Genomic DNA, 57671 nt, shown 5'->3' on the forward strand with positions numbered 1-57671 from the left:
AATGGGATTTTTGCCTGCAAGCCCATGTTTTCATACGGTCAGCGCAGTGAATGCGCAGACCTACTGAACAGTTACCTGTAATCAAGTAAAAACTGCCTGCAGGCCAGAGTCTGTCAGGCAGTTCCTGTCTGATTAGGATGTCTTCACGTGTCTTCAGATTTTTAGAAACAAAAAAGTCGAAAACCATTGATTTCCAAAGGTTTTCGACTTAAGATAAAAGAGCTGCTGACGGGAATCGGACCCGTGACCTCCGCACTACCAATGCGACGCTCTACCGACTGAGCCACAGCAGCGAACCTCATATAATATAGCATGGGGTTCTACAAATGTCAACACTATTTTCAAAAAAAGTTTAAAAAATTTTGGAAGCCATTTACCCCCTTTCCCATTTAAAGGAAATGTGTTATCATAAGTTATTATCATGCGGCCTGCAGAAGACGCCGCAAACAGTATGGAGGACTTCACGATGGAAAAAGAAAAAGAAGTTTTAGAGACAGCGGAAGAGAAAGAAGTTGTTTCCAAGAACTTTATTGAGCAGGAGATCGACAAAGATCTGGCTGAGGGTGTTTATAATCACGTTCAGACCCGTTTCCCGCCGGAGCCGAACGGTTACCTGCATATCGGACATGCCAAGTCCATTTTATTAAACTACGGTCTTGCCCAGAAATACGGCGGCAAGTTCAATTTAAGATTTGATGATACCAACCCGACCAAAGAGAAAACCGAGTTCGTCGAGTCCATTATGGCCGATGTCAAGTGGCTGGGGGCAGACTTTGAGGACAGACTGTTTTTCGCGTCCAACTACTTCCAGCAGATGTATGAGTGCGCGGTTCTCTTAATTAAGAAGGGAAAGGCTTTCGTCTGTGACCTGACTGCAGACCAGATCCGTGAGTACCGCGGTGATTTCACCACTCCGGGTAAGGAGAGCCCATACCGCAACCGCAGCATCGAGGAGAACTTAAAGCTCTTCGAGGAGATGAAAGAGGGCAAGTATCAGGACGGCGAGAAGGTGCTTCGCGCCAAGATTGACATGGCTTCCCCGAACATCAACATGAGAGATCCGGTTATTTATCGTGTGGCACACATGACTCATCACAATACCGGTGACGCATGGTGCATTTACCCGATGTACGACTTTGCGCATCCGATTGAGGATGCCATTGAGCATATTACTCATTCCATCTGTACCCTGGAGTTTGAGGACCACCGTCCGCTGTACGACTGGGTCGTGCGCGAGTGCGAGTTTGAAAATCCGCCGCGCCAGATCGAGTTTGCAAAGCTGTACCTGACTAACGTCATCACCGGTAAGCGTTACATCAAGAAGCTGGTAGAAGACGGTATCGTAGACGGCTGGGACGACCCGCGCCTGGTTTCCATCGCTGCACTGCGCAGACGTGGCTATACCCCGGAGGCTATCCGCAAGTTTGTAGACCTGGTTGGCGTATCCAAAGCAAACAGTTCTGTTGACTACGCGATGCTGGAGTACTGCATCCGTGAGGATCTGAAATTAAAGAAAGCCCGCATGATGGCAATCCTGGATCCGGTAAAACTGGTCATCGACAACTATCCGGAGGGCCAGACCGAGATGCTGGAGGTTCCGAACAACCTGGAGAATCCGGAGCTTGGCTCCCGTATGGTTCCGTTCGGCAGAGAACTCTACATCGAGCGCGAGGACTTCATGGAGGAGCCGCCGCGTAAATACTTCCGTCTGTTCCCGGGCAACGAGGTTCGCCTCATGAGCGCTTATTTCGTAACCTGTACCGGTTTTGAGAAAGACGAAAACGGCAATGTGACCGTAGTACACGCTACCTATGATCCGGCTACCAAGAGCGGTTCCGGCTTCTGCGAGCGTAAGGTAAAGGGCACCATCCACTGGGTTGCAGCTGAGACTGCAAAGCAGGTTGAAGTTCGCCTGTACGAGAATATCGTAGATGAGGAGAAGGGCAAGTTAAATGAGGACGGAAGCCTCAACTTAAACCCGAATTCTCTCACCATCTTAAAGAATTGCTATGTGGAGCCGGCTCTTGCAGAGGCAAAGGCTTACGACAGCTTCCAGTTTGTCCGCAATGGTTTCTTCTGCGCAGACTGCAAGGACAGCAAGCCGGGCGAGCCGGTATTTAACCGGATCGTTTCCTTAAAGAGCTCCTTTAAGATCCAGAAATAAGATTAGGGGATGAGATGATGGAACTTTTGATTCCGCTTGATTCCCGGTCAAAAAAACCACTGTATGAACAGATTTACTCCCATATCTGCGCGGAGATCCGGAGCGGCGCCTTAAAAGCGGGCGACCGTCTTCCCTCCACGCGGGTTCTGGCGGAGCATTTGAAAGTTAGCCGCAGCACAACGCAGATGGCCTATGACCAGCTGCTGGCCGAGGGATATATGGAAGCCCGGCCGTGCCGCGGCTATTTTGTCAGTCATCTGGAGGAACTGGTGGAGACCGGGTCTTCCGGCACTCTGGAGATGGAAACGACTTCGGAGCCGGATGCAGGGTGGCGTGTGGATTTTTCTCCGCGAGGCATTGATCTGGACAGCTTTCCTTATCATGTCTGGAGAAAGCTGAGCCGCAACACGCTGGTCGATGATAATAAAGAAATGTTTCATTCCGGAAACCATCAGGGGGAGCCGGGACTTCGGGAGGCCATCCGCAGTTATCTGCACTCGGCCCGCGGGGTTAACTGCAGCCCGGAGCAGATTATTGTGGGCGCGGGAAGTGAGTACCTGCTGATGCTGTTGTCCCAGATTTTAGAGGGAAAGCATGTGATCGCCATGGAGAATCCAACCTACAAACAGGCATACCGGGTGTTCCAGAGCCTTGGGTATGAGGTCTGTCCGGTGGAGATGGACGCAAACGGCATGGAGCCGGAGCTTCTGGCGAAGAGCGGGGCTAATGCGGCTTATGTGATGCCTTCCCACCAGTTCCCGACGGGAATCGTCATGCCAGTAGGCCGCCGCCAGGAGCTATTAAAGTGGGCGGTGGAAACACCGGACCGCTATATCATAGAAGATGATTACGACAGTGAATTCCGTTACCGTGGAAAACCAATTCCGGCGCTGCAGGGCATGGATCGGAGCGGACGGGTCATTTATCTGGGAACCTTTTCCAAATGTATTGCGCCGGCCATCCGTGTCAGCTATCTGGTGCTGCCGATGCAGCTGCTGGCACGTTACCGCAGCCAGACCTCCTTTTATGCATCCACGGTGTCGCGCATCGATCAGAACATTCTGTACCAGTTTTTGTCGGGCGGCTATTTTGAGCGCCATTTAAACCGCATGCGCGCCATCTATAAAACCAAGCATGATCTTCTGATGGAGCAGATCGAGCCACTCAGGGAACGGTTTGAAATCCGCGGGGAATACGCAGGCATTCACATTCTTCTGACCTCCCAAAAAGGAGAGTCGGAGGAAGAACTGATTCAGAAAGCAGCGGAAGCGGGCGTGAAGGTGTACGGACTGAGCAGTTACTTTATCCATCCGGAGCATGATCACCGGCCAGCCACGGTAGTGCTGGGGTACGCGAGCTTAAGCGAAGCACAGATTATGGAAGGAGTACGGCTCCTTATGGAATGCTGGGGAGCATAACGTACTGAAGTCGGCAGGCATGCCCCGGCGCAAGAATGTGCATGGCAGCAAAAAAGAAGCAGGACACAGAGTTATGAGAACTCCGTGTTCTGCTTCTTTCCTGTTTCAACTGTTTTCGTTTTACGCTTCGGTATCGTCACTGACGGTGGTAGCGGAAGCTTCTTCGACTGCGTTTTCCTCAGATGTAGCCTCTTTTTCTTCCACCGGTTTATCCTCCGGGGTGATATCCTCTGCTTTGTCAGTGGCTTCGGCCAGTTTCTCTGTGGTCTCTTCCACGGCGTCGGAGACGGTTTCTGCTGCGCTCTCCATGGCATCAGCTGTTTTGATGACAGCGTCCTCCACAGCACTTTCTGCCTTTTCTACGGTATCCTCCGCAACAACGGTGGCCTTCTGTGCGCCGTCCCTTGCAACGCTGACTGCTTCACGGGTGTTGTCTGCCACGATGGCAGCAGCATCCTTTACCATATTCTTTGCGGCGCTGGCAGCATCCTTTGCGGCGTTCATCATGTCGCCTGCGGCTACCAGAAATTCGTCCTTGTCTGCGTGAAGGGAAACATAATTGCGGCTCATGGTGCTGTCCGGCACTTCGGTGTCGTCTTCATCCTCAAAATCGTGGAAGTCTTCATCCAGTTCCTTATTAAAAGACCGGTATTTCGTCAGGTAAGAAATGCCGGCTGCAGCAGCGCCTGCAATGGTTAAGAGGGCTGCCAGTTTTCCAAAAGCTTTTTTTGCCATACCCCTGTACTCCTTTCTTTGAACATTCGCTGTGGGTCCATTCCCGGCAGTTACGAATATTCTTTATAAAAGTAATTTTAATACGAAGAGAGTAAAAAAGAAAGGGGAAAGTTATAAAAAATAGATAAAATTAGCACTCAACTATTGACAGTGCTAACAACTCGTGCTATAAATGGTAATGTACATCAGAGAGGGGATTTTAAGAACCCCTTAAATAAAGAAAAGTTTCGTTCACCGTGTGTGGACCGCAACGAAAAAAGATTCGATGTAAGGAGGAGTTATCCATGAAATTAGTACCGTTATTTGATCGGGTTGTATTAAAGCAGCTTGTGGCAGAGGAAACTACCAAATCTGGTATCGTACTTCCGGGCCAGGCAAAAGAGAAACCGCAGCAGGCAGAGGTAGTAGCAGTAGGTCCTGGCGGTGTGGTTGACGGCAAAGAAATCACCATGCAGGTAAAGCCGGGTGATAAGGTTATCTACTCCAAGTACTCCGGAACCGAGGTAGAGGTTGAGGACGAGAAATACGTTGTCGTAAAGCAGAACGACATTCTGGCAGTAATCGAGTAATACATCGCATATATTATAGAAACTGGAGGAATTTGAATCATGGCAAAGCAGATTAAATATGGCGTAGAAGCCAGAAAAGCCCTGGAAGCAGGCGTAAATCAGTTGGCAGATACTGTTCGTGTAACCCTTGGACCGAAAGGAAGAAACGTAGTTCTTGACAAGTCCTTCGGCGCTCCGCTCATCACCAACGATGGTGTGACCATCGCAAAAGAGATCGAGCTGGAAGATCCGTTTGAGAACATGGGCGCACAGCTGGTAAAGGAAGTTGCTACCAAGACCAACGATGTCGCTGGTGATGGTACCACCACCGCAACCGTTCTGGCACAGGCTATGATCAACGAAGGTATGAAGAACCTGGCAGCAGGCGCTAACCCGATCGTATTAAGAAAGGGTATGAAGAAAGCAACCGAGGCTGCTGTTGAGGCTATCGCAAAGATGAGCCAGCCGATCTCCGGACGTGAGAGCATTGCGCGTGTTGCATCTATTTCCGCAGCAGACGATGAGGTTGGCGAGATGGTAGCAGACGCTATGGAGAAGGTTTCCAAAGACGGCGTTATCACCATCGAGGAGTCCAAGACCATGAAGACCGAGCTTGATCTGGTAGAAGGTATGCAGTTCGACCGTGGTTATGTATCCGCTTACATGTGCACCGATATGGATAAGATGGAAGCAAATCTGGACGATCCGTACATCCTCATTACCGATAAGAAGATTTCCAACATTCAGGAGATCCTTCCGGTTCTGGAGCAGATCGTACAGTCCGGTTCCAAACTGCTGATCGTAGCAGAGGATATCGAGGGCGAGGCACTGACCACCTTAATCGTCAACAAGTTAAGAGGAACCTTCACCGTTGTTGGTGTTAAGGCACCGGGCTACGGCGACAGAAGAAAAGAGATGTTAAAAGACCTGGCTATCCTGACCGGCGGTACCGTTATCTCCGAGGAGCTTGGCCTGGAACTGAAAGATACCACCATGGAGCAGCTTGGTCGTGCGAAATCTGTTAAGGTACAGAAAGAGAACACCATCATCGTGGATGGCTGCGGCAACAAGGACGAGATCGCAGCAAGAGTTGCCCAGATCCGTGCCCAGATCGCAGAGACCACCTCTGAGTTCGACAAAGAGAAACTGCAGGAGCGTCTTGCAAAACTGGCAGGCGGCGTAGCAGTTGTACGTGTCGGCGCAGCAACCGAGACCGAAATGAAAGAAGCAAAACTCCGTATGGAGGATGCACTGTCTGCAGCAAGAGCAGCGGTTGAGGAAGGTATCATCGCAGGCGGCGGTTCCGCATATGTACACGTAACCCAGGAGATCAAGTCTGTTGTAGACGCTCTTGAGGGCGATGAGAAGACCGGCGGTAAGATCATCCTGAAAGCTCTGGAGGCTCCGCTGTTCCACATCTCCGCAAACGCAGGTCTGGAAGGCTCCGTTATCATCAACAAGGTGAAAGAGTCTCCAGTAGGCTATGGTTTTGATGCATACAAGGAAGAGTATGTAGATATGATCAAGGCTGGTATTCTTGATCCGGCTAAGGTAACCAGAAGCGCACTGCAGAACGCAACCAGCGTAGCATCCACCCTTCTGACCACCGAGTCCGTAGTAGCCAACATCAAAGAAGAAACCCCGGCAATGCCAGCAGGCGGCGGCATGGGCGGAATGATGTAGTGAGCGCGGGGTTCACGAGTTTACCTCGGCAGGCAACACCCCAATCCAACAAACTCACAGGCGAAATCACCCCATCGGGGCGGTTTCGCCTGCTTTTTTTGAACAAAAATATACGCGGACAATTTCCTTACAGAAGTATTTGACAAGCGGACAGAAATTTGCTACAATATGCAATTAATAAGTCCAATAGATCTAACGACATCGAAATATTAGTTGCGCTAATAATGAAAACACGATTGTCATGGAATCTTTATGAACACAAAAACCAAAGAAAGAGAGGAAACGAATAATGGGTACAATTATTGGTGAGGGCATTACGTTTGACGATGTGCTCCTGGTGCCGGCTTATTCCCAGGTTATTCCGAATCAGGTAGATTTAACCACTTATCTGACCAAGAAGATCAAACTGAACATTCCGCTTATGAGTGCGGGCATGGATACCGTTACAGAACACCGTATGGCAATTGCCATGGCGCGTCAGGGTGGTATTGGTATCATTCACAAAAACATGTCAATTGAAGCGCAGGCAGAGGAAGTAGACAAGGTAAAACGTTCAGAGAATGGTGTCATCACGGATCCGTTTTTCCTCTCCCCGGAGCATACCTTAAAGGACGCAGACGAGCTTATGGCGAAGTTCCGCATCTCCGGTGTGCCGATCACAGAGGGTCGCAAGCTGGTTGGTATCATCACCAACCGTGATTTAAAATTTGAGGAGGATTTCTCCAAGAAGATCAAGGAGTGCATGACTTCCGAGCATCTGGTTACCGCCAAAGAGGGCATCACCCTTATGGAAGCAAAACGCATTCTGGCTAAGGCAAGAGTCGAGAAACTTCCGATTGTAGATGATGACTTCAACTTAAAGGGACTCATCACCATCAAGGATATTGAGAAACAGATCAAATATCCGCTGTCCGCAAAGGACGAACAGGGACGCCTGCTCTGCGGCGCTGCTGTTGGTATTACTGCCAATGTTCTGGACCGTGTGGAAGCACTGGTGAAGGCTCATGTCGATGTTGTTGTTCTGGATTCCGCTCATGGACATTCCGAGAATGTTCTGCGCTGTGTCAGAATGATCAAGGAAGCTTATCCGGATCTTCAGGTTATCGCAGGTAACGTGGCAACCGGTGAAGCAACCAAAGCCCTGATTGAGGCTGGTGTTGATGCAGTTAAGGTTGGTATCGGACCTGGTTCCATCTGTACCACCCGTGTCGTTGCAGGTATCGGTGTTCCGCAGATCACCGCTGTTATGGACTGCTACGCAGTCGCAAAAGAGTACGGCATCCCGATCATCGCAGATGGCGGTATCAAGTACTCCGGAGACATCACCAAGGCCATCGCAGCAGGCGGCAATGTCTGCATGATGGGAAGCATGTTCGCCGGATGTGACGAGAGCCCGGGAACCTTCGAGCTGTATCAGGGAAGAAAATACAAGGTTTACCGTGGTATGGGTTCCATCGCAGCCATGGAGAACGGAAGTAAGGACCGTTACTTCCAGTCCGACGCGAAGAAGCTGGTTCCGGAAGGCGTTGAGGGCCGTGTGGCATACAAGGGCATGGTAGAGGATACCGTATTCCAGATGCTTGGCGGACTTCGTTCCGGTATGGGCTACTGTGGAGCAAAAGACATCCCGACCTTACAGGAGACCGGACGTTTCGTAAAGATTTCCGCAGCATCCTTAAAAGAGAGCCATCCGCATGATATCCACATCACCAAAGAGGCTCCGAATTACAGCGTAGACGAATAAAAGACCGTGTAACTGTGAGGGTACTGAACAGTTACAAGACCGTTACAAAACAGACAAAATAAGTTGTGAGAATACCGCCGTGTTTTACATGGCGGTATTTTTGTGTTATACTGAAAATATAGGAAAAAATGCGTCTTGAACGGTGGCATTGACAGAATAATTATGGTACAATGTAACGAGCTGACGAACAGCGGACGCAAAAAGAAAATGGAGAACGACTTTATGCTCAATGAAGACAAAATCAAACTGATGACAGGAATTGCCCTGTTTGAAAAGCGGGAGGGAAAACATATTTTTCCGGCGAACCGTTATTTCCGCAGTGATTATATCAGCGGACGCATACTGCGCTCCTTTTTTGCTTATACCGTATGCTTCATTTTATGCGCGCTCATGTGGGTGCTTTACAGCATGGAGCGTCTTTTAAATGTAATGGAACTGGATGAGGTTGTCGGCGCAGCCAAAGCAGGCGCGGCTTTGTATGTGGCCGGTCTGGTGCTGTATCTCATCATCACCTGGATTGTCAGCAGCAAACGCTACGAATACGCAAGGCGTGGCATGCGGGTCTACATCGCAAAGCTGAAACGGCTGGAGAAACGCTACGACGTTCAGAGCCGGACCAGAGAACTGACAAAGGAGGGCAGCCGCTATGATGATGTTTCTCGTGCTTAAAGAACGGCTGAAATCATTTTACGGAAAATACGCGACACCGGTAAACGGCGTCATCAAATTTTTATACAGTCTGGCGGCTATGGCCCTGTTAAATGGAAACATTGGCTATCGCCCGGAACTTACGGGGCCGGTGGCTTTGCTGGCAGTGGCGCTTGTGAGCGCGTTTCTGCCTTATGGAGCAATTGGATGCCTGCTTGGAGCCGTCATGCTGGCGCATATCTATGCGGTATCCATGGAGACCGCGCTGATCGCGGCGGTTATCCTGATCATCCTCATCCTGCTGTATTACGGATTTCAGCCGGGAGACAGCTTTTGGCTGGTGCTGACACCTATGGCATTTCTGCTGAAGATTCCGTTTGCGGTTCCGCTTCTGGCGGGGCTGTCGGGAAGTCTTCTCAGCGTGGTTCCGGTGGGCAGCGGCGTTGTGATTTATTACATTATTTCCTATGTAAAGCAGAACGCAGGTGTGCTGACCAATGACGCATCGGTGGACATTACCCAGAAGTTTGTACAGATCATCCGCGGCCTTCTTTCCAGCCAGGAGATGGTGGTCATGATCATGGTATGTGTGGTTGGTATTCTCTGTGTATATCTGCTCCACAACATGTCACTGGATTACGCATGGGAAATTGCCATTGTAACCGGAACCATCGCGCAGCTGGTAGCGGTATTTGTGGGAGATTTCCTCTTCCATGTTTCCATGCCGGTCCCGGAGCTTCTGATCGGGGCGCTACTTTCCCTGGCAGTGGCTCTGCTGTATCATTTCTTCGTGTTTACGGTAGATTACACACGGACAGAATACGTACAGTACGAGGACGATGATTACGTGTACTATGTAAAGGCTGTGCCGAAGGTGGCAGTAGCGCGGACCGATGTAAAAGTACAGCGCATCAACAATCCGGCCCGCGGTAGACATGACCGCAGGGCAGGAGAATAAGTGGTATTAATATAGAATAGAAAGCGAGGACCAGGTATGACTGGCATATTCCAGGATTTGGAGATGGTTTTTCAGGGCATGCGCTCCTGGATCTCCTTTTTGCCAAGAATTACAGTTTCTAATTTGACCGAGATCATCATACTGACGATCCTGGTATATTATGCATTGTTATGGATCAAGAGTACCAAAGCCTGGTATCTGCTGCGGGGCATTGCCATGATCATGGCATTCGCGGTAGCGGCAGCCATCTTTCACTGGGACACGATCCTCTGGATTCTGGGAAGAACGGGCGGTATCGCGGTAACGGCGCTGGTAATCATCTTCCAGCCGGAACTGCGTAAGGCTCTGGAGCAGCTGGGAAGCAGAAATCTGATCTCTGAGATTTTTTCCCTTGAAAGCAATCAGGAAAATCAGGGCTTTACTGACCGCACAGTCAATGAAATCGTCAAGGCAACCTTTGAGATGGCCAAGGTGAAGACCGGAGCCCTCATGGTTATTGAGCGGAACGTTTCCCTGAAAGAGATTGAGCGTACCGGTATTGAAATCAACGGACTGGTCAGCAGCCAGCTCCTGATCAATATTTTTGAGCACAACACACCGCTTCACGATGGCGCGGTAGTAATCCGCGGAAACCGTGTCACGGCGGCAACCTGTTATCTGCCGCTGTCCGACAACATGACCATCAGCAAGGATCTGGGAACCAGACACCGCGCTGCGGTTGGCATCAGTGAGGTCACAGACAGCCTTACCGTGGTCGTATCCGAGGAGACCGGAAGAGTTTCTGTGGTAGAAAACGGCAGACTCAGAAGAATCTCCACGGCAGAAGACCTGCGCAGGGCACTGGCGGTAGCAGAAAATCAGGAAGAGAGCAATGGCACACTGTTAAAGATCTGGAAGGGAAAACGCAGAAATGAAAGAAAAACTGATAAATAATCTTGGACTTAAGATTCTTTCCTGTTTTCTGGCATTTTTTGTGTGGCTGGTCGTTGTGAATGTCTCCAATCCGGAAGTGACCGGAAGCAAGGAAGTACCGTTGGAGATTGTAAACGAACAGGTACTGACCAAGGCAGGAAGAACCTATGAACTTGGCGGAAAAGATACGGTAACGGTATATTTTGATGTGCGGACAAAAGATGCCTACAAGATTCGTTCCTCAGATTTCCGTGCTTATGTAGATCTGGCGGAGCTGTATGATGTGACCGGGTCTGTTCAGGTAAAAATCGAAGTATTGAATAACAAGGAACTGGTTTCCAATGCGGAAAGCCGCCCGGGCGTAGTGCGCATTCAGACAGAAGAACTTCAGAGCAAGCAGTTCTCACTGATCATGAACACATACGGAAATCTGGCGGAGGATTACGCAGTGAATAAAGCGGTTCTGACACCGGACCATGTAACTGTGGAAGGTCCGACCTCCCAGGTTGGCCTGATCAATCATGTGGGAATCGAACTCAATGTAAATGGACTGGAAAGCAGCACGGATGGTACAGCAGAGCCGGTGTTTTATGATGCCAATGGCAACGAAATCACAGTCAGTGACCGCGTGAGCGTGAATCCGTCAGAGATTCAGTACAGCCTGGAAATCAGCAAGGTAAAAAACCTTCCGCTTGATTTTGAGGTGACAGGAACCGCAGCTTCCGGTTATCAGTATACCGGTGTGGAGAGCAGTGCGAAGAGTGTTTCCGTGCTCGGCCTGAAAAACAGCCTGGCATCGGTGAACAAGATCACCATTCCTTCCTCTGTGCTCAGTGTTTCAGGAGCAACGCAGGATAAGGTGGTGACCGTCAATCTGAATGATTACCTGCCGGAGGATGTAACACTGGCCAATGCGGATGACGCGAACGTAACCATACGCCTGAAGGTAGAACAGCTCACTACCAGGATGATAAGCCTGAGTGAGTCGGATATTTCCATGGAAAATGGCGCAGATTATTATCATTACCATCTGTCGCCAGCGCGGATTGAGGTGAAGCTTCAGGGACTGAAGGAGGATCTCGATACCTTAAAGGCAGCCGATTTAAAGGCGGCCATCAACCTGTCCGGCATGCAGCTGGGAAACCATAACGGAACCCTGAATATGAGCGGACTTGGAAAAAACTTTAAACTGATTTCCGTTTCCGCGTTTACCGTGGAAGTTACAGCGGGTGGCCCTGCCGCGCAGCTGGAACAGACAACCGCGGCAGAGGAAGAAACCACCGAGACAGAAACCGGAGCGGAAAACGATATTACAAAGTCGCAGAATACAGAGACAAACGGCGCAAATGCCGGCTGACAGAAAGAGGGATAACATGGTTAGCAGAAAAATTGTTATCAAAAACGTATCAGGACTTCATCTTCGCCCGACCGGGGTGCTTTGCAATGAAGCCATCAAGTACAAATCATCCATCAAATTTCATTTTGGCAACACCACATCCAACGCAAAGAGTGTACTCAGTGTGCTGGGAGCCTGCATCAAATGCGGCGACGAGGTAGAGTTCATCTGCGAGGGTCCGGATGAGCAGGAAGCTCTGGACGGGATCATTGGAGTAATCGAAAGCGGTCTTGGGGAGTAAAAGACCACAGAGAGATGATATCCGCGAAATCTGACTTTGCGGTTTCATATACAAATTAATAATTAATAAGGAGGACGTATCATGTTAAAGGGTACTAACGCTTCTTCTGGTATCGGCATTGGGAACGCTGTGATCGTAGAAGAAAAAGAACTGGTGATCAAACGGGAGACTGTCCGTGACGCGGCAGCAGAGGTGGAGCGTTTTAAGGGCGCGCTCGACCTGACTCTTAAGAAAACGGAGGAGCTTGCGGCAGATCTCGCGACCAGAGTAGGGGAGAAGGAAGCAGAGATCATGCAGGGCCACATGATGCTTCTGATGGATCCGATGCTGACTGGAGAGATTGAGACGGCGATTACCGGGGAGAGCATCTGTGCGGAATATGCCATTGAGCAGGTCTGCACCACCTACGCGGATTTGTTCGCGTCCATGGATGACGAACTGATGCAGCAGAGAGCAACTGACATGCGGGATATCAAGACTCGTATGCAGCGGGAGCTGCTTGGCGTAGAGAGCGTGGATATCGCATCCCTCCCGGCAGGAACCATTCTGGTAGCAAAGGATCTTACCCCATCCATGACAGCAGGAATCAAGCCGGAGAATGTAGCCGGTATTGTAACTGAGCTTGGTGGTAAGACTTCCCACAGCGCGATTCTGGCCCGTGCTCTGGAAATTCCGGCCGTGGTAGCGGTACCGGATCTGATGAATCAGGTAAAGAACGGCCACGTGATTGTTCTGGATGGCAGCGAGGGAACTGTCTATATAGATCCGGATCAGAACGTGGTGGATGATTTCTCCGCAAAGCGTGAGAAATTCCTGAAAGAGAAAAAAGAACTGGAACAGTACATCGGAAAGCCGACTGTGACCAAAGACGGCGTGCGCATTGAATTGGTTGCCAACATTGGCAAGCCGGAGGATCTGGAAAAGGTACTCCAGTATGACGGCGAGGGCGTAGGCCTGTTTCGTACCGAGTTTTTATTCATGGACCGCACGGCTATGCCGACGGAAGAAGAGCAGTTTGAGGCTTACAAGACGGTGGCAGAGGGCTTAAAGGGCAAGCCTGTTATCATCCGTACCCTGGATATCGGCGGAGACAAAGAGATTCCATATATGGGACTTACCAAAGACGAGAATCCGTTCCTGGGCTACCGGGCCATCCGTTTCTGTCTGGACCGGAAGGACGATGTATACAAACCGCAGCTTCGCGCCCTGCTTCGTGCCAGTGCCTATGGCAACATTAAGATCATGGTGCCAATGGTAACCTGCATTGAGGAGCTTCGCGAGGCAAAGGCCCTGATTGAAGAAATCAAGAAAGAACTGGATGAACAGAACATCCCATATAAGAAAGATATTGAAGTTGGTATCATGGTGGAGACCGCTGCAGCATCCCTGATGGCAGATGTGTTTGCGAAGGAAGCAGCATTTTTCAGCATTGGAACCAACGACCTGACCCAGTATACCATGTCCGTGGACCGCGGAAATGACAAGGTTTCTTACCTGTATTCCACCTTTAACCCGGCGGTGCTGCGCAGCATTAAGCGCATTATCACCTGTGGCCGTGAGGCCGGTATTATGGTGGGCATGTGCGGTGAGGCAGCAAGCGACCCGCTTATGATTCCACTGCTTCTGGCCTTTGGCTTAAATGAGTTCAGCATGAGCGCATCTGCCATTCTGTATTCCAGAAAGCTGATTACCGGATACAGCACCCAGGAGCTTCAGGCGGTTGCGGACAAGGCAATGAGCTTTGCCACCGCGGCGGAGGTAGAGTCGTACATGAGGGAATTTATGGCTGGTCAGGCTTAAACAAATATACTGGCTGTCACCTGCGCTGCAGGCGGCAGCCATTTATAAAAAGAAGAAAACACATTCACGAGGAGAGACGATCATGGCAGTTTATCTTATCTGTTATCTGGCATCTTATATACTGGCCCGGTTTGGTCATTACCTGATATCCGGCCTCCTGCTTCTGGCAGCGGCAGGCTGGCTTTATATGGAGGATTACCGGAAATATAAGAACCTGATCCATCTGCGTGGTCTGTTCTCTCTGTTCTGGGTTGGAGGAGAGGGCCTTGCCTGTCTGAAGCTTAGCAGCTTACAGACCGACTGGTCGAACATGACCTGGTTTTGTCTGTTTCTGGCGTTCATAGGGTTCTGGCTGGTTTTCGAAATTCTGGTCCGCGTGTACGGTTCCGGTTACGACGGCTATGGCAGGTGGAGAAGCTTTTCCGGGGACCCCAGGCCGGTTTTTGCCATGATCTGTGGCCTTACCGTATTATCTCTTGGATGCTTTGTCGCAGAGGCAGTTATACTGGGCTATGTACCGCTGTTTTTGCGCGGGGTTCCACATGCATACTCAGAATTCCATCTCACGGGAATCCATTATTTCACGGTATCCTGTGTGCTGGTTCCGTCCCTGACGGTGCTTTATGTTCATATGCGCAATGGACGGGGAAGCGAGAGACTTCTCCTTGCGGCGCTGGTCATGACAGCCATCTCCCTGCTGATCCCGATTCTCTGCGTATCCCGTTTCCAGCTGGTGTTCGCAGTGCTGCTGGCAGCATTTACCTACATTTCCTTGCAGAAACTGTTCCATCCGGGCTGGCTTTTCGGACTTTTTGTGGTAATGATTCCGTTTTATCTGATTCTGACGGTGGCAAGGAGTCACAACATTGAATATCTGAACGGGATTTTTGAGATGAAGAACGCCTCTATGCCGATCTTCGTCAGCCAGCCATATATCTATATTGCGAATAACTACGATAATTTCAACTGCCTGGTGGGCGCGCTTCCAGGGCACAGCTTTGGCCTTAAGGGGCTGTTTCCACTGTGGGCGCTGTCGGGGCTGAAGTTTTTCTTTCCTCAGCTGATCAATTTTCCGATTTATGTGGACAAGACCGAGCTGACGACCCTGACGCTGTTCTACGATTCCTATTATGATTTTGGATGGATCGGAGTACTTCTTTTTTCCTGCGTTCTGGGAGCGATTGCCTATATTCTGGTGGTGAAACTCAGGGAAATGCGAAATCCGCTGGGATATCTTCTGTATGCGCAGTTTGCGGCATATCTGATGCTGTCCTTCTTTACCACCTGGTTTTCCAATACAACCACCTGGTTTTATCTGATCCTGACCGGGATCATGGCTTTGTTTTACCATCTGCGGGCAAGCCGCTGGTAAATAAATGGAATATGAACTACGAAATACTGCGATGAGGAGGATATGGAAATGATTTCGAAAAAAATGAATCCGCTGGTCCAGAATAATTCTGTGATCCGGGTAATGTTTGAAGAGGGAAAACGCCTTGCAGCTATTTATGGTGCGGAAAATGTTTACGATTTCAGCCTTGGAAACCCGAATGTACCGGCTCCACAGGAGGTGGAGGATTCCATCCTGGAAACGTTAAAGGAGGAGGATTCCACTTTCATTCACGGATATATGAGCAATTCCGGCTATGAAGATGTGCGGGAGACCATCGCGCAGGATTTGAACCGCCGTTTCGGCACAAAATTTGGTCAAGGGAACATCCTGATGACGGTAGGCGCGGCCAGTGGCTTAAACATCATTTTAAAGACCATTCTGGATCTGGAGGATGAGGTCATGACCTTTGCGCCATATTTCGTAGAGTATGGAAACTATGTGCGTAATTACGATGGCAGGCTGGTTGTGGTATCTCCGAATACCGTAGATTTCCAGCCGAATCTGGAGGAGTTTGCAGAGAAGATTACCGCGCGCACCAAGGCGGTCATCATCAATACTCCGAATAACCCGACCGGTGTCATCTATTCTGATGAGACTCTGACCCGTCTGGCAGATATTCTCCGTGTAAAGAGCGCAGAGTTTGGAACCGAGATCGTGCTGATTTCCGATGAGCCTTACCGGGAACTGGCATACGATGGCGCAGTGGTTCCGTATGTGACAAAGTATTACGCAAATACCGTGGTGTGCTACTCCTACAGTAAGTCCTTGTCTCTGCCGGGTGAGCGTATCGGCTATCTGGTAATTCCGGATGAACTGACCGACAGCAAAGAGGTTTTTACGGCTGCAACCATTGCAAACCGCGTCATTGGCTGTGTCAATGCGCCGTCTCTGATTCAGAGAGTGATCAAGCGCTGCATCGAAAAGGGTGCTGCTGTGAATCTGAGTGCTTACGATAAGAACCGGAATCTGTTATACAACAGCTTAAAGGAATTCGGATTTGAATGTATCAAACCGGAGGGTGCTTTTTATTTGTTCGTGAAAGCTCCGATTGCGGATGACAAAGCATTCTGCGCACAGGCCCAGAAACACAATCTGCTGCTGGTACCGGGAAGCTCTTTTGCATGCCCGGGGTATGTGCGGATTGCTTACTGCGTATCTTATGAGCAGATCGAGCGTTCCCTGCCGGCATTTGAGGCAGTGGCAAAGGAATATGGATTGAAGAAATAATCGCTGAAATGATCCGACTTCACAGCAAAACGACAGACAGGAGGACACTTTAAATAACTGAATAAGTTGTCAAATATGATAATATGTGTTTAAATGTACTCATGGAGGTATACTATGAATACATCAAATATCACAAATTACAAACCAAAAGATTTTGCTGAATTGCTAGGTGTTTCTGTCAAAACGTTACAGCGTTGGGATAGAGAAGGAACTCTAAAAGCAAAACGTACTCCAACTGATAGGCGTTATTACACTTACGACCAATATCTTCAATTCAAAGGCATAAATACAGAAGATGATACGCGTCAAGTTGTCATTTATGCCAGAGTCTCTACAAGAAATCAAAAAGATGATTTACAAAAACAAGTCACATTTCTACGACAGTTTTGTAATGCTAAAGGTATTATCGTAGACCAATGTATTGAAGATTATGGGAGCGGTCTTAATTACAATCGCAAGAAATGGAACGAATTATTAGATGAAGTAATGGAACAGAAAATCAAAACCATTATCGTAACTCATAAGGATAGATTTATCCGATTTGGCTATGATTGGTTTGAAAAATTCTGTATGAAGTTCAATACAACCATAGTGGTAGTAAACAATGAAGAACTATCGCCTCAAGAAGAACTCGTGCAGGATATTGTTTCAATACTCCATGTATTCTCTTGTAGGTTATATGGACTTCGTAAATATAAAAAACAAATAGAAAGGGATGAGGAAATTGCTAAAGAGCTTCAAGACGGAAATAAATCCAACAGAAGAGCAGAAAATCAAGATACGCAAGACGATAGGAACTTGTAGGTACATCTATAACTTCTATCTTACTCATAATAAAGAACTTTATGATAATGGCAAAAAGTTTATGAGTGGTAAATCGTTTAGTGTCTGGCTTAACAACGAGTATCTTCCAAACCATCCAGAATATTCTTGGGTTAAGGAAGTAAGTTCAAAATCTGTAAAGCATTCAATCGAATGTGGGTGTACTGCTTTTACAAGATTTTTCAAACATCAGAGTGCTTTCCCTAATTACAAAAAGAAAGGTAAATCTGATGTGAAGATGTACTTCGTTAAGAATAATCCAAAGGACTGTATTTGCGAAAGGCATCGTATCAACATTCCAACTTTAGGTTGGGTACGTATCAAAGAAAAGGGATACATTCCAACAACCAAAGATGGATATATAATCAAAAGTGGTTCAGTTTCAATCAAAGTTGACAAATTTTATGTTTCCGTTCTTGTGGAAATTCCTGATGGCCAGATTGCTAATAACTCTAACGATGGAATTGGTATTGACCTTGTTTTAAAGGATTTCGCTATTGTTTCCAATGGTAAAACGTATAAGAACATTAACAAATCTGCAAGATTAAAGAAACTTGAAAAGCAACTTATTCGAGAACAAAGGTGTCTCTCTCGAAAGTATGAAAACTTAAAGAAAGGAGAAGTCACTCAAAGAGCAAATATACAGAAACAAAAGCTCAAGGTACAAAAATTTCATCATAAGATAGATAATGTCCGTACGGATTACATTAACAAGACAATCGCTGAGATAGTAAAAACCAAACCATCTTATATAACGATTGAGGACTTAAATGTAAAAGGAATGATGAAGAACCGACATCTTTCAAAAGCCGTTGCATCACAGAAGTTTTATGAGTTTAGAGCAAAACTTCAATCTAAATGTAATGAAAACGGTATTGAGTTAAGAGTAGTAGCCAGATGGTATCCATCTTCAAAAATGTGCCACCGCTGTGGTCGCATCAAGAGAGATTTAAAACTTTCGGATAGAATTTACAGATGCGAATGCGGTTATGTTGAAGACAGGGACTTTAATGCTGCGCTTAATTTGAGAGATGCTATAACTTACGAAGTTGCATAGTCAAACGCAAACGTAAGCATGTACCGAAGGCTTATTCGGGAATTAACGACTGTGGAGTGTACAAGAACCTGCAAGTAGATATGATTTCGGTCAATCAAAAGCATACACGATGAAGCAGTAAGTAGAGTTCGTGAGAACCTATATTATCTCGATGTGCGTCTATTTACACACATTTTGAGTGGCAGGACACGAAAATGAGAGCATGGGAGAGTAATATTCGTAAAGTAGTTCCTTATGTACCGGGGGAGCAGCCGAAGGGGGACCGGCTGATCAAGTTAAATACCAATGAAAATCCATATCCGCCAGCGCCTGGAGTGGCTGAGGCACTGAAACATATGGACATTGACCGTTTCCGCAAATATCCGGATCCAACCGCGTCTGATCTGGTGCATGCACTGGCAGAATATTACGGTGTGGGTGATGACCAGGTCTTTGTGGGGGTTGGTTCCGACGATGTCATTGCCATGAGCTTTCTGACCTTCTTTAACTCGGAAAAACCGGTGTTATTCCCGGATGTGAGCTATTCTTTTTATAAAGTGTGGGCAGATCTGTTTGCCATTCCATATGAGACTCCGGCCCTGGATGCGAATTTCTGTATTCACCCGGAGGATTACTACCGGGAAAACGGCGGCGTGATCTTTCCAAACCCGAACGCGCCGACCGGTCTTCTGTTGTCCTTAGAAGCTGTGGAGGATATGATCCGCCATAACCAGGATGTAGTGGTGATCGTAGACGAAGCATATATTGATTTTGGCGGCAAATCCGCTCTGGAACTGATTAAAAAGTATGAGAACCTGCTGGTGGTGCAGACCTTCAGCAAATCCCGTTCCATGGCAGGCATGCGTATTGGTTTTGCCATTGGTCATCCGGATCTCATCAAGGCGTTGAACGATGTAAAATATTCCTACAACTCCTACACCATGAATATGCCATCTCTGATCCTGGGAACGGAGACGGTAAAGGATGATGTGTATTTTAAGGAGACTGTGCAGAAGATCATCGATACCAGAGAGTGGTCCAAGACCCGTCTGACAGAGCTTGGCTTTACCTTCCCGGATTCCATGTCAAACTTCATCTTTGCTTCCCACAACCGGGTATCGGCAAAGGAGCTGTTTGAAGCGCTGAAAAAGCAGCAGATCTACGTGAGGTATTTTGACCAGCCAAGACTTTCTAATTATCTGCGCATCAGCATTGGTACGCGGGAGGAGATGGAAGCATTATTTGCGTTCCTGGAGAAGTATTTGGCGCAGTAAATCATATATATGGGTATGAAAATGGGAATATCGGGGAAAAGTATGAAAGCGATCAACCAGTTCATCGACGGTGTCAATCGGAAATGGATTTTTGTTCGTGACTGTGAAAACGTTGCACAGCCGCGACTGAAATTAAGAAGGTGATTGTATGGACAGACGTTATGCCCGTTTGATTTTGAATATTGTGATTCCGGCAGTGGAGATTTTGCTGGTCTGCCTGCTTGGAGCAAAGCTTCTGAAATTTTTCATGCCCTTTGTGATCGGATGGATCATAGCCATGATTGCCAATCCGCTGGTACGCTTTCTGGAAAGCCGGGTAAAAATAGTGCGGAAACACAGTTCCGTGCTGATCGTGGTGGCTGTGCTGGCCCTGATTATCGGATTAAGCTATTTTCTTGTGTCCAGACTGATTTTGCAGGCAGTGGAGCTGGCAAAAGATCTTCCGGTATTGTATGATGCGCTGTCGGCAGACCTTCAGGAGATTTCTGTCCGGTTTGCCAGCCTGTTTTCCAGACTGCCGGAGCAGGTGCAGACAAACTGGCAGGAGCTGGCTGGAAGCATCAGCCATGCGGCCAGTCTGGTTGTGCAGAAAATCGCCTCTCCGACTGTAGAAGTTGCCGGAAATGTTGCAAAAGGAATTCCGAACGCGCTGGTCAATGTGATTGTGACGATCCTTTCTTCCTATTTCTTTATTGCGGAGCAGGATAAAATCGTGGAATTCTGGAAAAAACATTTGCCGGAGAGTGTCAAAGGCTATGGTCGTTATCTGAAAAATGATGTTAAAAAACTGATTGGCGGATATTTTCTGGCCCAGTTCCGCATCATGTTTGTGGTAGCGGTCATTCTGGTGGTTGGATTTCTGGTGCTTGGAATCAAATACGCGTTTCTGATTGGTGTACTGGTGGCAATCCTTGATTTCCTGCCACTGTTCGGAACCGGAACCGTGCTGATTCCCTGGGCACTGTTCAAGCTTTTGTCGGCGGATTATCCGCTTGCAGCCGGCCTGGCTTTGCTCTATGTCCTGACCCAGGTCATTCGCCAGGTCATCCAGCCCAAAATCGTAGGAGATTCCATGGGTCTGCCGCCGCTGTGGACCCTGGTGTTTCTGTATCTTGGCTTTAAGATTCATGGAATATCCGGCATGATCATCGCGGTGCCGATCGGAATCTTTGTGATGAATCTGTACCAGTACGGGGCGTTTGATGGAATGATAGAGAGCGCGAAGGAGCTGGGGGAGGAGATTCGGAAGCTCAGGAAATAAAAATTTAAGAATAGTCACGAAAGGTCCGAAGCAGGCCGGGGCGGTATCCCGCTTCGCAAAATAGAAGTGCTGTGTTCGGACGATGTGGCTGACAGCCGTTTGCGGATAGTCGGACTGATCGTTCGCCTCCCGAAAACGTCAGTCGCCACATAGCCGGACACGTTGCACTTCTATTTATGCTACGCAGGATACCACCCCGGCCTGCTTCTGTTTTCCTGGCTATTCTGCTGCAATAAAAAACACAGCCAGAATGGTACTGGTAAAAGCTGGAAATCATGGCTTTTATCAGTACCGTTCTGGCTGATTTTATTTCTCTCGTAGCGGGGCCAATACAGCAGAAGCCGGTTATCCCGGCATTCCGCGGAGCATAAATATGGGTATACGTGTCCGGCTATGCAGCGACTGGTGTTTGAGGGAGGCGGACGGTGAGTCCGACTATCCGCAAACATCTGTCAGCTGCATCGTCCGAACACAATACCCATATTTTGCGCAGCGGAATGCCGGGATTACCGGCTTCGGACCTATATTGGTATTGCTTTTAAGTTGGTATTTCTATTTGTTTTCTTCTTTTGCTTCAACGTTTGCGGCCTTTGTTTCATTTTTAGTTGTTTTTTTGCTTTTTCTAAAATCCTGCTTCCTGAAGATTTTCCGAAAAACTACGATTACAATCAAGATCAGCACTGCCAGTACCAGGAGAATCGGGAGGCTGGATATGAACCACACCACAAAATCTACGGAGGAGACTTGCAGTTGGTTCAAACTGCGGCTGAGTCCTTTCTGGATGCGGACCAGAATGGTATCCGGGTCAGTGGAGGTGAGAACCTGGACTTCCTGGATGGAGAGGTAAACGGTACTGTACACGATCTGGTTATCCAGGGTGCGAAGCTGGGACTCCAGGGATTCCAACTGGTAGCGGACTTCGGAAAGGCGGGATTCAAGGGCAATGACAGCATCAACAGATTCAGCCTTTTCCAGAAGCGCCCATAAGCGTTCCTGCTCCATCTGGAGTGTTTTCTTCCGGCTGGTGATATCAGTGTACTGGAGGGTCACATCCTGCACGCTTTCGTTTTTGTAGGTGACGTTTCCCTGGCTGGATACTTCTGTGAGAAAGGCATCCAGCTTGTCGGATGGAATGCGGGCTGTGATGGTGGAGTAACGGCTGGAGCGGTCACCGGACCAGTTCAGGCTGTTGCCGGAGACATCAGACTGCTGGATATAGCCGCCAAAAGCAGTTACCGCATCGGTAATGGATTTTGTGAGGGTGTCAAATTCCCGGGTTTCCAGATCCATGTTCACGTTGCGGATCAACTTGCGTTCCATGGGCGCCTGGGAAGTTTCGGCAGAGGCGTTTTCGGAGCCAGATGGATCTGTATCCGGATTTTTTTCCGGATTCTGGGACAGGATATCATTTTCTGATAACTGGGCAGAATCGGAATCATCAAAAGAAGCTTCAGAATCAAAATTAGTGGTGGCGGATTTGGAAAAGCTGGCAGGCATTCCATTTCCTGCCCCGGAAGCCGTGTCATAAGCGGCGGCAGTTTCTGCCATATAAACCTGTGAGGAAGCATTCCTGGATGCAGCCCCACAGCCGGTCAGAACGATGGATGCAAGCATAAGGGTAATCAGTTTTTTCTTCATAATCAGTTCCTCCTCTCTTTGCTTTCATTATCCCATATTTCCGGGATAAAACAAGGTGTTACTGGGAATCTTAAACAGTTGGCAAGTGAATTGTAAGGAAGAAAAAGACAGCGGTTATTCAGAAGCAGGAGCTTTTGAACGGAAAATTTTACAGAACGCGGCAGAGACTGAGGATTTTGCCAATTTTGCGGAACCCACTTGTATAGTACGGTGTTTTTAGGTATAATAGCGTGAGATACATCAAGATGAAACTGAGTTACTTCGGTTTTATCACAAAAAATAGGAGGAAGACTCGTGAACAGAGAGAAGATTGTTGTAATCGACTTTGGCGGTCAGTACAACCAGCTGGTTGCCCGCCGTGTACGTGAGTGCAATGTGTATTGTGAGATTTATTCTTACAAGACTGATATCGAAAAGATTAAAGAAATGAATCCGAAGGGCATTATCCTGACCGGCGGTCCAAACAGCGTGTACGAGGAGGGCGCTGCTACCTGCAGCAAAGAGCTGTTTGAGCTTGGTATTCCGGTACTGGGACTCTGCTATGGCGCGCAGCTCATGAGCCATGTATTGGGCGGACATGTCTGCAAGGCTCCTGTTCGTGAGTACGGAAAGATTGAAGTAACCGTGGACAAGTCCAGCAAGCTGTTTGGCAATGTATCCGAGAAGACCATCTGCTGGATGAGCCATAACGACTACATTGAGAAAGAAGCTCCTGGATTTAAGATCATTGCCCACACATCGGACTGCCCGGTGGCAGCAGCAGAGTGCGAGGAGAAGAAGCTTTACGCAATCCAGTTCCATCCGGAAGTACTGCATACCGTAGAGGGAACCAAGATGCTGTCCAACTTCGTATATGAAGTCTGTGGCTGTGCAGGCGACTGGAAGATGGATGCATTCGTAGAGAACACCATTAAGGCAGTTCGTGAGAAGGTCGGCAAGGGTAAAGTGCTCTGCGCATTGTCCGGCGGCGTAGATTCCTCCGTAGCAGCAGTTATGCTGGCAAAGGCAGTTGGAGACCAGCTGACCTGCGTATTCGTAGATCATGGCCTGCTTCGTAAGAACGAGGGAGACGAGGTCGAGGAAGTATTTGGACCAAACGGCCCGTATAATTTAAACTTCATCCGCGTGAACGCGCAGGAGCGTTTCTATGCAAAGTTAAAAGGCGTAGAGGAACCGGAGCGCAAGCGTAAGATCATCGGTGAGGAATTTATCCGTGTATTCGAGGAAGAGGCAAAGAAAATTGGCGCTGTGGATTTCCTGGTACAGGGAACCATCTACCCGGACGTCGTAGAGAGTGGCCTGGGCGGTGAGTCCGCTGTCATCAAGTCCCATCACAATGTCGGGGGACTTCCTGACTATGTTGATTTCAAGGAGATCATCGAGCCGCTGCGCGATCTGTTCAAGGATGAGGTCCGTAAGGCAGGTCTGGAGCTTGGTATTCCGGAAAAGCTGGTATACCGTCAGCCGTTCCCGGGCCCGGGGCTTGGAATCCGCATCATCGGCGAAGTAACCGCTGAGAAAGTAAAAATGGTACAGGAGGCAGATGCCATTTACCGCGAGGAGATTGCAAACGCAGGTCTCGACCGCAGCATCGGCCAGTACTTCGCAGCCCTGACCAATATGCGTTCCGTAGGCGTTATGGGTGACGAGAGAACCTATGACTATGCCATCGCGTTGAGAGCAGTCAACACCATCGACTTCATGACCGCAGAAGCAGCTGAGATTCCGTGGGAGGTACTTGGAAGAGTATCCAGTAGAATCGTCAATGAAGTGAAGCATGTGAACAGAGTACTGTATGATTGCACGGGGAAACCGCCGGCAACAATCGAGTTTGAATAGTATAATAAAGCCCAGAAGCCTTATAAATCAAAGGTTTCTGGGCTTTGTGCTTGCAAAATGCTTGCAGTTTGAGGAAAATGCAACGAATAAACAAGTGAGGAGCCGATAAGGCTCCTTATTTTTTTGCACTTTGTATGAGCATTTGAGAATCAACCATTCGGAGTTCCAATTCTTGCTCAATTTCATCAGCACGGTTAAGTAAAAATGCTTTTGTTGTTTCATCTGGAGAAAATTGAGCTTCATCTCTTAAATGGTCGATGATAACTTTACTGTCCGCCCATTCCTTTAGAAAATGCTTTAATACAGGAGAATCAAAAGATATGGTCAGAGTATTTAGGTCAAATTTTCCATCAGCATCTTTGTTACCATGAAACTGAACTTTGCCAACTTTGGAGATGGCAAATAGATAAGGTGCAACTTCTCCAATGGTTTCTAAATGAATGTCTTGAAAAGAGGTGATACTAATATGTAAGGCATCAGCAATGCGTTGTAAAGGTTCTTGTTTGGGATTTCTATTACCTGTTTCGTATTTTTTTAGTGTACCCAGAGGAATACCAGAAAAATCCGCAAGTTGTTGTTGAGTTAACCCACGGAGTTCTCTATAATATCTGATTTTTTCACTGACATTCATAATAATATCTCCAATCATATTTCTTTTATTCTAATACATTGTACATACATTGTCAAGAACAAAATGAGAACCTAAGCACAATAAAGATTGACAAAAAGTGTTACATGAGATAATATGAATACAAGGAGAACAAAATGGTCACCAAATAACAAAAAAAAGAACAAAATGGAGGTTGTGAATAATGAGTACATCAAAAAAATTAAAAAGTGAACAGCTTTTTGTGAGAGTAGAAACGGTGATGCATGATTTACAGATTTCCAGACCTTTTGCGTATCGCATGATTGCAGGTTGGAATGAAGAACTGAAAGAGCAAGGTTATACAACTATTTGCGGACGTATTCCAAAGGCTTATTATGAAAAAAAGATTTACAGCATGACTAAAGAATAAAACAGCCCTCCCTCGGCAAAGGAAGAGCTGTTAGAAAGTGCGGATATTTATTTCGTTTAATAAATTGTACCGCGTTTTTATATGATAATCAAGGAGAAACGTGGTCATGGGAAAATCTAGAAAGAGTACGATAAGGAAGTTTGAGTTTTATGAAACAATAATTTGATTATATCCCACCACAGAAAACCAATCAGATATTTACGCCAAAGACAATGGTTAAGAAAATGTTGGACATGCTGGAGCAGGAGAATCACGGATGTTTTGACATGCCGGATAAGACATTTATTGATCTGTACATGAAATCAGGTCTGTATATTACAGAGATTGTAAAAAGGCTATATCAGAGTGACGAGATGAAAAAGCAATTTCCAGACAATAAGGAGCGTCTGAAACACATCTTTGAAAAACAGGTGTACGGATTAGCTCCGACGGAAATTATATATAAGATAGCAACAAGTTACATATTGGGCTTTGACGAGGATACGAAAGACATCAAGCATAATTTCAGACAGTTAGATGCGTTGCCTTACGCAAAAGATGGAACGCTGGAAGAGGTGCTAGAAGAACTGTATCCTGAGCAGTAGTAGATGAGAGAATGCACCCGGAAATGGGTGCATTTTTGAAATTAGGCAATGGAATATTGTACAAATATTCGTTGTCTTATACTGTATTTGTCAGTATAATATAAGAAGAACAAGTTATAGAATAGATGAAAATATGGCAGAAGAATAGCTAACGGTGTTTATTGCTATGGGAGCGACAATCCTAGTACCTGATACATTGAAATGTCTATGACAGAGGGTTATTCACTGAAGTATAATAGGTAAAATCTTGAATTTTCAATAAAAATACTTGATTATATGAGGAGGAAAATAAATGTCAGAATCACAATTTAATTATACTGTAATAGAAAAAATGCATAAATCCCCAATATGGGATAATCACATTCTTAAGGTTAGGGTTAGAGGAAAAGATAAGATATATGTTTTGAAATTGTATGGGGGTATTAATGAGCCCTTTCAGAAATTAGTATTTAACAGAGAAATGGAAGCTCTTAAAGTATTGAATTCATGCAGTAATATTGTAAAGATAAGGGACACAACAGCATCATTAAAATATAATGGAAAATCTAATTATGGTGCAATACTAATGGATTATGTAGATGGGAAGACTTTGGATTTATATGATTGGCATTCATTCACACAATTGAAGAAGTACGAAATATGTTTAAAAATTTTGCAGGCAGTATATAATGCACATGCAAATGATGTAATACATAGAGATTTAAAGCCCCAAAATATAATTTACGATGATGTAAATGACGAGATTACAATTATAGATTTTGGTTCAAGCAAGATAAAGACAATTATTGAGAAAGAAACTACTATGCCAATGTTTTCAGAAAATTATTCAGCACCAGAAGTTGTAAAAGGAAATGATATTACTGAAAAATGCGATTACTATTCTTTGGGGGTTATTTTCTCTGAATTATTTTTGTGCAAAGAAGCAGAATCAAATGTAGAAACGATTTGTTTGATTGAAAAATCTAGTATGGATGAAGTGTTAAAAGACATGCTTTGTTCGATGCTTCAGGATAACCCATCTGATAGACCGGAATCTATAGATGAAATTACAGATGTTTTTACACAATTAATAGGTGAATTAAACACATCTGCAAATGATTATAGTGTTTTTATCGATTTTGAAAAAATGCGTTATTTGAAACGCAGTATGGTAATTGAAAATAGCATGAACATGACGCAATTTACCAATTCATTTTTAAAAAGGGAATTTTCAGAAGGATACGGATATTATGATGAACACCATGGGAAATATATTATTACAGGGAAAAATATCGTAGTGGAATGTAGTTATGATGAAAAAATAGAATCTTTTGAAGTGATGAGGATTTTTGAAGTTGCAACTGATCGTAGAAATATTAATATTCGTAGAAGTTTTAAAATTGAAGGTAAGCTCTCTTTTTATGATTCTAGATTTAGATATACATGTCATAATGGAAAAGATAATAAAAAGCTATGGATTATGTTTAAAAATAGACGTGAAGAGAACGAACGATACAGGGAACGTGAAGAAAAATTTGATAAGCTATTTGGAAGCTGGCAAGAGGGATTAGAGGAATCTATTATTAGCGAAAAGGACAAAGTTGCAAAAATAGTATATTCTGAATCGTATATTGATAATGGTCAAATTGTTTTAGAAGTAGACGAATGTCAAAATAAGTCAATAGATGAGTTGGAGCAAAATACAAAATTTATTATTGAAGGTGTTGATGATAGAGGACAACCTGTATATTTTGAATTGGGTATTCTAGATGATATTATATGTGATGACGATAGCGTTAAAATAGTTATACAAATGCCTAAAAAAGTGTTAAAAGGAAATGTAAGAACACTGCTTAAGAAGAAAAGCAATGTTATGGAAGACTTTCGCGCAAATACCAGTTCTTATAAGCGTCAGATGAATGCAATTAGATCATTAAAAAGTGAAGAGTATTCTGCACGAAATTTGAAAGATATTTTGTTAAATGTTGAAGAACCAGAGGAGATACCAACGATATTTGAACCCAAATTTATTGCACAAAAGCTAAATACATCACAACAACAAGCGGTCATAAAAGCTTTAAACTCTGAAAATATTGGATTGATACAGGGACCACCTGGAACTGGGAAAACAAAGGTAATAAAGGAAATAATAGGACAAGTTGTTACGAAATCTATAAAAACAGCAGATAGTCCTAGAATACTTATTGTTTCGCAGTCACATACAGCGGTGGATAATATTTTGGAAGGCCTAGATAGTACTATTTCAGATGATTTAGAAATAGTCAGAATAGGAGCTGACAAAAATGTATCACCCAAAATAACTTGTAGATATACGATGCCAGCTCATAGAGACAAGCTTTTTTCTGATGTGAAGAAGAATGTTGAAGAGTATGACAAAAGTATGGAAGAAGTATACCAAGACATATCAGATCAGAGAATTCTTGACAGATGGAAGAAAATAAAAGAAATACAAAAGGATTGGATTGATAGGTCTGTAGAAAAGGACTGCCTTGATTATCAGTTAGTACGAAGTGCTACGGTTATAGCAGGAACATGTATAGGTTTTTTAGCAAATAGTTTTGTTAAAGATATGGAATTTGATTATGTTATTATTGATGAAGCGGCAAAGGCAACAACGCCGGAATTGCTAGTTTCTATAATCAAAGCAAAAAAGATAATTTTAGTAGGAGATCAAAATCAGTTACCAGCCTATGCAGACCAAAGCATATCTCCAAAGATTGCAAAACTTACAAAAAATCCAGAATATAGAATGTTTGATATATTATTCGAAACATTACCAAATTCACACAAGCAAGTTTTAAGTACCCAATATAGAATGATAAGAAATATTGGAAATTTGATTAGTACTGTTTTCTATGGAGGAACAATTGATACTGGGTGCAAGGACGAAGATAAACTTCATGGACTATCGAGATACGAAGGTAATTCTATAATTTGGTTTGATACTTCAGAAAACAGAAGAAGGAAGCAGAAGAAAACCAAAGGAAATTCATTCATGAATGAGGAAGAAAAACGTATTATTTTAGATATTCTTGAGGATTTAAAGAAATCGAATGAATTAGATAACCAAGATATAGGGATAATTACCGGATATAGTGGACAAAAAGATATTCTTCGAAATTCAGTTAAAGCAATCGGATATGATAAAATTGCACAAATTGATATTAATGTGTTAGATGCATTTCAAGGACGCGAGAATGATATTATTATGTATAGTACAGTAAGAACAGATAATTCAATTGGATTCCAGAAAGAAAAGGAGCGTGTAAATGTTGCTTTTTCTAGGGCAAAAAAATTGTTGATAATCTGTGGTGACTTAAATTTCTTTTATAATTATAATGATCCAAATAATAAATTTATTGAAATAATAGACTACATTAGAACTCACGATCATTGCAAGATTATTTCATGTAAGGGAGGAAATCTATTTTGAAAAAATTAATGGAAGATTTGTTCCAACACATTATACCTGTAAATGAAGGATATGATTATCTTTTTTCTGATTTAGTTTACGTACCAATATATGAGACATCATTGCTTGTAACCAAAAGAACCATTATGCCAATTAGTCTTGTTGAAGAAAAAGTACTTCAGCTTATTGATGTAGGTGTTTATCAAATTGATGAGATAGCTCAGATATTAGGATTGGAACGAAAGTTGTTAGATGTAACGTTAGCAGATTTGTATTCAAAAAATCTTGTAATGGTATCGACTAATTCTTGTAAGATGATGACAGCAGGTAGAGAGGCGTTAAACAATCTTAATAGAACAGAAAAAAAACAAGATATTTTGAAAAATGTATGTCTTGATGGAATTTTAGGGAATATTATTGATTCCTCAGCGTATGAATTGCTGAATAATGTACGAGATAACGATGGAAAATTGAAACCAATAATTCCTATTGGAGAAGTCAAATATTATATAGAGCAATTCAAAAGGATATCTCAGATATTTGACGAAGAAAATATTTTGTATTTTTCAGAGGGAGTTCAGCCGGTAAAAGAAGAATTGTTGAAAATAGATAAGGTTGATAGTACGTTTGTTAAATATATTAAAATACCAATTCACATATATGTAAGCTCGAATGGTTTGGATATTGATATTGTACAAGTATCAAATAAGCATAAAGAGTTGTTGGAATTGTACAAAGATTATATCATTGAACAGATAAATAATAAAAAGGTATTAAAGAACCATTTTAAGTATAGAAGAATTAATCAACAGGGGTATGAAGGAGAGATTCTTGAAGAAAAGAGTGGTCTATATGATGAGTTAAAAAAGATACATTTTACAAAAAACAAAAAAGGTATTGATTATACCCTTATCACAGATGAAGTTTTTAATGATAGAAAATTAATGGATGGTGAATATAGAGATATTCTAAAATACATTGTTTCTCAATCTTCGGATGTGGATTTATATGTAGATAATCTTGACGATTGGGCATTTGATAGTCAATTTACTGCTGCGCTTACAGAGAATATGGGTAAATCAAATTTATCAATATATTATGCACAATCTAATAATATAAAAGCTGCAAAAAAACAAATTGAGTGGAATTTTAAAGGCGGGTGCAAATGTGTAGAAAAAGATAAGAAATGTTTTTTTTGCTGGAAGACAGAATCATATTTGCTTTATGGTGTGCCAAAATTAAGAAATGTGATAGATGACAATACAACGTGTCTTTGTATGTCATACTACTTGCGCATTAACGCATAATATGGAATATGTTTATTGCAGTGATGATTATGATGAGTCATTTTTATAGAGAACTATGATTATTAGGCTTTTATCTAAGAAGCACAGCTTTTTATCCATAAGATGGAACCTTAGTTTATCGGATTTTAGGGATTCACATACAGCCGGTGGATTTTGAAGGGGAAAATGGTCAATAAAAATGTTTGATTAACACTCATAATAGGGTACAATACAAGTAGCAAAATAAAATATCGCACCAGTGGTGCGAGAAATAATGAAAAATGGGGTATGAAAAATGGCAAGAGACACATTGTTTTCTGGAGAATCAAAAAATATTGAATACAAAGTTACTTTACCAGATAAAAGTGAAAAGTACATGAAAACAATCGTAGCTTTTGCCAATACCCAGGGCGGAAAGCTGGTTGTAGGCGTAGATGATAAGACACACGAGATTGTGGGTGTGGAAAATGAAATATTATTTCAGTTAATGGATGGAATTGCCAATGCTGTTTCAGATTCTTGTATGCCACAAATTATTCCAGATATTGAACCGCAGACAGTAGATGAGAAAACTGTGATTATTGTATCAGTAGAAGCAGGAAAGAACCGCCCATATTATCTGAAATCAAAAGGGAAAGAGAATGGTACCTATATTCGTGTGGCAGGTACATCCAGACAGGCTTTTCCAGAGAAAATAAGAGAACTTGAAATGGAAGGAGCTAGAATTTCGTGGGATGAACTTACTTGTGTAGGATATCCTGTTTCAAAAGAAGCAACAGAAAAGCTTTGTAGTGACATTGAAAGTTTTCGTGAAAAAGTTGGAATGACAGAACGTTCAGTGAAGAAAGAGCAGCTTATTAACTGGAAAATTCTGAAACAAAGTGAGGGACAGTTATTAGCAACGAATGCCTATGCATTGTTAACTTCTGATTATTTTCCGTTTTCTAAAACCCAATGTGCAGTCTTTAAAGGAACAGATCGGGCTGTATTTCTGGATAAAAGAGAATTTACAGGACCGATTTATACGCAGATTGAAGAGACTGTGGATTTTGTACTGAGAAATATAAGACTTGGAGCAACAATTGATGGTCTGGTGAGAAAGGAAAAATATGAGCTTCCACCAGAGGCAATCAGAGAAATGATTATTAATGCACATTGTCATCGAAATTTATTGGACGAATCCTGTATTCAGGTTGCAGTTTATGATGATCGACTGGAAGTGACTTCTCCAGGCGGACTATATAATGGACTGACTTACGAGGAAGTCATGAACGGTCATTCAAAAATCAGAAATAAAGCAATTGCTAATATTTTTAGTCAGATGGGGCTTGTGGAAGCCTGGGGCAGTGGTATAAAGAGAATTTTTAATGCGGCGAAGGAATATGATCTTCCAGAACCCAAATTTCAAGAATTCGATAATATGTTTCGGGTAGAATTATTTAGAAATAATTCTATGACAGAGTTGGAGAAAGAAGCCGGAGAAAGTTCGGAGAAGAGTCGGAGAAGAGTCGGAGAAGGTTCGGATATAATTAGAGGTTATGAATTGTCGGATACACAGAAGAAAATTGTGAATCTTCTTCTCTGTGATAGGCAGCTATCGGCAGCAAAAATAGCAGAACAATTAGGTATGGGAAGCCGGAGCATAGAAAAAAATATTAAGAAATTAAAAGAACTTGGTATTCTTATCCGGCATGGTTCTCCTAAAAATGGATATTGGGAAGTTATAGATTGTGGGGAAAAGAACAATGGGGATACCGAATGATTACATGGCAATGTCCTATCGCATGGAAATTGTAGAAGACAAAGATGAAGGCGGATTTGTGAATTTTTATCCAGATCTGCCAGGTTGCATTACTTGTGGCGAGACTGTGGAAAGTGCGGTAAGGAATGCATTGGATGCGAAAAAAGCGTGGTTTGAAGCATATTTTCAAAATAGCGATTGCGAAACACATATGCTATGGTTATAATGAAATGGCAACAAATTGGCAACAGAAAATCAGCAAGCCAAAATAATATATGTAACAGAGATAAAATAACGGCAGAAACGAGATGAAAACTAAATAAATATGTTTAATAATATCTCCGAAATTGCCGAGTTTGAATAAAAAAATGAAGCTCGGAAATCCAGTGTTTATGCGGATTTCCGGGCTCTTGTTATGTGATTTGGAGAGTGTAAAATAAAGTGCGTAAGCTTTGTTACCGGTAACTTACACACTTTATTTTACACTCTCGTGTTTTATGTGTATACAGAGAGATTTTAGGTGTTATGTGGGACATGATACACAGTGAAGAGATGTTTTGTGTATGCAGTAATTGATTGAAGGGGCCGATTGAATGAAGAAAAAAAGAATCGTTTTATATAAAGTAAGGCTGGAAGAAGATAAGCAGTTAAGGAACCATTGGACAGGCGTAAATGTGGAAGAGGCGAAACAGATTGCAGAAATTGTAGAGCCAGTTTTTCGGGGCTTGGACAGAGAACAGATCGTAGTGCTGTATTTTGATACGAAGATGAAGCCGATAGGTATGGAGATTGTGGCGATAGGAGGAACAAAGGCCTGTATAGTTGAAACCTCCAATATTTTTAAAGGAGCAATAGCAGCAAGAGTGCCGCTGTCGCGACCCGCCGCAGGCGGAGAATCCTGCAAGCAGGATTCTTTTTCATCAGAACCGGGAAAATGATCCCAGCTCCGTGTGCCTTTTCACTAATTCAATAAAATACTGTGCGGCCTTTGTCAAGACTGCGTTTTTGTGGTAAATGATGCATAAGGTTGCTTTGGAGTTATCATGATCCAGACGGAAAAATGCTCCATAATGGTGGGAGAATGCCACATAATCCTGCAGCAGGGCAAAACCAAGTCCCGCCTGGACCAGGCTAAAGATTGCAGCCTCCTCTGATAAACGGATCATATTTTTCGGTTGGAAGTCATAGGGTTTTAAGATATTTTCTTCCCATTTTTTGTGACGTTCCGTGGGAATAGCACTGATAAAGGTTTCGTTCTGGAAATCATTCAGATTTACTGGTTCACGTAACCTCCAATCTGGTTGTTTTGCTGCAATCTGGGCAATAGGATGAGTTGGTGGGGCAGCTAAAAGACAGTAGTAGTCGAATAGGGGTTCATAGATCAGATCCTGTTTAAATTCATTTGGAACATTGGCCTGATCCATCACAAAGGCGAGGTCCAGATAACCGGAAGAAACCATATTTTCAAAACCATCGGTGGAACGGGTGTTAATAGTCAGCTGGATGTTGGGAAATTCTTTCTGAAATTCTGGAAGAACGATGGAAAGGAACATAGGAGCTCTTCCACTAGAAATTCCAATAGATAACTGTCCAGTACGGGATTGGCGTACATCTTCCAACTGACGGTTTAATTTTCCTTCCAGTAATTGCTGTTGACGGAACGTGTTTAAAATCATTTCTCCGGTATAGGTAGGCGTCAGATGTCCACCTTTATATTCAAAAATCTTTGTGTCATAGGTTTTTTCCAGAGAGGCGATTAACTGACTTAATGCGGACTGGGATACATACAATTCTTTGGCAGCCTTAGTAATCGACTGAGTTTCTGCAATTTTCAGAAGATAATCAATTTTACGTTCATTAACCATAATTTCCCCCCAATAAAATGCTTACATCTAAGAAAATTATAACATGTCGGATCGGAAACGAAAAGTAAAGAAGTATTAGAAAATGCTTATGAAAACCCAAGTGATTAACGATTTGCTTATGGGGACCGGAGAAATTATAATAAAGATACAAAGAAACGCTGGCCAGCGAAAAAATACTTAGGAGGAAAAGAGTAATGACGTTGGAGTTATTTGGAGCGATATTGGGGATCGCAGTATTTATTATGATTCTTGCATTCCGGTTGCCGAATTGGCTGACCTATGTGGCAGTTGCACCGATTGTAGTGTTCTTGGGGACCATGACGAAGAAAGAGGTTTATGCGGTATTTTCCAGTTCCGGCTTGCAGCTGATGTTCATCATCTGTATTTTTATGGGATTGATGAGCGCTACAGGACTTGACAGCGTGATCGGAAACACGGCAGTGAAATATGCCAACAAAGTAGCTGGTGGTGACCCAAAGAAAGAAGAGAAAATGCTTCTTCTGGTGCTGTTTGTATTTGGCAATGTATTTTCCTACTTCCTGGCGAACAACCATGTGGCCATGGCACTGGTACCGGTGATTTATGGTATTGCCAAAAGAACAAAGTTCAGCTATTCCAAGATGTGTCTGTTTGTGATTTTCTCAACTACGTTAGGCGGTGCATGCACGCTGGTAGGTACTACCTCAAATGTATATGCAAACACTGCGCTGGTAGAAGCAGGATTAAAAGGATTTGGCATGCTGGATTTTGCCTGGGTAGGCGTTCCAGTGATGATTCTTGGTGGAATTTATCTGATTCTGATGAATAAGATGTGCCCATCCTATGAAGAAACAGTTCCAGGCGACGCAACGGTACTGATGGAAGCAGGAGCGGCAGCTTCCCCGGAAATGAAGAGAAAGCAGCATATCGTATGCGGTGGATTTCTTCTGTTCTTAGCAGGCATGGTATTAGACAGTGTAGGCGTTATCAAGGGATTCAGCCCGTATTTCTTCGGGTATGCCATCATTGCGGTATTATATTTCCTGAAAGTTGCAAAACCAAAACAGTTTTTCAGCAATATGAGTGCCCAGCTGGTTCTGTTCTGTGCAGGTATCAATCTGGCAATCGCAATTATCAATACGACTCCATTGGGAGACATTTTCAGTAATATTTTCATCAGCGCCATTGGCGGAAGTACGAATCTGTATCTGATTACTGCGATTCTGTGGCTTGGAACTGTTGTCATGACCCAGTTTATGAACAACATGGCCTGCGCAGGCGTTCTGGCACCGGTTGGAATTGCGCTTGCAGAGCATCTGGGAGCGGATCCGAGAGCCATTGTTATGGCCATTGCCATGGCAGCAACCAGCTCTTATCTGACACCGATGGCATCTGGAACCAACCAGCTGATTATGCCATTTACGAACCTGAAATTTCAGGATTTCTTCAAATATGGTTGGCCGTTACTGATCATCAATTTTGCATGCTGTGTATTGATTTTGCCGATCGTATTTCCATTTTTCTAAAGGAAGGGAGAATATAACATGAAGAGGAGAATGAGAGAAATCTATGTAAAATCTTCAGATCCATTTGAAAGAGGGCGTCAGCATGGTGCCCAAGTAAAAGAAGAGATTGAACGTGTCTGCGTTGGATACCGGAAGTCTTTCGAGAAAAAAGGATATACATGGGAAGAGGCTAGGAATATGGCCATGGAATATGTCCCTTATCTGGAAAAAGAAATGCCGGAGCTGATGGAAGAAGCGAAAGGAATTGCGGCTGGCGCGGAAGTGGATCTGGCAGTGGTGATGGTATTAAATACCCGTTATGAATTACTGAAATTTAAAAAGGGTGTAAATAATCATGAACATAATGAGTGTACCTGTTATGCGCTGTTACCGGAGGCAACACAGGAGCATGTAACCATAGGTGGTCAAAACTGGGATAATTCCCCGTTTATCGGAGAGAATCTGTATGTGCTTCATATTGATGAGGAAAATGGCACAAAGATTGTTGGAATTAGTGAACCGGCACAGCTGATCCGCAGTGGCATGAATAGCCATGGGATTTCGCTGAATTGCAGTACGCTTTTATCCTATAAAGATGTCCGTGGAGTAGCTGTTCCAACAAATTTTATGAGAAGACGGATTTTGCAGGCAAAGACATTGGATGAGGCAAAAGCATTGATTGCTGGATTTCATCCATGCGTGTCGCTGAATTATGTGATTACCTCCGCCAAGGATCAGGATGCTATTGTATATGAAACAACACCGGTGGAGAATTTTGAACTGTATCCAAATCGCGGAATTATCACTCAGGGAAATGATATCCTTGCAGATCCGGCCATTGACCGTTTTATTCCGGCAGACAAACATCATCAGAGGCATTTCCGCGGTCAGAGATTACAGTATTTGCTTCAGAAAAAACAGGGTGAGATTACCAAGGAGTATTTACAGGAGTGTTTAAGAGATCACTATGGGTATCCGGCATCGGTCTGCAATCATGCGGGGGATGAAGGACTCCAGACGATTGCCTCTATGCTTTATTGCGTCAGCGAAGGCTATGCGCTGATTGCCTGGGGAAACCCATGCGAGTATGATTATGAAAGGTATGTGTTAGAATGAAATCAGATTTGGTCCGACAGTTTTTCCGCTATACGATTCCAACCATTCTGTCGATGGTAGCGTTTTCCCTTTATACATTGGTAGATGGAATCTTTGTGGCGAAAGGTGTCGGAGAAATTGCATTGGCGGCGGTAAATTTATCGTCGCCATACAATTCTTTTCTATTTGCAACTGCATTACTGCTGGCAGTAGGAATGTCTACAACCATTTCCATTTGTTTGGGACATGGAGAAGACGAAACAGCATCAGAACTGTTTACCAGAAATCTTGTGGTGGCAGCTGTGATATCCGGGGTGATCACCGCAATAACCGTGTTGAATCTGGAGAAAATCGCATGGTTTCTTGGAGCCAATGAAGATACGCTTCTATATGTGAAAGAATATGTGGGAGGTGTTTCTCCGTTTGCGATATTTTTTATTGTTTCCTATAACATGGAAATTCTGGTAAAGACAGATGGAACACCGATTCTTTCTACGATTGGAGTGACACTTGCCGGAGTGACCAATTTGGTACTGGACTGGTTGTTTGTCATGGTGTTTGGCTGGGGCGTCCGTGGAGCGGCTGTGGCCACAGGACTTGCCCAGGTAGTATCGACGGTTCTCTATCTTCTGTATTTTTCAAAAGATTCGAAAAAACTTCATGTTGTCCCAATTTCGTTTGCCTTAGAAAAATTGAAAATCTATCGGAAAACCATTCCACTTGGACTTGCAGATAGTATTACAGAGATGTCCAATGGAGTAGTATTATTTGCATTTAATCAGACGATCTTGAGACTGATGGGAGAAAATGGAGTTGTCAGTTATACGGTAATTGGATATGTCAATACGTTAGTTTTGATGATCATGTCTGGAATTGGTCAGGGGATTCAGCCAATCAGCAGCTTTTATTATGGAAAGGGTGAAGAGAAAAATTATAAGACGATTTTTAAAATGGCGTTGACAATGGCCATCTGCTTTGGCTGCGGAAGCTTTTTGATATGTCAGGTCTTTGGAAATGGGATTGTCGGGCTTTTTATCCGACAAGACAGTATGATTTATGAAGATAGTGTAATTGCATTAAGAAAATATTCAGTAGCATTTCTTTTGATGGGATTGAATGTAATAACAGCTGCATTCTTTACATCCATTGAAAAACCCATGTTTTCATTTCCGATTTCCATAGGGAGAGGGCTGATGTTTCCGATTCTTGCATTAGTTGTGGTGCCTTATTTGACGGGAAAGGGAAATCTATGGTATGCCAGTGCAGTCAGTGAAGGAATGGCAATGGTACTGGCGGTATTTTTTGTGACAAGATACCTAAAATGGAAAGGATGATCAAAAAATGAAATATGAAGGAATTCATTGGCCTGGGAATGCTAGGATGACAGTAATGTTTACGATCCATGTAGATGGACAGTCACTTTATAATCGGCCAGGAACGGTATATCCAAGAACGATTTCTTATGGAAAATATGGACCAGAGAGAGCGGTAGACCGATTGCTGGAATTGACTCAAAAAATGGGTATTGCCTGTACGTATTTTGTACCAGGACAGATTGCGGAGACTTACCCAGATATGGTAAAAAAAATTGATGCTTATGGTTATGAAATCGGTTTCCACGGATATGATCATGAAGATTGCATGTACACAGATCGCCCGGTAGAAGAGTGGAAGAAAGTAATTATAAAAAGCCAGAGAGCGTTTGAACGGATTATTGGGAAAAGAGCCAAGGGCGTATGTGCAACTTCCAGTGATTTTTCTATGAACGATGTCCAGATTTGGCAGGAAATGGGATTTGAGTATTCAAGTTCTATGAGGGGCGATGACCGCCCTTATAAAACAGTTTTTGAAGGAAAAGAATCTGATTTTATAGAGATTCCAGCTAGATGGGAATTGGATGATTATCCAGCGTTTACATATAACTATTGGCCGTTATTGACAGATGGACAGGACCGAATCTCTAGTTATCGAGGAGTGTTATCCAATTGGAAGCATGAATTTGATGGTTATTATGAAGGCGGACTGTGCATGGTATTTATGCTTCATCCTCAGATTATTGGAATTCCGGGACGGTATCAGATGCTGGAAGAGTTGATGCTGTATATGAAAGAAAAACCAGATGTATGGTTTGCACAGGGAAATGAAATAGCGGATTGGTGGAGAAAATGTGATGGAAAATAGAATAGGGACAGCGGGTATAGCGATGGTCACGATAGAATTAGACAATGAATTTATCTGGCATGCAATGGGAGACAAGTATAAAACACCTAAAAGTACTTCCATGGGGACTTATGGAACCCATCGGGGATTGACTCGGATTTTGGATGCATTGGATGAGTGGGGGGTGAAGGCAACCTTTTTTATCCCTGGGGTTGCGGTAGAAAAGTATTCAGAAAAGATTATGGAGATTGATAAAAGAGGACATGAAATTGCTCTGCACGGATATGCCCATGAAAATTTTCATGATTTAACGGAGAAAGAACAGCGAATGAAAATAAGAAAAGGGAAACAAGGGTTAGAAGATTTGATTGGAAAAGAAGTAAGGGGATTTCGGCTACCGGAGGGAGAATGTACCTGGGAAACAATGAGAATTCTTCGGGAAGAGGGGATTGGATATGATAGTTCTTTATTTGACCAGGATCTTCCTTATCTGACAGATGAAAAGTTGGTAGAGATTCCTATGAGATGGGAGTTACAGGATTTCCCATATTTTGCATATGGACCTGGGTTCCCTGTTGGAGAACCACGGATTGCTTGTTATGATGAGGTATTGGATAACTGGCTGCGTGAACTAAAAGCGGCATATGAGTTAAAGCTATGTTATGTTATAAAATTTGATCCTCAGACAATTGGTTCTCCAGGAAGAATGTTTTTATTTGAGCAGATATTGCGTGAATTAAAAGAAAAGAATATGTGGATTGCAACAGGAAGCGAATTGGAAAAATATGTTCGAGAAGCGAAAATGGTGTAGCACACCGGCAACGATTGAGTTTGAATAGTTGGAGCTAAGCTGTAAAGCCTTTGTTTACAAGGGTTTTACAGCTTTTCCTTTATAGGATTGCATTTTCATTGCATTATTTTTCTTCAACTGTTCTGTGATAGATTGCTGTATGTTGATTGCTGGTATAATTAGCAATGCTTTCAGTAGCAGATTGTACTTGTAATATTCCAGTCAGTTTTTTAGCAACTTCAAGATTCGTATTTGGATACAGATGACCATAAGTGCCGAGTGTTGTCTGTATTTTTTCATGTCCTAAACGTTCCTTGATAAGTAAAGGATTTTCGCCCATGCTGATAAGCAATGAAGCGTGTGAATGCCATTACGGTATAATAACGACAAACGGAAAAAGCCTTGATTTTCAAGGGGTTTCAGCGTTTGTCGCCGTCTATTCAATTCCTTTTCCCAAGTTGAAATATGGCGAGAAAATTGACGAAAAAAGGAGGCTGTTACATTAACGACAAAACCGAATAGTGCCAGCGGTCCGGCATTTTGCCTGGCCGCTGATTGCCGTGGGCGTTTCATCTTTTTAGGTGGACGCCCTTTTTTCATGCAGATTTTTAGAAGAAAGGAGCCACACATGGAACTGAACGAAATGGAAAAAAAGATGCTCTTTCAGGCCGAAGGAGACTGTCAGGCAAAGGTTCTGAATGAGCTTTACATGACCGTGCGATATTCAAACAATTCCGAGCTGCGGGAGGCGGCGGAAAGCCTTATGGCAAAGGTGCGTGTTCTGTCGGACCGTGAGTGCATGGATTTGGTGCGGGACATTCAGAAGAATTACCGGCTGCCCCACCCGCCCCGGACTATCGGGGAAAGGATCGCCGAGGCCAGGCAGCAGTCCGGCGCGGAGAAATTAAAGGGGCATGACATCATGGGGCTGGAACGCTTTGACCCGGAGGTTAAGCACATGATCGTCTTTGATGTGCTGTCCTATGATTCCCCTGTTGGGGATAAGGGCGATAAAATGCGCCTGTTTCTTACGGAGGCCGGCTATCAGAAATTCTTAGAGAGCCAGGAACGGGGCGAAGTCAAACTGAAAAATCATGCGAAGGTCTCAGGCGGCCATCTCCATTATGACCGCAGGGACCGCGCTTTGTAACGGAATAACCGAAGAAAGGAGGCTGTGAAATGGCTGTATTCCGTGTAGAGAAAACGAAGGACTTTACGGTTATGAGCAATCACCACCTGCGCAATACGGAACTGTCCTTAAAGGCGAAGGGGCTTCTTTCCCTTATGCTGTCGCTGCCGGAAGATTGGGATTATACCACAAAGGGGCTGGCCCACATTTGCAGGGATGGCGTGGATTCCATTACCACCGCCCTGAAGGAGCTGGAACGGCACGGGTATCTCACCAGGCAGCGCCTCCGCAATGAGAACGGACAGCTCGGCGATATTGAGTACACGATCCACGAAAAGCCTGTAACCGGCGTAAAACAAGGTGTTTCACCTAAACGGGAAAATCCAAGACAGGTAAATCCAAGACAGGCAAAACCTGAACAGGCGGAACCTGAACAGGAAAATCCCGCACAATTAAATACTAATCCACAAAAAACTAAAAAATCAAAAACGGATATATCAAGGACACATCAATCAATCTATCCGGAAGAGCCGGAAACGGCAGGCTGTCAGGATGGGATTGATAGGATGGATATGGCAGAGGCATACCGTGGAATTATCAAAGAGAATATTGAGTATGACTTTCTGGTTCCCCGCTATGGGCAGGAACGCATGGACGAGACTGTGGAGCTTATGCTGGAAACGGTGCTGTCAAGACGGCCCTATATCCGCATTGCCGGAGACGACTTCCCACGGGAGGTTGTCAGGAGCCGGTTCTTAAAGATCAATTCCGACCACCTGGAGTATGTTTTTGACTGTATCGACAAGAACGTTACGAAGGTCAACAACATCAAGGCTTATCTGCTGGCAGCGCTGTATAACGCGCCGGCAACAATGGATAGCTATTACCGTGCGGAGGTCAACCATGACCTGTACGGCTGTTAGGCGCTTTCAGGCGTCTTTTTTCATATCATCACAGGAAGGAGGCGAAGCACGATGAAACGAAAATCTGTGCCGACACCATGCCCGGTGTAACCAAAGAGCAGATTCAGGCGGCACGGGAGGCGGACCTGTTCGCCTGGCTGCAATCCCATGAGCCCGGCGTGCTCAAACGGGACGGCCCCAATTACCGGCACAAGGAGCATGACAGCCTGGTCTATGTGACCGGGAAACGGTACTGGTACTGGAACAGCCGGGGCCGCAGTATTAACGCCCTGGATTACCTGATCCAGATTCGGGGCTATGGTCTGGTGGATGCGGTTCAAGCACTGGCAGGCGGAGAAATACGGCAGACGCCGGCTTACCAAAGCGCGGCGGCAAAGCAGGCACAGAGAGAGCCGGAAAAGAAACCGTTTACGCTGCCCTGGGCCAGACGGTGTGCTACCGCCGCTGTTTCGTATTTGCAGCGGCGCGGGATCAGTTCGGATGTGATCAGCCGGTGCTTTCGGAACGGGCTTTTCTATGAGGCCCGGTATCATGGCGAACCGGTCTGCGTGTTTGTCGGAAAAGACAACGCGGGGAAAGCGAAGTTTGCCTGTATGCGCGGTATCACCGGCAATCTCAAAAAGGATGTTTATGGCAGTGACAAGGAATTTAGCTTCTGCTACCCACCGCAGAATCCGGGCAGCCGCCATGTGGCCGTTTTTGAGGCTCCCATTGACGCACTTTCCCATGCCACGCTGCAAGAGCTCGAAGGCTGGAAATGGAATGGCTACCGCTTATCCCTGGGAGGCACCTCCCATGTGGCGCTGACCGCGTTTCTGGAACGCCACCCGGAAATAAAGCGGGTCACGCTTTACATGGACAATGATCTTGGCGGCCTTACCAATGCCCGGAAAATCAAAGCCATGCTCCATGAGGATCAGCGGTTTAAGCATATCCGGGTGAGCGTCAACCCGCCCCGCGTCGGAAAGGACTATAACGAAAAGCTGCAACATATCAGGGAACAAATTAAAGGCCGTCAACTACAATGCCGCCAGAAACAGGCGGCTATTTCAATTTAACAGGAGGATTTTAACATGACGAAGACAGAAAATACCGCTTTGCAAATGATCGCCGAAGCCGCCCGGTGCCCGGAATATGGCCCCGATATGGTTAAGGCTTTGATGGAAAAATTGGATATGAACGAAAAGGGCTTTGCGCTTCTGATGAACGTTACGCCCTCCACTGTCCGGCTCTGGACCAGCGGCGCCGTTCAGCCCAGCGGCACGGCCAAGCGCCTGATGCAAATTTATGAAACCGGGCCGGAAATCGTGAGCAAGATTGCCGGCGGACAGCACCCGGAGGATGGAAATGCTTATAAATGATTGCGTTAAGTTTTCGCACAGACTGGAGGTGATAATGTTTGGCAGAAAATTTACAGCATGAGGATTTTGGGGAAAAGATCGGAGGTGCGAAAAAAGACCTCTGGAAAGACCGCGGCCTGTATGTAGACGACCTGGGCGCCATGAATGAGCGGGAGGCGGAGAAATTCGTCAAGAAGGATAATGTCTGGAAGAAACCGGACTATCAGGCCATGCTTGACGATGGCGTTCCCCTCGGCGTTGTCTATTTCATCAAAAAGGCACGGGACAGCCTGGGGGCTTCTCCCCAATACCGGTACAGTGACAAAACCCCGGAGCTCAGGCGTGCCAGGCAGGAGGAATATATTGAGACCGTCCGGCAGCTACAGGCCGTGATCGAGGATGTGCGCACACTGGATGACGCTATGCAAGCCTATGACCGCTTTCTGATACAAAATGGATATGTGGAGCAGGTGCAGGGCTGGGCCAGCGGAACCCATTACCGCGCTACGAAGAAATCCCTGGATAACCCGGTCATTACCAATAAGCTGGTGCAGGCCTTACATATCCGCTCCGCTTCTCACTTTGACCGGGATTTCACGCAAAAGGCGCAGCAGGAACAGTTTGGCGTTTCCAAAGACCAGAAGATGCCAAAGGGCTATGCGATCCACTTCAATGACGGGAAAAACACCTATTCCAGAAATAACGACTGGAAACCCGGCACCTATTATGTGACGAAAGGCTATTCCATTTTGCAGACAAATTTGGAATCCCGTGAGGCAGCCCTGAAATGGGTACAGGATTTTGCCCGGCAGCGGAGCAAAGGCGGAAAGGTCCGGTTTACCCCTCCGCAGCTTGCGCATGTGAGACGGACCGGGCCGGACTACCGGAGCGGTCAGGAGATCACCGGACAGCATTATCTTGACACTTTCGGCTTCCGGGGCGGCGAATTTGGAAACTGGATGAACCAGAATGACCGGCAGGCGTCCCTGAACATGGGATTTGAAGCACTGAAAGACCTGGCGGCTGCCTTACAGATCAGCGATCAGGATATTGCCTTTGGCGGCACGCTTGCTATCGCTTTCGGTGCCAGGGGCAGCGGCAACGCCGCGGCCCATTATGAACCGCTCCGCAAGGTCATCAACCTTACGAAGATGCACGGGGCCGGTTCCCTGGCGCATGAATGGTGGCACGGCTTTGACGACTATTTGGGGGCAAAGATGGGCGCGAAAGGGATGCTCTCAGAACAGCCCCGCCTTTACCCATTGTTCCAAAAGCTCATTGATACCATGAAGTACAAACCGGAGACGCCGGAGCAGGCGGCCAAACGCACCGAGGCACAGAACAGCCGGACAAAGAAAAACGCGGCAAGCTGGCTGGATTCGGCGGTGCTTGGCTCCTTGAAGCGGTACGGCAATGAAAGTACGCTGGAACAGTATGTGGCATTAAAAGACGCTTTCCTTTCCGGGGAGGTCGGTTCTGTGGATCAGATCAGCGCCTTAAAGAAATCCGTCAGCGGCCATGTGATTCCCAAAAGTGATCGTGAACGTTTGGAAATGTTCGAGCGGATGCTTCACAGGATGCAGGAACAGGAAACCCCGCAGATCGGGCGGACAGAGACCGACTACTACCGCAATTCCGTAAAAATGGGAAAAGAATGCGAGAAAGACGGCGGCTATTGGGACAGCAACACGGAAATGACGGCCAGGGCTTTTGCCTGTTATATCAAGGATAAGCTGCCCTATGCTTCTGATTATCTGGCCGGCCATGCGGATTGCGCGGTAGCCCTTGTCATGGATAAATCCGGGGAAACAGAGGTTTTGAAAGCCTATCCCCAGGGTGAGGAACGCAGGGCGATCAACGCGGTGTTTGACGAGATCGTGGCAGATTTGAAATTGCAGCACACCCTTACCCATGCGGAAACAACGCTGCCCCTTGCGGTGCAGGCTGTACCGTTGGCTGAAAATGAGCAGATTACCATATTTACGATGGAACGCCCTTCGGTGATCGGGCAACTTGCGGCGGCAAGATCGGCAGAAAAAAGTACCCCGGCGCAGGCGGCTCCTAAAAAGTCCCACGCGCCGGAGATTTAAGGAGGTGAAACATTGGAAGAAAACAAGGATTATCAGGTTTACCGGTTTGACTATCTAACGGAAGGCAGCCAGCTCAAATTGGAGCACAACGTATATTGTGAGGATGTGGATATATCTTCCCTGATTACGCAGGGTGCGGATGCACTGGAGGCATTGCGTCAGGACAGCATAGACGGCGAGCAGAAAGCCCTTGCAATCGTGCAGGCGGCGGCAAAACAATGGGAACAGCAGGCGGCAGTCACACAGAAATTGAACCGCTCGCTGGAATACCTGCGGACCCCGGAGGTTGCACATACGGGAAATGAATGGCGCAAAACCGGCAACTGGCGGGACGCCGAGGAAATCAGCAACCGTGTCTATAAGATGACATGCAGCGTTTGGGAAGATACCAAATATGACCGGGAAACGAAGCAAAGCGTCCCGGTTGCCTGGTATGTGACATGGGATGTGTATGTGAATTCCCCGAAGGAGGGATATGGGGAAAAGATCGCCGGGCAGAACCAGAAACGCTATACCGACAAAGCCGCCGCTATGAAATACCTGGATGGGCGCAAGAAAGCCTACTCCCACCTGTTTACAGAAATCTCTCCGCAGATTCCAAAAGAATATGAGCACCACTTTACCGTTCACGGTACCCTCCTTCCCGGTTATACCGTGGAGGGCCAGGAACCGGTCAAGGCAGAGCACACCGCCGCCGAGGTTTCGGAGGGCGATATTTCTTTGCCCGAAAAGGCGGAAAAGCCTTCCGTGCTGGGGAAACTGGCGGCGGCGAAGCTGGACGCAAAAGAATCCGGGCAGCCGGTCCGACAGGGAGAAAAATATCAGTCAGAAGAAAGGAGCAGCTTATGAATGAGTGGGAAAAGAACCGCCGCATGGCAGAATCTTACCGGCAGTCATACCCTCCCGGTACAAGGCTGGAACTGATTGGGATGGATGATCCGTTTGCACCGATTCCGGCAGGAATGAGGGGAACGGTTAACTATGTGGATGACCAGTCTCAGATTCATGTGAAATGGGACAATGGCAGCGGGCTTGCCCTTATCCCGGACACAGACAGTTTTCGCAGGCTGTCCGCAAAAGAGATTGAGGCGGAGAATGCGGCGAAGGGTTCTGTCGTAAGCAGGCTTACCGCTTCCAAAACGCAGCCAGGGAAAGAACGGGAAGAAGGCAGGCGGCAGGCAAAGCCGAATAAAAAGAAGGAGGATATGCAGTTATGAAAGTTTTAATGGTGGAGCCTGGGAAAGTCCCCTATGCGGCAGAAATTGGCGAAGGTCTGGAGCCATTGCAGGCCGCTGTCGGCGGGGACATTCAGGCTGTTTACCCTTACGATGACCCGGTTGCCTTGATCTGTAACGAGGAAGGCAAATACATGGGGCTTCCCCTGAACCGTGCTCTCCATGATGACGAGGGCAATATCTATGACATTGTTGCAGGGAATTTCTTTCTCTGCGGGCTTGGCGAGGAAGATTTTACAGACCTTCCAGCAGACCTTATGGAGAAATACCGGCAGCAGTTTGAGCACCCGGAGCAGTTTGTCCGCATTGCCGGGAAAATCCTGGCAGTCAAGCAGCCGGTCCCTTCCCCTGAAGAACAGGAGGCACAGCGGGCGCAGATGGCCGCACAGGAGGCACAGCGGGAAGAAATGCGGCTGGACGAGTCCACGGACCTGGCCTTTGACCTGGATGTGTTCCTGCGGCAGTACAGTGACGCTTATGCGGATATGCACCCCGTTTTCCATGAGGAAAAAGAACGCATGGCGGACGAACTCCTTTCCGGGCAGACCGGAAAGATACGCATGAGGATGGCAACTGTCATTCAGGAGGAACACCTGAACGGCGAGGCCGGGCCGCTGCTGGATCGCATTGCCGCCTATGAAAAAGAATACGGGATCAGCGCCTACTCCATTTACCAGCTTGACTTATCGGACAGCACCGATGACCTGCGCTTTATGTCCCTTGATTGGCTGGAAAAGAAAGGGCTCCCGGTAGACAGGGACAATTACCAGATGGTCTATGCGGCGGAGCTTTCGCCCGGCGAAACACTGGAAGATATTTATACCCGCTTTAACATCGACCACCCGGAGGATTTTAAGGGGCATTCCCTTTCTGTCTCTGATGTAGTAGTGCTCCACGAAAAAGGCAGCGACACCGCCTACTATGTGGACAGCATTGGGTTTAAGGAAGTGCCGGATTTTTTGGGCGGCGCCCGGCAGCCGGAGGCAAAGCGGGATGTGTCGCTGCGGGAGCTGCTTGACGACGCTAAGAAACAGGCGGCAAAGGCAGAACCTAAGACGCCGGAGAAAAAGAAAGAACCGGAAAGGAGCTGATGGCTTATGCTGATGGCAGAACAGGAACCCTATGCCTTAATGGTGCAGCCGGACGATATGCTGATCAGCCCTCGTGAAGTTAATGACAACTTCGGGACAATGGTATGCTTCCACCCCCGCTATGCCCTGGGCGACCACCACAACTATATTGACAAGGACGATTTTCTGCGGGAAATGTACTTAAACACCGTTGGCAACAATGAGCGCGGCACGGAACGCTATGAGCGCATGGTAAATATGGTCTGGAGCCGGAAAATGACTGGCGACCACCCCGACCCCCGTGCCGTGGATGATGCCATGCTCCGGGTGATCTCTGAAAAATACGTTGTGATGCCCCTGTACCTTCTGGACCACAGCGGCCTTGCCATGCAGACAGAGAGTTTCCACGATCCCTGGGACAGCGGGCAGGTAGGTTGGGTGTATGTTTCCAAAGAGGATGTGCTGAAAGAGTTCGGCGGGGAGAAAATGACCGGCGCCCTCCGAAAAAAAGCCGAGGATTTGCTTAGGGGCGAGGTTGCTGAGTATGACGCCTATCTCCGGGGTGAGTGTTATGGCTTTGAGCTGTATAAAAACGGCGAGCTGTCGGATAGCTGCTGGGGATTCATCGGAAGTCTGGAAGATGCCTGTAAAGCAATGGCGGATTATCTGCCAGACGAGTGCAAAGGCATGACGGAGCACCTTTCGGAAGTGAAAGAACCGGCTTCCATGATTAAGACGCTCCTTCGGCACGCCCGGATTCAGATCGAACAGGCGGAAAAAGCCCACGAACACGCCCCGCGCCAGCAGGTACTAAGTGAGGCACGGTAATGAACAGACTATATTTTTTCAGGAAGGAGGATGTAGGTGCAGGAAGATATTGAACAAAGAACCATGTCGGTCACGGTCCAGGCGGCAAAGCTGTCCGGGCGGGTGCTGAAAGCGGCCATTGCCGCCGCGCTTCAAAAGATGGAGCATAGCCGCAATACCCCGAAAGTTGGCCGCAACAGCATGAAGCGGCTGACCGCCAGGGACCCCGGCGCCAGTACCATTGAAGTGACCGGACGGATTCGCTCTTTTGAACGGATCGCCAAAAAGCATGAGGTCCGCTATCACATTGAAAAAGACCCCGGCACGGATCCGCCCAAATGGACGGTGTATTTCAAGGCAAACCAGGCGGACGCCCTGACCGCGGCATTTAAGGAATATACAAGAAAAGACCTTGCCCGTAGCACCAGGCCGTCGCTGCTTTCCCAGCTTGCCAAATTCAAAGAGCTGGCACAGGCGCTTGGCCGTGACAAGGTAAAGAATAAGGAGCATGGAGGGCCGGAGCGTTGAAGATAGATACGGTCACCCTGAAAAAGCAGGTGATCCTCCACCTGCCTTACCTTCTGTTCCTTTTGGTATTCGCAAAGCTGGGCCAGACGGTACGGCTGGCTCCCGGAGCGGATGCTTCGCAAAAACTGCTGGGGCTAAGTGAAGGCTTCACTTTGGCCTTTCAGAGCATGTGGCCCGGTGCGGCGCTGGATTGGCTGGTGGGGCTCTGCGGTGCGGTCATTATGAGGCTGGCGGTGTATCTCAAAGGAAAGGACGCAAAAAAGTACCGTAAAAATGTGGAATACGGTTCTGCCCGCTGGAGTGCATAATCTTAAGTGTAAAGGAACTCTACATGGACGCACAGGAGGATATGCACATGACTGATTACAGCAAAATCACAGCCCTTTACTCCCGTCTTTCCGTAGGCGACGAGGACAGGGATGGCGGCGAGAGCAACAGCATACAAAACCAAAAAATCTTTTTGGAGAACTACGCCAGAGGGCAGCACCTAACCAATATCCGGCACTACATTGACGACGACGAAAGCGGCAGATTTTTTGACCGTTCTGCCTACTCCCGCATGATTGAAGATGTAGAAAGCGGCAAAATCGGCGTCTGTATTATGAAAGACCTTACCCGCTGGGGGCGCGACTATCTCCAAGTCGGCAACGCTATGGAGATTTTCAGGCGGAACAATGTGCGCTTTATCGCGGTCAACAATGGCATAGACAGCGAAAACCCCGACACATTGGAGTTTGCCCCCTTTATCAATATCATGTCGGAGTGGTACGCAAAGGACATCAGCAAGAAAGTAAAAACGGGTATCCGCACAAAAGGCACAAGTGGCAAGCCAATCGCTACCGAAGCTCCCTACGGCTATATCAAAGACCCGGACAACAAGGATTTTTGGATAATCGACGAGGAAGCCGCCGAGGTTGTGCGCCTTATTTTCCGTCTGTTTCTGGACGGGAAAAACCGAAACCAAATCGCCGTATATCTGACACAGGAACAAATCCCTACCCCCACTTTCTACATGAAAGACCGAGGGCGGGGAACTTGTAAAAATAAGACGCTTAACGAGGATAACCGTTACAAGTGGAACAAAGCCACCCTGACCCATATCCTTACGCGGCAGGAGTATTGCGGTGATGTAGTCAACTTCAAGACCACAAAGCATTTCCGGGATAAACGCAACCACTATGTAGACAGAAGCCAGTGGCACATCACAGAAAATGTGCATGAGCCGATTATCGACCGCACAGACTTTGAAAATGTGCAGCGGATTTTGGAAAACGCACCTGTCAAACGCCCCAACGGGGACGGGGAAATCCACCCTCTGTCCGGCTTGCTTTTCTGTAAAGACTGCGGCGCAAAAATGCACATTCGCATAGATTACAGGAATGGCGGCAAGCGCCATGTTGCCTATTGCAGCGAGTACCACAAGGGAAAATCCAAAAATCCCAAGTGCAGCTCCCCGCACATCATGGACGCGGATCTGCTCATGCAGACCGTCGCAGATGTGCTGAAAAAAATCGCGGAATACTCTATCAGCAACCGGGCAGAGTTTGAAGCCTTAGTGAAAAAGAGCCTTGCCATGCAGCAGACCGACAAGACCAAGAAACAGCAGAAGCGTATCCCGCAAATCACGACGCGCCTTGAACAGATTGACAAGGTGCTGAATAAACTTTATGAGGATAACGCGCTGGGAACTATCCCGCAAGACCGCTATGAGCAGATGTCGCAGAAGTATTCAGAAGAATACTACACACTGAAAGCAGAACTTGAACAGCTTAGGGAGCAGCTATCCGCTTTTGAGAACGCGGGAGGACGGGCGCAGAAGTTTGTAAAGCTGATAGACCGTTACACTGACTTTACCGACCTTACCCCAACTATCCTCAACGAGTTTATCAGCCGGATTGAAGTGCATGAGCGCGACAAGAAAAGGGCGAAACAAGCTATTCAGCATATCGGGATATACTTTAACCATATCGGCAGATTTGAAAATGAACTGACACAGCTTGCAGAGCCGACAGAGCAGGAAATCCGGCAAATGCGGGAGGAAATCGAAGAAGCACAAAAGGAAAAGAGCCGCGCCTACCACCGCGAATATTCAAGGGCATACCGGGCGAGAAACCTTGAAAAGCAACGGGAGTATGACCGCATGAAAGCGCGGGAATACCGGGCGAGGAAAAAGGCGCAGGCTGCCGCCGCACAGCCCGCGCCGTAAAACAGAACAGCCAACATCAGAGAGGGATTTTCCGAACTACGGGAAATCCCTCTTTCGCGCCCGGAGAAAGGAGAAACCGATTGACAGAAAAGAAAGGAACACCCGCCCCGCCGACCAAGCCGGACGGTATCATCACGACCCAGAGGAACGGGCAGGCCATTGTTGCGGAGCTATTTTTCAATCCCAATGGCACAGAAACATTCTCCGACAAGCTGCTGAAAATGATACTTGCCGACAACTTGCGTTTCTCTGCGTCTAACGGTCAAGAGCCGGAAAAATCGGAAATCTTGCGATAACAGCCGCCCCGACGATACATTCCCCGTCCGGGCGGTTTTTATCGTCAAAAACGCCGTTTTCCCCAAGTCAAGAGCCGAGGAAAACACCCGAAAAATGCCCCTATTGCGTAACAGGGGCGCAGAAAGGAGAGTTTATGAGAACAGGGCTTACCAAGCAGGAAAAGACCACCGATATATGGTTTGACGAGAAAGACCCGCTTATCCATATCCGCACCCACAACACCGACCTCAAAAGGCGGCTTGCCGCCTATGCCGGACAGCACCCCGGCGAGTGCCGCCAGACCGACGCAGACCCCGAAACGGGCTGCATGGAGTTTGACATTGCAAAGAGGCGTTTCTCTTTCCGTCTGACCGTCCCATACAGCGAGGAACGCCGGAGAGCCGCCAGCGAAGCGGCGAAAGCTAACGCAAGCAATCTGACGCGAAGTGTGATATAATTTTTTTGAAAAAGTTTGAGATTTGATGTAGTATTCGCCGCTAAAACCGTAGTATATAGATGAAGCCGGAAAGGAGGCGGTGTGATGATAGACGACGAAAAAATCATAGAAATGTTTTTTGAGCGTTCAGAACAAGGCATACGGGAGTTGGATATAAAATACGGAACAGTCTGCCACAATCTTTCCTATCATATCGTAGGAAGTAGGCAAAACGCAGAGGAATGTGTAAACGACGCTTATTTAGGTGTATGGAACACTATTCCCCCTGCACGACCTAACCCACTTTTATCCTATGTTCTGAAAATCGTTCGGAACATTTCAATCAAAATTTATTGGAGAAAGGAAGCAGCCAAACGAAGCAGCCATTACACGATTGCTTTGGAGGAAATTGAACCCTATATAGCAGATACTCACACAGTAGAAGCAGAAATTGAAGCTAAAGAATTAGCCCGTATCATTGAAAGTTTTTTAGATACGCTGACTACTGAAAACCGCGTTATTTTCATGCGCCGCTATTGGTTTTCTGACAGCTACAAAGACATAGCCGAGGTTGTGGGGCTTTCAGAGAAAAATGTCTCTGTCCGGCTGACCCGTATCCGCGAAAAGATGAAACAATATTTAATTGAAAGAGAGGTATTTATATGAACGCAAAGAAGTTTTCCGACGCTATGAGCGAGCTTGACAACAAATACATTGACGAAGCCCTTAACTATAAGAAAAAGGTCAAGAAGCCCATTTGGATTAAATGGGGAGCTATGGTAGCCAGTTTGCTCCTTGTCTTTACTATGTCTGTTCCAGCATTAGCGGCAGCAGATTTTGGACCAGCTTATAATCTACTCTACAAGGTAGCTCCAGCGATTGCTCAAAAGTTAAAGCCTGTTAGTATGTCCTGCGAGGATAATGGGATTAAGTTTGAGGTCATTTCGGCTTATGTTGAGGGTAACGAAGCAAAGATTTTTATTTCCGTACAAGATATTGACGGAGATAGAATTGATGAAACGACAGATTTGTTTGATAGCTTTAGTATCAATACACCTTTTGATTGTAGCAGTTCGTGTGAAAATATAAGCTATGACACTGAAACAAAAACCGCCACTTTCCTAATTTCTATATCACAATGGAATGAGGAAGACATTATTGGTGAAAAAATTACTTTTTGTGTCCGAGAAATGCTGAGCAATAAGCAGGAATATGACGCGATATTGACAAATTTGGATTTGACCCAAATTAGTGCTATACCAAAAACAATTACCCCGACTCAAATTTTTGGTGGTGAGGGAACAAACTACAATGAAATGGAAAACAATTTTCAGGCATTGAAAACAACAGGTATTCTTTGTTCCCCTATTGCTGGGGTAGATATTACAGCTATGGGATATGTGGATGGGAAATTGCATATACAAGTCAAGTACGAGGATAGTTTAGAAACGGATAATCATGGCTATATCTATTTCAAAAATGACAAGGGTGAGGAAATTCACTGTATCGCAAATATTGCATTTTCTACTGATAGTGAACATCAAGAACGGTATGTAGAATATGTTTATGATTTGTCAGATGTTGATTTGACCCAATATAAAGCATATGGATATTTTGTTACGAGCGATACACATATCGAAGGAAATTGGAGTGTTACTTTCCCGCTAGAAAGCATAAGTCAATAAGTTTTCGTAGTCACCGATATAAATACAAAGCAAATAATTCAATGGGAGCAGCCTTTTTTACACAAAAACGGCTGCTCTTTTCTATGCCTATGAGCAGAAAGGAGCGACCAACCATGACAAAACCAAAAGAGAAAACACGCGAAGAACTGCAAGCCGAGATTGAGGACGGAAAGAAGAAAATCCGACAGTTTGAGAACCGGGAAAAGATGTTGCGTCAAAAGCTATCCAAAGAGGAACGCCGGACACGCAGCCACCGCCTTATCGTCCGGGGCGCAGTCTTTGAAAGCATTGTGCCGGAAGCAAAGAACATGACCGACGAGGAAGCCGCAGCACTTCTTAGGCTTGCACTGACGAGTGAGCCGGTACGGGAATATCTGAAAAAACGAGCCGAGAACGGGAACGCTGAATAAATCCCTTAGACACCAAGGGCGCACTTATACACCCTAACGGGCGTGTGCGCTCTGCCGAGGGCTTTACTTCCGCACAGGGATTTTACCCCGCGCTACGATTGGCGGCTTTGCCACAGACAGGGGACGCTACACTTCCCCTGCGACAGCTTGCGCTGTCTACCCTTTTGTGTACTTGCGGAAACCGAACACCTTGCTACGCAAGCTATTCATTTTCCACAAGTTTTATATCCGCTATACTGGAGGTGATACCCATAGCCATTTACCATTGTAACATCAGCATAGTCAGCCGGGGCAAAGGCAAATCAGCCGTTGCCGCAGCCGCCTACCGAAGCGGCGAAAAGCTGACAAACGAGTGGGACGGAATGACCCACGACTACACCCGCAAAGGCGGCGTTGTCCATACCGAAATCATGCTGCCGCCCCATGCCCCGCCCTCTTTCTCTGACCGTTCTACCTTATGGAACAGCGTGGAGCTTTATGAGAAAGCCGGGAACGCCCAGCTTGCGCGTGAGATTGACGCAGCACTCCCCATAGAATTATCACGAGAGGAACAGATACGGCTTGTCCGGGAATACTGTTCCTCTCAATTTGTTTCCAAAGGAATGTGCGTGGATTTTGCTATCCATGACACCGACAGCGGCAACCCCCATTGTCATATCATGCTGACCATGCGACCACTTGACGAGCGCGGCGCATGGGCGGCGAAATCTAAAAAAGAATATGACCTTGACGAGAACGGCGAGCGCATACGCTTGCCAAGCGGCAGATACAAGACCCACAAGGTTGACCTCACAAGTTGGAACGACAAAGGCAACGCCCTCTTGTGGCGCAAGGCGTGGGCTGATATTTCAAACAGCTATCTTGAACGCGCCGGAAGCACAGAGCGTATCGACCACCGCAGCAACGCAGAGAGGGGAATTGACGAGATACCCACTGTCCACATGGGCGTAGCCGCCTGTCAAATGGAGAAGAAAGGCATAGCCACCGAGAAAGGAGAATTGAACCGGGCTATCTGCAAATCAAACAGGCTGATAAAGGAAATCCGGGCGCAGATCGACAACCTCAAAGAATGGATTGCCGGACTGCTTGCGGCGTGGGAAACTGCCCCAAGAAAACCACAGCCGCCGAAGTCCCCGAACCTTGCAAATCTTCTGATGAAGTATTTGAGCGTTCAGAGGGAAAAGAGCCGGAAGTATTCGCAGAGCTGGCAGCACCAACACGCAGCCGACGAACTGAAAACCATATCACAGGCAGCCAATTATCTTGCGGAGCATGGTATCTCCACTCTTGACGAGTTGGACGCTTCGCTTTCCTCTGTCAATGAGGAAGCCTTTTCTATCCGGGAGGGAATGAAAACTGCCGAGCAGCGCATGAAAAAGCTGCAAAAGCTGATAGAGAACGGCGAGAATTATTTGCAGTACAAGCCTATTCATGCCGAACTGAAAAAGCTGAAAAACGGCTGGATGAACAAACGGGATAAGTATGAGGAAGCCCACCGCGCGGAGCTAACCTTATGGAACGCAGCAAGCCGCTATCTCCATGCAAATCTGACGGATATAAAGACGCTACCTATCTCCGAATGGAAACAGGAATACGCTGACCTCAAAGCGCAGAGAGATACCGACTACACCAAACTGAAAGCTGCCCGCGCCGAAGTTGCCGAGCTTCAGAAGATACGCAAGTGCGTTGATATTGCGCTGAAAGCCGAGCAGCCGGAGCTGACACAGAACCGCACCAAGCGGCATGATATAGACCGCTGAAAGGAGTTGAATTTTTATGTATTACACCCAAGAACAAATAGACCGCGCCAACCAAGCCGACCTTGTTTCTTTCCTGCAAGGACAGGGCGAGCAGCTTACCCGCGCCGGACAGGAATACCGTTGGAAACGGCATGACAGCTTGACTATCCGGGGAAACAAATGGTACAGGCACAGCCAAAGTAAAGGCGGCGCACCCATTGATTTTGTCATGGAGTTTTTCGGAAAGAGCTTTACCGAAGCCGTAGAACTGCTAACAGGAGAAAAAGGCGCAGCACCGCCGCCGGACAGACCAAGCCCCGCGTCCTTTTCTGACTTCCGACTGCCGCCCCGAAGCACCGACAACCGCATAGCGAGAAACTACCTCACAGCCGCCCGTCGCATTGATGAAGATGTGTCGGGCTTTTTCTTTTCCACCGGGGATATTTACGAGGAAGCCGCCCACCATAACGCCGTATTCGTAGGACGGGACGAGGACGGAGTACCACACTACGCCCACCAACGCGGCACAGCCGGGAACTTCCGGCTTGATGTGAAAGGCAGCGACAAAGCCTTTAACTTCTGCTATCGGGGCGAGGGCGAAAGATTGTTTGTCTTTGAAGCCCCTATTGACCTCTTATCTTTTCTCTGTCTGTTCAAAAAGGACTGGCAAAAGCAAAGCTATCTTGCGCTGGGTGGCGTGGGAGATAAAGCCCTTATGCGCTTTCTCTCTGACCGCCCGAACATCAAGACCGTATATCTCTGCCTTGACAGCGACAAAGCCGGAAACGACGCTTGCAGCCGCCTTGTGGAGTTTATGCCGGAGGGCTTGACCGTCCACCGCCTTATCCCTCTTTTCAAAGACTGGAACGAGGTGCAGACGCGCCGGGGCGAAATCACAGACGGGAAATATCTGCGGGAAGCTGTCTATGGATTGAAAGAACCGCCACAGGAAGAAACCGTTGAAATTATCCGCATGAGCGAGGTTGATACACAGACCGTTGAATGGCTATGGGAGCCGTATATCCCCTTTGGGAAAGTAACCATAGTACAGGGAAACCCCGGCGAGGGAAAGACCACCTTTGCGCTGCGCCTTGCCGCTGCCTGTACCACTGGCGGGACGCTTCCGGGAATGAAGCCCATACAACCGTTTCAAGTGATTTATCAGACCGCCGAGGACGGTTTGGGCGATACCGTCAAGCCCCGCTTGATAGAAGCTGCCGCAGACCTTGACCGGGTGCTTGTGATTGATGAAGCAAAACGGGAGCTTACCCTGTCCGACGAGCGCATAGAGAAAGCAATCATACAGAACGGGGCGCGTCTGATTATCCTTGACCCCATACAGGCGTATATGGGAGACAAAGCCGACATGAACAAGGCAAACGAGGTACGCCCCATTTTTCGCCGCCTTGCCGAAGTCGCGGAGCGTACCGGGTGCGCCGTTATCCTTATCGGACACCTCAACAAAGCTGCCGGAGGACAGAGCGCATACAGGGGCTTAGGTTCTATCGACTTTAGAGCCGCAGCAAGGAGCGTCCTTTTAATCGGGCGCGTGAAGCGTGAGCCGAATGTGCGCGTTATCATTCACGACAAATCTTCTCTTGCGCCGGAGGGAAAGCCCGTTGCC

At 46.3% G+C, this 57671-nt stretch carries 51 protein-coding genes, 1 tRNA gene and 3 pseudogenes (1 of these 55 running past the window's edge); 49 read left to right on the plus strand and 6 right to left on the minus strand.

Annotated features, from left to right (window positions below):
• Positions 1-220 precede the first annotated feature (220 nt).
• Positions 221-293 (minus strand) — tRNA-Thr (locus WMO41_RS02145).
• Between the two features lie 173 nt (positions 294-466).
• Between WMO41_RS02145 and WMO41_RS02150 the strand changes: the two genes are divergently transcribed.
• Positions 467-2164 carry a glutamine--tRNA ligase/YqeY domain fusion protein gene (locus WMO41_RS02150; RefSeq protein WP_349228423.1) on the plus strand — a complete coding sequence of 566 codons (1698 nt, stop codon included), beginning with the start codon at positions 467-469 and terminating at the stop codon, positions 2162-2164.
• Between the two features lie 17 nt (positions 2165-2181).
• Entirely contained in the window at positions 2182-3582 is a 1401-nt protein-coding gene (gene pdxR / locus WMO41_RS02155; protein ID WP_494338418.1) for a MocR-like pyridoxine biosynthesis transcription factor PdxR, read from the plus strand.
• 120 nt (positions 3583-3702) lie between these two features.
• Here the strand turns inward: pdxR and WMO41_RS02160 are convergent, their stop codons facing one another.
• Positions 3703-4317 (minus strand): hypothetical protein, encoded by a 615-nt coding sequence (locus tag WMO41_RS02160; protein WP_349228425.1) that lies wholly within the window; start codon positions 4315-4317, stop codon positions 3703-3705.
• Between the two features lie 284 nt (positions 4318-4601).
• Between WMO41_RS02160 and WMO41_RS02165 the strand changes: the two genes are divergently transcribed.
• From WMO41_RS02165 to ytvI, 15 genes are all read left to right on the plus strand, one after another.
• Positions 4602-4886 (plus strand): co-chaperone GroES, encoded by a 285-nt coding sequence (locus WMO41_RS02165; RefSeq protein ID WP_118529828.1) that lies wholly within the window; start codon positions 4602-4604, stop codon positions 4884-4886.
• Positions 4887-4925: 39 nt separating this feature from the next.
• Positions 4926-6548 carry a chaperonin GroEL gene (gene groL, locus WMO41_RS02170; protein WP_349228426.1) on the plus strand — a complete coding sequence of 541 codons (1623 nt, stop codon included), beginning with the start codon at positions 4926-4928 and terminating at the stop codon, positions 6546-6548.
• A 289-nt stretch (positions 6549-6837) separates the two neighbouring features.
• On the plus strand, positions 6838-8292 hold the full coding sequence (guaB, locus tag WMO41_RS02175) for an IMP dehydrogenase (RefSeq protein WP_349228427.1): 1455 nt from the start codon (positions 6838-6840) through the stop codon (positions 8290-8292).
• Positions 8293-8454: 162 nt separating this feature from the next.
• Positions 8455-8961 carry a hypothetical protein gene (locus WMO41_RS02180; protein ID WP_349228428.1) on the plus strand — a complete coding sequence of 169 codons (507 nt, stop codon included), beginning with the start codon at positions 8455-8457 and terminating at the stop codon, positions 8959-8961.
• On the plus strand, positions 8939-9898 hold the full coding sequence (locus WMO41_RS02185) for an ABC transporter permease (RefSeq protein ID WP_349228429.1): 960 nt from the start codon (positions 8939-8941) through the stop codon (positions 9896-9898). Before WMO41_RS02180 ends, WMO41_RS02185 begins: the two co-directional genes overlap by 23 nt.
• A gap of 63 nt (positions 9899-9961) precedes the next feature.
• Positions 9962-10831: a diadenylate cyclase CdaA gene (gene cdaA, locus WMO41_RS02190; protein ID WP_349228502.1), complete on the plus strand. Its 870-nt coding sequence runs from the start codon at positions 9962-9964 to the stop codon at positions 10829-10831.
• Positions 10809-12167, plus strand: a complete 1359-nt coding sequence (locus tag WMO41_RS02195) for a CdaR family protein (protein ID WP_177292392.1) — start codon at positions 10809-10811, stop codon at positions 12165-12167. Before cdaA ends, WMO41_RS02195 begins: the two co-directional genes overlap by 23 nt.
• 16 nt (positions 12168-12183) lie before the next feature.
• Positions 12184-12447, plus strand: coding sequence for an HPr family phosphocarrier protein (locus tag WMO41_RS02200; protein ID WP_177292393.1), 264 nt, complete (start codon positions 12184-12186; stop codon positions 12445-12447).
• An 81-nt stretch (positions 12448-12528) separates the two neighbouring features.
• A complete protein-coding gene (gene ptsP / locus WMO41_RS02205) occupies positions 12529-14247 on the plus strand; it encodes a phosphoenolpyruvate--protein phosphotransferase (RefSeq protein ID WP_349228430.1) in 1719 nt (572 codons plus the stop codon).
• An 82-nt stretch (positions 14248-14329) separates the two neighbouring features.
• The gene (locus tag WMO41_RS02210; RefSeq protein WP_349228431.1) at positions 14330-15619 is read left to right on the plus strand and encodes an O-antigen polymerase; all 1290 of its coding nucleotides are present in this window, start codon (positions 14330-14332) and stop codon (positions 15617-15619) included.
• A gap of 48 nt (positions 15620-15667) precedes the next feature.
• A complete protein-coding gene (locus WMO41_RS02215) occupies positions 15668-16867 on the plus strand; it encodes a pyridoxal phosphate-dependent aminotransferase (RefSeq protein ID WP_349228432.1) in 1200 nt (399 codons plus the stop codon).
• A gap of 129 nt (positions 16868-16996) precedes the next feature.
• Positions 16997-17671 carry an IS607 family transposase gene (locus WMO41_RS02220; protein ID WP_349228503.1) on the plus strand — a complete coding sequence of 225 codons (675 nt, stop codon included), beginning with the start codon at positions 16997-16999 and terminating at the stop codon, positions 17669-17671.
• On the plus strand, positions 17583-18746 hold the full coding sequence (locus WMO41_RS02225) for an RNA-guided endonuclease InsQ/TnpB family protein (protein ID WP_494338415.1): 1164 nt from the start codon (positions 17583-17585) through the stop codon (positions 18744-18746). Before WMO41_RS02220 ends, WMO41_RS02225 begins: the two co-directional genes overlap by 89 nt.
• Positions 18747-18940: 194 nt before the next feature.
• On the plus strand, positions 18941-19999 hold the full coding sequence (gene hisC / locus WMO41_RS02230; protein WP_349228433.1) for a histidinol-phosphate transaminase: 1059 nt from the start codon (positions 18941-18943) through the stop codon (positions 19997-19999).
• A 148-nt stretch (positions 20000-20147) separates the two neighbouring features.
• The gene (gene ytvI / locus WMO41_RS02235) at positions 20148-21260 is read left to right on the plus strand and encodes a sporulation integral membrane protein YtvI (protein WP_349228434.1); all 1113 of its coding nucleotides are present in this window, start codon (positions 20148-20150) and stop codon (positions 21258-21260) included.
• Between the two features lie 552 nt (positions 21261-21812).
• Here the strand turns inward: ytvI and WMO41_RS02240 are convergent.
• Positions 21813-22898 (minus strand): DUF4349 domain-containing protein, encoded by a 1086-nt coding sequence (locus WMO41_RS02240; RefSeq protein ID WP_349228435.1) that lies wholly within the window; start codon positions 22896-22898, stop codon positions 21813-21815.
• 294 nt (positions 22899-23192) lie between these two features.
• Here WMO41_RS02240 and guaA point away from each other — a divergent pair, with 294 nt between their 5' ends.
• Positions 23193-24737 (plus strand): glutamine-hydrolyzing GMP synthase, encoded by a 1545-nt coding sequence (gene guaA / locus WMO41_RS02245; RefSeq protein ID WP_349228436.1) that lies wholly within the window; start codon positions 23193-23195, stop codon positions 24735-24737.
• Between the two features lie 115 nt (positions 24738-24852).
• On the opposite strand, the gene WMO41_RS02250 is transcribed toward guaA, so the two are convergent.
• Complete coding sequence (locus WMO41_RS02250) at positions 24853-25368, minus strand: helix-turn-helix domain-containing protein (protein WP_182432652.1); 516 nt, start codon at positions 25366-25368, stop codon at positions 24853-24855.
• 181 nt (positions 25369-25549) lie between these two features.
• Here WMO41_RS02250 and WMO41_RS02255 point away from each other — a divergent pair, with 181 nt between their 5' ends.
• The 7 genes and pseudogenes from WMO41_RS02255 (at position 25550) to WMO41_RS02285 (ending at position 33717) form a co-directional block, all read left to right on the plus strand.
• A complete protein-coding gene (locus tag WMO41_RS02255) occupies positions 25550-25756 on the plus strand; it encodes a hypothetical protein (RefSeq protein ID WP_349228437.1) in 207 nt (68 codons plus the stop codon).
• Between the two features lie 212 nt (positions 25757-25968).
• A complete protein-coding gene (locus WMO41_RS02260; protein ID WP_349228438.1) occupies positions 25969-26340 on the plus strand; it encodes a hypothetical protein in 372 nt (123 codons plus the stop codon).
• Between the two features lie 292 nt (positions 26341-26632).
• Positions 26633-29773, plus strand: coding sequence for an AAA domain-containing protein (locus tag WMO41_RS02265; protein WP_349228439.1), 3141 nt, complete (start codon positions 26633-26635; stop codon positions 29771-29773).
• A complete protein-coding gene (locus tag WMO41_RS02270) occupies positions 29770-31059 on the plus strand; it encodes a hypothetical protein (RefSeq protein WP_349228440.1) in 1290 nt (429 codons plus the stop codon). The genes WMO41_RS02265 and WMO41_RS02270 overlap by 4 nt, the downstream gene beginning before the upstream one ends.
• A 274-nt stretch (positions 31060-31333) precedes the next feature.
• On the plus strand, positions 31334-32800 hold the full coding sequence (locus tag WMO41_RS02275) for an ATP-binding protein (protein ID WP_349228441.1): 1467 nt from the start codon (positions 31334-31336) through the stop codon (positions 32798-32800).
• Positions 32784-32960, plus strand: a pseudogene (locus WMO41_RS02280) (type II toxin-antitoxin system HicB family antitoxin); the annotation flags it as partial. The gene WMO41_RS02275 and the pseudogene WMO41_RS02280, both read left to right, overlap by 17 nt.
• A 412-nt stretch (positions 32961-33372) precedes the next feature.
• Positions 33373-33717 carry a JAB domain-containing protein gene (locus tag WMO41_RS02285; RefSeq protein ID WP_349228442.1) on the plus strand — a complete coding sequence of 115 codons (345 nt, stop codon included), beginning with the start codon at positions 33373-33375 and terminating at the stop codon, positions 33715-33717.
• Here WMO41_RS02285 and WMO41_RS02290 read toward each other — a convergent pair.
• Positions 33700-34644 carry a LysR family transcriptional regulator gene (locus tag WMO41_RS02290; RefSeq protein WP_349228443.1) on the minus strand — a complete coding sequence of 315 codons (945 nt, stop codon included), beginning with the start codon at positions 34642-34644 and terminating at the stop codon, positions 33700-33702. The two genes, WMO41_RS02285 and WMO41_RS02290, sit on opposite strands and share 18 nt — an antisense overlap.
• A gap of 194 nt (positions 34645-34838) precedes the next feature.
• On the opposite strand from WMO41_RS02290, the gene WMO41_RS02295 reads away from it, so the two are divergent.
• The 5 genes from WMO41_RS02295 to WMO41_RS02315 are packed head-to-tail and all read left to right on the plus strand — an operon-like array spanning position 34839 to position 40194.
• The gene (locus tag WMO41_RS02295; protein ID WP_349228444.1) at positions 34839-36149 is read left to right on the plus strand and encodes an SLC13 family permease; all 1311 of its coding nucleotides are present in this window, start codon (positions 34839-34841) and stop codon (positions 36147-36149) included.
• Positions 36150-36167: 18 nt separating this feature from the next.
• A complete protein-coding gene (locus WMO41_RS02300) occupies positions 36168-37244 on the plus strand; it encodes a C45 family autoproteolytic acyltransferase/hydrolase (protein ID WP_349228445.1) in 1077 nt (358 codons plus the stop codon).
• Complete coding sequence (locus tag WMO41_RS02305) at positions 37241-38557, plus strand: MATE family efflux transporter (RefSeq protein WP_349228446.1); 1317 nt, start codon at positions 37241-37243, stop codon at positions 38555-38557. The genes WMO41_RS02300 and WMO41_RS02305 overlap by 4 nt, the downstream gene beginning before the upstream one ends.
• A 7-nt stretch (positions 38558-38564) precedes the next feature.
• Positions 38565-39404: a polysaccharide deacetylase family protein gene (locus WMO41_RS02310; RefSeq protein ID WP_349228447.1), complete on the plus strand. Its 840-nt coding sequence runs from the start codon at positions 38565-38567 to the stop codon at positions 39402-39404.
• Positions 39394-40194 (plus strand): polysaccharide deacetylase family protein, encoded by an 801-nt coding sequence (locus WMO41_RS02315; protein ID WP_349228448.1) that lies wholly within the window; start codon positions 39394-39396, stop codon positions 40192-40194. The genes WMO41_RS02310 and WMO41_RS02315 overlap by 11 nt, the downstream gene beginning before the upstream one ends.
• Positions 40195-40297: 103 nt before the next feature.
• On the opposite strand, the pseudogene WMO41_RS02320 reads toward WMO41_RS02315, so the two are convergent.
• Positions 40298-40540: pseudogene (locus WMO41_RS02320) on the minus strand (site-specific integrase); the annotation flags it as partial.
• 261 nt (positions 40541-40801) lie between these two features.
• Here WMO41_RS02320 and WMO41_RS02325 point away from each other — a divergent pair.
• The 19 genes and pseudogenes from WMO41_RS02325 to WMO41_RS02420 form a co-directional block, all read left to right on the plus strand.
• A complete protein-coding gene (locus WMO41_RS02325; RefSeq protein WP_009252038.1) occupies positions 40802-41323 on the plus strand; it encodes a DUF5720 family protein in 522 nt (173 codons plus the stop codon).
• A 29-nt stretch (positions 41324-41352) separates the two neighbouring features.
• The gene (locus WMO41_RS02330; protein ID WP_009252037.1) at positions 41353-42225 is read left to right on the plus strand and encodes a DUF6017 domain-containing protein; all 873 of its coding nucleotides are present in this window, start codon (positions 41353-41355) and stop codon (positions 42223-42225) included.
• A 77-nt stretch (positions 42226-42302) separates the two neighbouring features.
• A complete protein-coding gene (locus WMO41_RS02335; protein WP_009252036.1) occupies positions 42303-43283 on the plus strand; it encodes a DUF3991 domain-containing protein in 981 nt (326 codons plus the stop codon).
• Between the two features lie 15 nt (positions 43284-43298).
• Positions 43299-43586: a helix-turn-helix domain-containing protein gene (locus WMO41_RS02340; RefSeq protein ID WP_009252035.1), complete on the plus strand. Its 288-nt coding sequence runs from the start codon at positions 43299-43301 to the stop codon at positions 43584-43586.
• A gap of 38 nt (positions 43587-43624) precedes the next feature.
• On the plus strand, positions 43625-45655 hold the full coding sequence (locus tag WMO41_RS02345; RefSeq protein WP_009252034.1) for an LPD1 domain-containing protein: 2031 nt from the start codon (positions 43625-43627) through the stop codon (positions 45653-45655).
• A 12-nt stretch (positions 45656-45667) separates the two neighbouring features.
• Positions 45668-46504 (plus strand): hypothetical protein, encoded by an 837-nt coding sequence (locus tag WMO41_RS02350; protein WP_009252033.1) that lies wholly within the window; start codon positions 45668-45670, stop codon positions 46502-46504.
• The gene (locus WMO41_RS02355) at positions 46501-46872 is read left to right on the plus strand and encodes a DUF4314 domain-containing protein (protein WP_009252032.1); all 372 of its coding nucleotides are present in this window, start codon (positions 46501-46503) and stop codon (positions 46870-46872) included. The genes WMO41_RS02350 and WMO41_RS02355 overlap by 4 nt, the downstream gene beginning before the upstream one ends.
• Positions 46869-47981, plus strand: coding sequence for a DUF3846 domain-containing protein (locus tag WMO41_RS15975; protein WP_009252031.1), 1113 nt, complete (start codon positions 46869-46871; stop codon positions 47979-47981). Before WMO41_RS02355 ends, WMO41_RS15975 begins: the two co-directional genes overlap by 4 nt.
• A gap of 6 nt (positions 47982-47987) precedes the next feature.
• On the plus strand, positions 47988-48788 hold the full coding sequence (locus WMO41_RS02370; protein ID WP_009252030.1) for a hypothetical protein: 801 nt from the start codon (positions 47988-47990) through the stop codon (positions 48786-48788).
• A gap of 36 nt (positions 48789-48824) precedes the next feature.
• Complete coding sequence (locus WMO41_RS02375) at positions 48825-49295, plus strand: PcfB family protein (RefSeq protein WP_009252029.1); 471 nt, start codon at positions 48825-48827, stop codon at positions 49293-49295.
• Positions 49292-49594: pseudogene (locus tag WMO41_RS02380) on the plus strand (conjugal transfer protein TraG); the annotation flags it as partial. The gene WMO41_RS02375 and the pseudogene WMO41_RS02380, both read left to right, overlap by 4 nt.
• Before the next feature lie 56 nt (positions 49595-49650).
• Positions 49651-51501: a DUF4368 domain-containing protein gene (locus WMO41_RS02385; protein ID WP_494338416.1), complete on the plus strand. Its 1851-nt coding sequence runs from the start codon at positions 49651-49653 to the stop codon at positions 51499-51501.
• Between the two features lie 80 nt (positions 51502-51581).
• The gene (locus tag WMO41_RS02390) at positions 51582-51797 is read left to right on the plus strand and encodes a transposon-encoded TnpW family protein (RefSeq protein ID WP_349228450.1); all 216 of its coding nucleotides are present in this window, start codon (positions 51582-51584) and stop codon (positions 51795-51797) included.
• 134 nt (positions 51798-51931) lie between these two features.
• Positions 51932-52234: a hypothetical protein gene (locus tag WMO41_RS02395; protein ID WP_349228451.1), complete on the plus strand. Its 303-nt coding sequence runs from the start codon at positions 51932-51934 to the stop codon at positions 52232-52234.
• Between the two features lie 84 nt (positions 52235-52318).
• The gene (locus WMO41_RS02400) at positions 52319-52879 is read left to right on the plus strand and encodes an RNA polymerase sigma factor (protein ID WP_349228452.1); all 561 of its coding nucleotides are present in this window, start codon (positions 52319-52321) and stop codon (positions 52877-52879) included.
• Entirely contained in the window at positions 52876-53898 is a 1023-nt protein-coding gene (locus tag WMO41_RS02405; protein ID WP_349228453.1) for a DUF4179 domain-containing protein, read from the plus strand. Before WMO41_RS02400 ends, WMO41_RS02405 begins: the two co-directional genes overlap by 4 nt.
• Positions 53899-53987: 89 nt before the next feature.
• A complete protein-coding gene (locus WMO41_RS02410) occupies positions 53988-54308 on the plus strand; it encodes a DUF3847 domain-containing protein (protein ID WP_494338417.1) in 321 nt (106 codons plus the stop codon).
• A 251-nt stretch (positions 54309-54559) separates the two neighbouring features.
• Positions 54560-56068 (plus strand): MobQ family relaxase, encoded by a 1509-nt coding sequence (gene mobQ, locus WMO41_RS02415; RefSeq protein WP_349228506.1) that lies wholly within the window; start codon positions 54560-54562, stop codon positions 56066-56068.
• A 16-nt stretch (positions 56069-56084) separates the two neighbouring features.
• A protein-coding gene (locus WMO41_RS02420) for an AAA family ATPase (RefSeq protein ID WP_349228454.1) crosses the window boundary here: on the plus strand, positions 56085-57671 show its 5' portion. 291 nt of this gene lie beyond the right edge of the window; 1587 of the gene's 1878 nt are visible here — the first part of the coding sequence; the start codon lies at positions 56085-56087; the stop codon falls past the right edge of the window.

Source organism: Ventrimonas faecis (genome assembly GCF_040096075.1).
Taxonomy (GTDB): domain Bacteria; phylum Bacillota; class Clostridia; order Lachnospirales; family Lachnospiraceae; genus Brotaphodocola; species Brotaphodocola faecis.

Bases quoted from the DNA above. Each gene is read 5' to 3' on its own strand.
- WMO41_RS02180 (WP_349228428.1), top strand. From the start codon at position 8,455: ATGGTACAATGTAACGAGCTGACGAACAGCGGACGCAAAAAGAAAATG.
- WMO41_RS02225 (WP_494338415.1), top strand. From the start codon at position 17,583: ATGAGGAAATTGCTAAAGAGCTTCAAGACGGAAATAAATCCAACAGAA.
- WMO41_RS02395 (WP_349228451.1), top strand. From the start codon at position 51,932: ATGAGAACAGGGCTTACCAAGCAGGAAAAGACCACCGATATATGGTTT.
- WMO41_RS02325 (WP_009252038.1), top strand. From the start codon at position 40,802: ATGGAACTGAACGAAATGGAAAAAAAGATGCTCTTTCAGGCCGAAGGA.
- WMO41_RS02200 (WP_177292393.1), top strand. From the start codon at position 12,184: ATGGTTAGCAGAAAAATTGTTATCAAAAACGTATCAGGACTTCATCTT.
- WMO41_RS02250 (WP_182432652.1), bottom strand. From the start codon at position 25,368: ATGAATGTCAGTGAAAAAATCAGATATTATAGAGAACTCCGTGGGTTA.
- pdxR (WP_494338418.1), top strand. From the start codon at position 2,182: ATGGAACTTTTGATTCCGCTTGATTCCCGGTCAAAAAAACCACTGTAT.
- WMO41_RS02405 (WP_349228453.1), top strand. From the start codon at position 52,876: ATGAACGCAAAGAAGTTTTCCGACGCTATGAGCGAGCTTGACAACAAA.
- WMO41_RS02165 (WP_118529828.1), top strand. From the start codon at position 4,602: ATGAAATTAGTACCGTTATTTGATCGGGTTGTATTAAAGCAGCTTGTG.
- guaB (WP_349228427.1), top strand. From the start codon at position 6,838: ATGGGTACAATTATTGGTGAGGGCATTACGTTTGACGATGTGCTCCTG.
- WMO41_RS02265 (WP_349228439.1), top strand. From the start codon at position 26,633: ATGTCAGAATCACAATTTAATTATACTGTAATAGAAAAAATGCATAAA.
- WMO41_RS02300 (WP_349228445.1), top strand. From the start codon at position 36,168: ATGAAGAGGAGAATGAGAGAAATCTATGTAAAATCTTCAGATCCATTT.
- WMO41_RS02275 (WP_349228441.1), top strand. From the start codon at position 31,334: ATGGCAAGAGACACATTGTTTTCTGGAGAATCAAAAAATATTGAATAC.
- WMO41_RS02335 (WP_009252036.1), top strand. From the start codon at position 42,303: ATGCCCGGTGTAACCAAAGAGCAGATTCAGGCGGCACGGGAGGCGGAC.
- WMO41_RS15975 (WP_009252031.1), top strand. From the start codon at position 46,869: ATGAAAGTTTTAATGGTGGAGCCTGGGAAAGTCCCCTATGCGGCAGAA.
- WMO41_RS02305 (WP_349228446.1), top strand. From the start codon at position 37,241: ATGAAATCAGATTTGGTCCGACAGTTTTTCCGCTATACGATTCCAACC.
- WMO41_RS02295 (WP_349228444.1), top strand. From the start codon at position 34,839: ATGACGTTGGAGTTATTTGGAGCGATATTGGGGATCGCAGTATTTATT.
- WMO41_RS02215 (WP_349228432.1), top strand. From the start codon at position 15,668: ATGATTTCGAAAAAAATGAATCCGCTGGTCCAGAATAATTCTGTGATC.
- WMO41_RS02255 (WP_349228437.1), top strand. From the start codon at position 25,550: ATGAGTACATCAAAAAAATTAAAAAGTGAACAGCTTTTTGTGAGAGTA.
- groL (WP_349228426.1), top strand. From the start codon at position 4,926: ATGGCAAAGCAGATTAAATATGGCGTAGAAGCCAGAAAAGCCCTGGAA.
- WMO41_RS02260 (WP_349228438.1), top strand. From the start codon at position 25,969: ATGGTTAAGAAAATGTTGGACATGCTGGAGCAGGAGAATCACGGATGT.
- WMO41_RS02240 (WP_349228435.1), bottom strand. From the start codon at position 22,898: ATGAAGAAAAAACTGATTACCCTTATGCTTGCATCCATCGTTCTGACC.
- WMO41_RS02385 (WP_494338416.1), top strand. From the start codon at position 49,651: ATGACTGATTACAGCAAAATCACAGCCCTTTACTCCCGTCTTTCCGTA.
- WMO41_RS02310 (WP_349228447.1), top strand. From the start codon at position 38,565: ATGAAATATGAAGGAATTCATTGGCCTGGGAATGCTAGGATGACAGTA.
- WMO41_RS02160 (WP_349228425.1), bottom strand. From the start codon at position 4,317: ATGGCAAAAAAAGCTTTTGGAAAACTGGCAGCCCTCTTAACCATTGCA.
- WMO41_RS02410 (WP_494338417.1), top strand. From the start codon at position 53,988: ATGAGCAGAAAGGAGCGACCAACCATGACAAAACCAAAAGAGAAAACA.
- WMO41_RS02340 (WP_009252035.1), top strand. From the start codon at position 43,299: ATGACGAAGACAGAAAATACCGCTTTGCAAATGATCGCCGAAGCCGCC.
- WMO41_RS02330 (WP_009252037.1), top strand. From the start codon at position 41,353: ATGGCTGTATTCCGTGTAGAGAAAACGAAGGACTTTACGGTTATGAGC.
- WMO41_RS02195 (WP_177292392.1), top strand. From the start codon at position 10,809: ATGAAAGAAAAACTGATAAATAATCTTGGACTTAAGATTCTTTCCTGT.
- cdaA (WP_349228502.1), top strand. From the start codon at position 9,962: ATGGTTTTTCAGGGCATGCGCTCCTGGATCTCCTTTTTGCCAAGAATT.
- WMO41_RS02315 (WP_349228448.1), top strand. From the start codon at position 39,394: ATGGAAAATAGAATAGGGACAGCGGGTATAGCGATGGTCACGATAGAA.
- ytvI (WP_349228434.1), top strand. From the start codon at position 20,148: ATGGACAGACGTTATGCCCGTTTGATTTTGAATATTGTGATTCCGGCA.
- WMO41_RS02290 (WP_349228443.1), bottom strand. From the start codon at position 34,644: ATGGTTAATGAACGTAAAATTGATTATCTTCTGAAAATTGCAGAAACT.
- WMO41_RS02285 (WP_349228442.1), top strand. From the start codon at position 33,373: ATGAAGAAAAAAAGAATCGTTTTATATAAAGTAAGGCTGGAAGAAGAT.
- WMO41_RS02185 (WP_349228429.1), top strand. From the start codon at position 8,939: ATGATGATGTTTCTCGTGCTTAAAGAACGGCTGAAATCATTTTACGGA.
- WMO41_RS02400 (WP_349228452.1), top strand. From the start codon at position 52,319: ATGATAGACGACGAAAAAATCATAGAAATGTTTTTTGAGCGTTCAGAA.
- WMO41_RS02355 (WP_009252032.1), top strand. From the start codon at position 46,501: ATGAATGAGTGGGAAAAGAACCGCCGCATGGCAGAATCTTACCGGCAG.
- WMO41_RS02210 (WP_349228431.1), top strand. From the start codon at position 14,330: ATGGCAGTTTATCTTATCTGTTATCTGGCATCTTATATACTGGCCCGG.
- hisC (WP_349228433.1), top strand. From the start codon at position 18,941: ATGAGAGCATGGGAGAGTAATATTCGTAAAGTAGTTCCTTATGTACCG.
- WMO41_RS02370 (WP_009252030.1), top strand. From the start codon at position 47,988: ATGCTGATGGCAGAACAGGAACCCTATGCCTTAATGGTGCAGCCGGAC.
- ptsP (WP_349228430.1), top strand. From the start codon at position 12,529: ATGTTAAAGGGTACTAACGCTTCTTCTGGTATCGGCATTGGGAACGCT.
- WMO41_RS02150 (WP_349228423.1), top strand. From the start codon at position 467: ATGGAAAAAGAAAAAGAAGTTTTAGAGACAGCGGAAGAGAAAGAAGTT.